Origin of the sequence: Proteus hauseri ATCC 700826, assembly GCF_001654965.1 — a bacterium.
Taxonomy (GTDB): domain Bacteria; phylum Pseudomonadota; class Gammaproteobacteria; order Enterobacterales; family Enterobacteriaceae; genus Proteus; species Proteus hauseri.
Genome location: NZ_LXEV01000005.1, coordinates 1 through 49,105 on the forward strand (window position 1 = coordinate 1; position 49,105 = coordinate 49,105).

Sequence of the window (49,105 nt, forward strand, 5' to 3'; positions counted from 1 at the left end):
TGAAATTAATTTTCGTTCGCTTTTTTTTTCAACAATCTGAGGAAAAATGCTCTAATTTTATGCTGATAGCATAAAATCCAAACAGCTTTCTATCTCTGACTCACGTAATATAAGCAACAAATTATGGTATAGGTAATTATTATTATGCAATTTAGCGAGCAACGTTCAGCTTCTCAAAAAAATCTTTCTTATATTGTTGCTGAAAAATTAGGTAAACAAATCCTTTCTTCTACTTATGAACCTGAATCTTTACTGCCTGGAGAGATAGAACTAGCAGAACAGTTATCCGTTAGCAGAACTGTTATACGCGAAGCAATAAAAATGTTAGCGGCAAAAGGTATGCTTTTACCTCGTCCAAGGATCGGAACACGAGTTACGCCAATGCAAAATTGGAACTTATTAGATAATGATCTTCTTACTTGGTGGATTGATAGTGGTGAATTTAACAAAGTAAGTCACTATTTCCATCATGTCCGCTTAGCAATAGAACCTCAAGCTTGTTATTTAGCTGCATTCAATGCAACTGAAGCACAAAAACAATCGCTTTCTTTATTTGGAAAAGAAATGCAATTACTTGATGAACATTTTGATCGTCAGCACTGGTTAGATATTGATACCCAATTCCACTATCTTATTTATCAAGCTAGCGGTAACCCATTCTTTGCATCTTTTGGCTCATTATTTCTTTCAGCTTATAAGAAATACTTTGACCTTATTGTGGGTAATGAAACTGTTCAACCAGAAACTCATAATCAAATTGTTCAATCGATTATTGATGGCGATGGAAATAGAGCTAGAGATCTCTGTTTAGTATTACTAACTAGTGATTGAATATTTTTAATACAAATTAAATGAGTTCTCTGCTTATAATAGAAGAGTAAATAAATAGAGAGCAAAGACGGTATATGTATTTATGTTTAAATCCGCCAAAAATATGTCAGGATTGCCTTGGATAGCCGCGATGGCTTTTTTTATGCAGGCACTCGATGCAACGATACTGAATACTGCGCTCCCTGATATAGCAAGGAGCCTTAACCATTCCCCATTAGCAATGCAATCTGCCGTAATTAGCTATACGCTAACAGTTGCCTTACTAATTCCAGTTAGTGGGTGGTTAGCCGATAGGTTTGGTACTCGAAAAATATTTATTATTGCTGTTTCTTTATTTTCTATCGGGTCGTTATTTTGCGCACTTTCTCCTAACTTAACTTCTCTTGTGATATCTCGTATTTTACAAGGAATAGGTGGTGCAATGATGATGCCTGTTGCTCGCCTTGCTTTATTAAGAGCTTATCCTCGTAGCGAACTATTACCTATTTTAAACTTTGTGACTATGCCTGGGCTTGTTGGCCCTATTGCTGGACCTTTATTAGGTGGCGTACTGGTTACTTATGCATCTTGGCATTGGATATTTATTATTAATATTCCTATCGGCTTACTTGGTATTTTTTATGCCATTAAGCACATGCCCGATTTTACGATGCCAAAACGGAAATTTGATTTACTTGGCTTTATTTTCTTTGGTTTTGGATTAGTAATGCTTTCTGTCAGCTTAGATCTTTTTGGTGACAAAGCAATTTCTCGCTATGTTCCTATTGCTGTAATTTTAGGCGGCTTCTTTCTACTAATACTATATATCAACCATGCAAGGCACCACCAACAACCTCTGATCCCACTCAATATATTTAAAACTCGAACTTTCTCTGTAGGTATTGCTGGAAATATTGCAACTCGACTAGGTACAGGTTGTATTCCGTTTTTAATGCCTCTTATGCTACAAGTGGGATTTGGTTATCCCGCCATTGTTTCTGGAATGATGATGGCACCAATGGCATTAGGTTCTATATTTGCTAAATCTTTTGTTACCCACATATTGGTGAAATTTAGTTATCGGCGAACACTCTTTGCTATCACTATTATTATTGGTCTGATGATTGCCCAATTTTCATTACAATCACCAGGTATGTCTATTTATTATCTTGTGTTACCACTATTTCTATTGGGTGTTTTTATGTCGATTCAGTTTACTTCGATGAATACTATTTCATTAGCTGACTTAACTGACAATAATGCAAGTTCAGGAAATAGCGTGCTAGCCGTTACCCAACAACTGGCAATTAGTTTTGGTATTGCCGTTAGTGCATCTATTTTAGGATATTTTGATACTGAAAATGTGGGTACAACGGTAGATAACTTCCATTACACCTTCATTACGGTGGGTGTTATTACTTTATTATCTTCCTTTGTCTTCTTATTACTAGATAAACATGATGGCGATAATCTGACTAATAAAAAGAGAAAAAATAATTTTCTTAATAAAGCCAAATAAAAAAGAGAGCTTATGCTCTCTTTTTTATGAACACTCATGAGTTATAAAGATGCAGATAAAAAAGCATCAACCTCATCTCGCCAAGGCACTGATGGTTGAGCACCTGATCTTGTTACAGCAATAGCAGCAGCAGCATGAGCAAATTTAATTGCAGACATCATTGGTTGCTCTTCTAATAACGCCGTAATAAAAGCACCATTAAAAGTATCTCCTGCCGCAATAGTATCTACCGCTTTAACTTTAAATGCAGGAACACAACAACCTTGATGACCTATCTGGCTTACCCAAACACCGCGACTACCCAAAGTAATTAGCACTGTATCAATGCCTTTATTATGTAAAATATTAGCTGCTTCTTGAGCACTTTCATCATCGATAACTTTTATACCCGTTAAATATTCAGTCTCAGTTTCGTTTGGTGTAATAATATCGACTAAAGAAAGTAAATTATCGGGTAATGCCTGAGCGGGTGCTGGATTTAATATAACCTGCACTTTTTCTTGATTAGCAAACTCAGCCGCTTTTAAAACAGAATCAAGAGGTGATTCAAGCTGCATTAATAAAGCTGCAGCACCTTTAATAACGCCAGCATGACGTTCTACATAATCCGTATTTAATCGACCATTCGCGCCAGCATGAATACCAATAATATTTTCACCTTGCTGATTAACAAAAATCAGCGCTACGCCCGAGGCTTCATTTTCAATTAATTCAATACTGTTGATATCTATATTATCTGTTAATAACTGTGCTTTTGCTTTCTTACCAATATCATCATCTCCCAAACAAGCAAGGAAAGTAATATTAGCGCCACAACGTCCCGCAGCAACAGCTTGATTAGCACCTTTTCCACCAAAAACCATTTGAAAATGGTTACCTGAAACAGTCTCACCAGGAAGCGGAAAATTGGCAACATTAAGAATATGATCAGCATTAACACTACCTAAAATCACAAGTTTCTTTGCTTCCATGTTTTTTCCTTACTCTCTGGGTAATATGTTCTAAATGTATGGCATAAATAACATTCAATATTTTAAACCGATCATCTCAGCAACATAAATGAAAAAACGTGATCACCATCGAAACGTTTCGCGGCAAAAACAAAAAAGAACCAAAAATAAGCTATATAAAGCTGAATCGATTTTTGTTATAAACGAAAGGAATACAAATTAAATGTTTATCTGTATATCGCACTTCGTTTTCTGATATTTTCTTTTAAGAGCAATAATAAATCCCCTTATTAGGAGTTTTTATGCAACTAGCAGAACGGATCTCACAATTAAGCCAATACCTTGAAACTGGGCTTTATGAGCGCCAGTCAACGATTCGCCTTTGCTTGCTTGCCGCATTAAGTGGAGAAAGTGTTTTTCTACTCGGTCCTCCTGGTATAGCTAAAAGTCTTATAGCAAGAAGAATGAAAGAGGCATTTAAAAATGCTAAAGCTTTTGAATATTTAATGACCCGCTTTTCTACACCAGAAGAGATTTTTGGTCCATTATCAATTCAAGCTCTAAAAGATGAAGGAAAATACCAGCGCTTAACAGAAGGCTACCTTCCTAATGCAGAAATTGTTTTTCTTGATGAAATATGGAAAGCTGGCCCTGCTATTCTCAACACATTATTAACTGCAATAAATGAACGCAAATTTCGTAATGGCGAAACAGAAATTGCAATTCCAATGCGTTTATTAGTCTCTGCATCAAATGAATTACCAGATTCAGATAGCAGCCTTGAAGCTCTTTATGACCGAATGCTTGTTCGTATTTGGCTAACTCCAGTTCAAGAGAAGAAAAATTTTCGTGCATTACTCGTCAATAAAGAAGTTGAGTCTTTTAATGTTCCAGAGCAAGTACAAATTACAGCTGAAGAATTTAATCGTTGGCAATCTGAATTAGAAAAAGTCACACTTGATGACCATCTATTTGATTTAATTTATCAACTAAGACAATCATTAGAAAAAAGTGATGCAGCGCCTTATGTTTCAGATAGACGATGGAAAAAAGCAGTGCGACTTTTACAAGCGAGCGCATTTTTTAATGGCCGTAGTGCTATTTCACCGCTTGATTTTATCTTACTACGTGATTGTCTTTGGCATGACCAAGCATCATTTGCCTTACTTGATAAGTTATTGCAAAGTTTATTAACCGAGCAAGCTTACCACCAGCTAGAATTAGTAAGAAAAACAGAAACACTCTGGGCTGAGTGGATGCAATCAACAAGAAGTAAGCAAGACCAACAAGCATTTCGCTTTGAAAAACAAAGTGGTATGTTTGGTAGAAAAATTCATTTCAATCTATCAGAAAAAATGCAATCAGATAAATTTACACTGTTTTTGCATATTCCTCTGCATATCCACAGTATCCAGGTTAACTTTATTACCATTGAAAAAAAATCATTAGAAAACTTTTTAGACAAAGGCGATGAATTATCTGCACGTTTAAATGGCATTGGTTTCCCGCAACCTATTACGGCACAAATCCGCCAAGATGGAGTATTAGAAATACTTGATGTTAGCCGCAGAACCACCTCTCTTTATCAACAACAAGAAGCCATAATCACCACAGTTGAAAATAATAAAGAGTGGCTAGATAAATTAAAAAATCTAGCTCAAGAAATTTATAGTGAACAAGAAAAGTTTAATCATCATCAACCAAATCTATTTATTAATGATGATTGGCTTATTTATATTGAGCAAAGCTTTGTTCAGTTAAACGAAAAATTGGCACAATTAAAAAGCCAAATAAAGTGACAATATTATGTTAACACTTTCAACAATAGATATGCTTTTAGCAATAAATGAAGGACAGTTAATAGAAGAAGTTATTGTGGCATTACTCGCATCGCCTCAATTAGCTGTATTTTTTGAAAAACATCCCAGATTAAAAAAAGCATTACTAAAAGATATCCATCAGTGGAAAAAAAGTTTACAGCAACGAGTAAAAGAAACATTAGTTCCTACGATGATTGCTGATGAATTTGCACTTTATCAGCAAACACAATCCTTAGGTAATGCGTTATTTAATCAAAAAACGGCACAAATTCTTATTGAATTAAATAAATTAGAATCTTCTTTTACTGAAGAAGCTTCTCAGCTATGTAAAAACAACACACCTTTTACTTCAGCACAACAGGCACTATTTATTCAGCGTTGGCGTATTAGCTTAATATTTCAAGTTACGACATTACATAAAATGTTGTTTGAACAAGAGCAAGAACAACTACTAGCAGAACTTCAAGAGCGCCTCGCACTAAGCGGTAGTTTAAGTAATACCTTTGCTGAAAATGAACGCGCTGCGGGTCGTTTATGGGATATGAGTAAAGGCGTTCTCACAAAAACCCCTTATGATGAGAAAATAATTCAAAGATATAGTGATTTTCTTGATCAACAACCCGAATTGCACAAGCTTGCTAGTTTATTAGGCCGCAGTAAAACAGCGAAATCGCTCCCTGAAGAAAGTGTTATTTTTGAGCCAATCACTATAGTAGAAAAAGCATCAGACACTACACCAGAACAAGTAAATGGTATCGGTCTTAGTGATGATATGTTACGTCTTCTTCCTACCGAACTGGCCTTATTAGGTGTCGATGAAATAGAGTATGAGTTTTATCGAAAATTAATAGAAAAACAGCTTAATACTTACCGTTTACAAGGCGATAACTGGCAAGAACGTACGGTATTGCGCCCAGTAACCCATCATCATGATGAAGAACGTCCTAGAGGACCTTTTATTGTTTGTATTGATACTTCTGGTTCCATGGGGGGCTTTAATGAACAGTGCGCTAAAGCTTTTGGCTTAGCATTAATGAAAATCGCGCTTGCCGATAATCGTTCATGCCATGTGATGTTATTTTCGACAGAAATCATTCATTATCAATTATCATCACCTCAAGGATTACAAGAACTTATTAAGTTTTTGAATCAAACATTTAGAGGAGGAACGGATTTGAGTGCTTGTATGGAGAATGTAGCCGATAAACTTAATAGCCCAATATGGAAAGATGCTGATGCTGTCGTTATCTCTGACTTTGTTGCCCAAAGGTTACCCGAAAACCTAATCAACAAAATTAAAAAAAGCCAACAGCAACAGCACAATCGCTTCCATGCGGTTACCCTATCCAATTACGGTAAACCCAGTATCATGAAAATATTTGACCATATATGGCGTTTTGATACTGGATTAAAAAGTCGTTTACTTAGACGCTGGCGCCAATAATTACAATATATCAGCGAAGGCTAAACGGGTTTCTTTTTCCCATACACTACATTGAACTTGTCCAATATGCTCTTTTTGCAGCAACAGCATCACTAAACGAGATTGGCCAATACCACCACCAATAGTTTGCGGCATATCGCCATGAATTAATGCTTTGTGCCAATCTAATTCAAGACGTTTAGTATCATCAGTTAATGTTAATTGGCGCATTAATGTTTCAGGATCAACACGGATACCCATAGATGACAACTCAAATGCATCTTGCAATACTGGGTTCCATACTAAGATATCGCCGTTTAATCCTGCAAAACCTTCTTCGTTTGGAGTTGTCCAGTCATCATAATCAGGAGCTCTGACATCATGAGATTCACCGCTAGAAAGTTTACCGCCAATACCAATTAAGAAAACAGCACCACAATCTTTAGCTATCGCTTTTTCACGACCTTTTGCATCTAGATCAGGATAACGGCTTAGCAGTTCTTCAGTGTGAATAAATTGGATTTGATCTGGTAGGAACGGTACCAGACCAAATTTTTTGCTAACGGCTTCTTCAGTTTCTTTTATTGCCTGATAGATTTTACCCACTGTCTGTTTGAGATAAGGAAGTGTACGATCCTTATCTTCTATCACTTTTTCCCAATCCCACTGATCAACATAAACTGAGTGGAGCTGGGTTAAGCGATCTTCGTCAGGTCTCAAGGCTTTCATATTTGTATATAAGCCTTGACCTGAACTAAATCCAAAACGACCTAATGTTTTACGTTTCCATTTTGCTAATGAATGAACAATTTCAAATGTGGAATCTGGTAAAGATTTCACCTTAACCTGTACCGCCTTCTCATGCCCAGATAAGTTATCTTGAGTTCCGTCACCAAGACGACTTAAGATCGGTCCTTGAACTTCAATCAGCTCTAATTCTTTTTCTAATGCAGATGAAAAATATGATTTAACAAAGCTAATTTGTTGCTGAGTTTGAATGAATGATTTTTTCATTTTTTATATCCCTAGTGGCGGTGTCGTCATTTGCTGATATAGATTAAGCAACAAAACAGGCACTAAATTCAATATACTTCATTAAAAATAACCTTTACTGTTTTAAATCGTTAAAAATAACACGATAAAACTGTATTATCGTTAAAAACAAGGGGAGTTTATGGACAATATTTATCAGATCGATAATCTTGATCGTGACATACTTCACGCATTAATGGCGAATGCAAGAACACCTTATGCCGAATTAGCTAAAAAATTCGCCGTTAGCCCTGGAACAATTCATGTTCGTGTTGAAAAAATGAAGCAGGCAGGAATTATTACAGGTACACGAGTAGATATTAGTGAAAAGCAGCTTGGATTTGATGTTTGTTGCTTTATTGGCATTATTTTAAAAAGCGCCAAAGATTACCCTACTGCATTAGATAAGTTAGATAAGTTAGATGAAGTCGTTGAAGTTTATTATACAACCGGACAATACAGTATTTTTATTAAGGTAATGTGTAAAAGCATTGAGGCATTGCAAGACGTACTTATCAACAAAATTCAGACAATAGACGAAATCCAATCAACAGAAACCCTGATCTCTTTGCAAAACCCGATAATAAGGACGATCAAGCCATAAGGGTAAATTCTTATTTTTTTTTATAACCACATTATCCACAGGTAGATCCCAAGTGATTCACAGCGTACAATAGCGCGTCTTGAACATAAGGAGATCATTAATGAAAAAAGTCACTCTAATTAGTGGCAGCACCATGGGTAATGCTGAATATGTCGCAGAACACCTTTCTGAGATCTTATCTGAAGGTGGTTTTGAGACTTCACTGCATCATGGACCTTCACTTAATGATCTTCCTCATGAAGGGATCTGGCTGGTGGTCACCTCAACACATGGTGCAGGTGATCTCCCCGACAACTTACAGCCTTTTGCTGATGAAATATCGGCTAATTCTCTTGATCTAAGTAAGGTGAAATTTGGTGCTATTGGAATAGGTAGCAGTGAATATGACACTTTTTGTGGTGCAATAAGAACACTGGATCAGAAATTAACGGAAAAAGGGGCTATTCGTTTAGGATCTACCCTAGAAATCGATATACAGAAATATGACATTCCTGAAGATCCAGCTGAAGAATGGTTGGCATCTTGGATAAATTTACTATAAATCGAACAAAAAAGCAGCAGTCAGATGTGGATAACTATGCTTAAAAGCAGGGGTTAACCGGTAGTTATCCATTGTATAAGCCTCTATCGATAAATGACCTGTGCATAACTAGCCTTTTTGATCCCAGCTTATCAGCAGATAGATCACGGGTCATTCACAGTATATGATCCTTTACAGTTTTATGATCTTTAAATGGAAAATCCACTTATCCACAGAGGATCGCTTCCTTAATAAAAGATCTAATAAAGAGATCTTTAAATAAAAAGATCTTTAAATAATTACCTACGGATTCGTTAACTTGTATCTCTGAAAAAGTTGAGTAGAATTCGTTTTCCCAATGCAACACATTTAGCATTCGTAACATTTAAGGTTCACACATGTTTTATCCAGAACACTTTGACGTCATTGTGATCGGTGGTGGTCACGCCGGTACAGAAGCCGCTATGGCTGCAGCTCGTATGGGGCGTCAAACCCTATTACTGACCCACAATATTGATACTTTGGGCCAAATGTCTTGTAACCCAGCTATTGGTGGGATAGGTAAAGGGCATCTGGTAAAAGAGATTGATGCTATGGGTGGATTAATGGCAACCGCTATTGACCATGCTGGTATTCAGTTCAGAACATTAAACGCTAGCAAAGGCCCAGCCGTTAGAGCAACCAGAGCACAAGCTGATAGAGTTCTTTATCGCCAAGCAATACGTACAACACTAGAAAATCAACCTAACTTAATGATTTTTCAACAACCAGTTGAAGATCTTATTGTTGAGAATGATCAAGTAACAGGTGCTGTAACTCGCATGGGATTAAAATTTCGTGCTAAATCAGTAGTATTAACGGTTGGTACTTTCCTCGATGGTAAAATTCACATTGGTTTAGAAAACTACAGTGGTGGTCGAGCCGGTGATCCGCCTTCAGTATCTCTATCACACCGTTTACGTGAATTACCGTTACGAGTTGGCCGACTAAAAACAGGCACACCACCTCGTATTGATGCAAGAACTATTGATTTTAGCCAATTAGCGCCTCAATTAGGCGATGATCCAATGCCTGTTTTTTCGTTTTTAGGTAATGTAGATCAGCATCCTGAACAAATGCCTTGCCATATCACATACACTAACGAAAAAACACATGAAGTTATTCGTAATAATTTAGATCGTAGCCCAATGTACGCTGGGATCATCGAAGGAATAGGACCTCGTTATTGCCCGTCTATTGAAGATAAAGTGATGAGATTTGCGGATCGTAATTCACATCAGATCTTTTTAGAGCCAGAGGGCTTAACGAGTAATGAAATCTACCCTAACGGGATTTCAACAAGCCTTCCTTTTGATGTTCAAATGCAGATCGTTAATTCAATGAAAGGCATGGAAAATGCCAAGATCATCAGACCTGGCTATGCTATTGAATATGACTTTTTCGATCCCCGAGATCTAAAACAGACACTAGAAAGTAAATTTATCAACGGTTTGTTTTTTGCTGGACAAATTAACGGTACAACAGGTTACGAAGAAGCCGCAGCACAAGGCATGTTAGCTGGACTTAATGCGGCCCGTTATGCCTTTGATCAAGAAGGTTGGTTCCCTCGTCGTGATCAAGCTTACATTGGTGTCCTTGTTGACGATCTTTGTACACTTGGAACAAAAGAGCCATATCGTATGTTTACTTCTCGTGCTGAATATCGCTTGATGCTACGTGAAGATAATGCAGATTTACGCTTAACAGAAATTGGTCGTGAATTAGGTATGGTTAATGATGAGCGCTGGGCTCAATTTAGTGAAAAAGTTGAATTAGTTGAAAAAGAACGTCAGCGTTTAAGAAATATTTGGGTACATCCTCAAGCTGATAATATTTCAGAAATCAATGGCCTACTAAAAGCACCGCTGTCTAAAGAAGCTAATGGTGAAGATTTGCTTCGTCGTCCTGAAATGACTTACGACGTATTGAAAAAACTATCTCGTTTTGCGCCTGGTATTGATGATTCAAAACCACAAGCCGCTGAACAAGTTGAAATTCAAGTAAAATACGAAGGTTATATCAATCGTCAGCAAGAAGAGATCGAAAAGCAATTGCGTAACGAAAATGCCGCGTTACCTATTGATCTGGACTATAAACAAGTCAGTGGATTATCTAACGAAGTGATCGCTAAGCTTAACGATCATAAGCCAACATCAATAGGTCAGGCTTCAAGGATCTCAGGTGTAACACCTGCTGCTATCTCCATTTTACTTGTTTGGTTGAAAAAACAAGGTTTACTACGCAGGAGTGCATCATGAGTGACTTACTTAATCGGTTAAAGAAGCTGGCTAAGCAAGCCAATATTGAGCTAACAGATATCCAAGCTGAAAAGCTAACGGGTTATGTTGCAATGCTTGATAAGTGGAATAAAGCATACAATTTAACGTCGGTTCGAGATCCTCAGCAAATGCTTATCCGTCATATTTTAGATAGCATTATCGTAAGCCAATATCTTGAAGGTGAGCGTTTTATTGATGTTGGAACTGGCCCTGGTTTACCGGGAATACCACTTGCGATAATGCGTCCCGATCACCACTTTGTGTTGCTTGATAGCTTAGGTAAACGCGTACGCTTTATGAAACAGGTACAGCATGAGTTAAATCTCAGCAATATCGAACCTGTACAATATCGTGTTGAAGAATATCAACCTGAGCAATCTTTTGATGGTGTTATTAGCCGAGCTTTTGCATCAATGAAAGATATGCTTTCTTGGTGTTCTCATTTAGTCGCAAAAGAGCATGGTCATTTTTATGCACTCAAAGGGCAAATCCACCAAGAAGAATTAGATGAACTAATAAAAAATGGATTAAAAGCGCCTGAAAAAGTTATTGCTTTGGCAATACCTGAATTGAATGAACAACGTCATTTGGTTATTATTTAACCTGCTCTTTTATTTTTTTTCGGATATTTTTTCGTTATTTGTGCTCTGGCGATAACATTTACAATGTTATCGCCATTTGCTTTAGTGATGAGGTAATAAAATTTTAATTTTTACCTATTCATTACAATTAAATAACATATTTGTGTTTTTTGATTTAATTAACAATGCAACCACTATTTTTTTATTTTTATTTCTAAAATAAATTAGTCATTTTATGCATTAGAAAAATTATTAATTTATTTAATTAAAAATACGCTATTTATTTTTCAATTAGCATGAAATTGTTCAAAAATAGGCAGTTATTTGTTAACTCCATTATATTATTTATGAAATAACCTTTATTTTTACTTCTTTATTTGTGCGCTAGATCACATTATTTATTTATTTAAATTTTATTATTTTGACTCTTTTTGTCCTTAATCATTTTTCATAAATGGAACCTTCGTAAAAAATTTAAATTAATCTTCACTTTTTCGCTACTTATTGATTGAATTCATTGCCACGCCCCGTATAATTTGCTCGTTTTTGTCACTTGACACTTTATAGCAAAGACAGTTTGATACATCATTCAGCAATACCTTTTACGATAGCTAGTCTGGAGAATACAAACGTCATGTCTGTCTCCCTCTACAGCGGGAAAGTTGCACTGAAACTGTTATTTTTGCAGTTTATGACTTTTGTTATTCTCAGTGCGGGTTTCTACTTAAAGAGTACAGACTGGAGCTTTTCAGCTTTTTTAGGCGGAATAGCATGTTGGTTACCCAATATTGCTTTTTTATTATTAATCCGTTTACAAAAAGCAACTGAAGAAGATGCTCCAGTTCGCATAAACTGGCTTTTTGCTTTCAGTGAAGGGTTGAAGGTTATATTATCAATAGCCTTGCTGATAGTTGCTTTAGGAGTGTTTAAAGCGGCATTTGCACCTCTGGTCATGACCTACTTAGCGGTGCTTGTTATGCAGGTCGTTGCACCAGCCGTCATAAACGGTTAGCGTTTTTAACAACAAAAGGGTAATTGGCATCATGTCTGCATCAGGAGAAGCATTAACCACTAGAGACTACATAGGTCACCACCTGAATAACCTTCAGTTGGACCTGCGTACTTTCGAGTTGGTCAATCCCCTTGCTGAAAATACGCCATCATTCTGGGTGTTAAATATTGACTCACTTTTCTTTTCAGTACTAATGGGAGCTCTATTCCTGTGGCTGTTTAGAAAAGTAGCAGTAAGAGCAACCAGCGGCGTACCGGGAAAATTCCAGACTGCAGTAGAAATGATCATCGGTTTCGTTGATAGCAGCGTCCGTGATATGTATCACGGAAAGAGCAAGGTCATTGCACCTTTGGCATTGACTGTGTTCGTTTGGGTGCTGTTAATGAATGCCCTGGATTTATTACCAATCGACTTCATCCCTTATATCGGTGAACACATCTTAGGGTTACCTGCGTTGCGCATAGTTCCAACTGCTGACGTAAGTATTACTCTTTCGATGGCTATTGGTGTATTTATCCTGATTCTCTTCTACAGCATTAAGATGAAAGGCATAAAAGGGTTTACTAAAGAGCTGACGTTACAGCCTTTTAATCACCCAATTTTTATTCCTGTAAACTTGATTCTGGAAGGGGTAAGCCTGCTATCAAAACCTGTTTCACTCGGTCTTCGACTGTTTGGTAACATGTATGCAGGTGAACTGATCTTTATTCTTATTGCTGGTCTGTTACCGTGGTGGTCACAGTGGTTATTAAGCCTCCCTTGGGCGATATTCCACATACTGATTATTACGCTACAAGCCTTTATTTTCATGGTTCTAACGATTGTTTATCTATCGATGGCATCTGAAGAACATTAATTATTAACTCTTTGAAGAAATAACTGAAACAAACTGGAGACTGTCATGGAAAACCTGAGTATGGATCTGCTGTACATGGCTGCCGCGATTATGATGGGTTTAGCTGCAATCGGTGCTGCAATCGGTATCGGAATCCTCGGTGGTAAATTTTTAGAAGGTGCTGCTCGTCAGCCTGATCTGATCCCTCTTCTGCGTACACAGTTTTTTATCGTTATGGGTCTGGTTGACGCCATCCCTATGATTGCTGTGGGTCTGGGTCTTTACGTGATGTTTGCTGTTGCCTAATGAAGGTAACTAGCAGTAAATGCATCAAGTTAGTTTATAACCAAGAAAGAGGTATTGTGCTGTGAATTTAAATGCAACAATCCTCGGCCAGGCCATCGCATTTGTCCTGTTTGTTCTGTTCTGTATGAAATTTGTATGGCCACCAATTATGGCGGCCATTGAGAAACGTCAAAAAGAGATTGCTGACGGATTATCATCTGCAGAACGAGCTAAAAAGGATTTAGATTTAGCGAAAGCCGATGCAGGCGAACAGCTAGCGAAAGCAAAAGCAGAAGCCCAAGTAATCATTGAATCAGCGAATAAACAACGCACTCAAATGATTGAAGAAGCTAAAGCAGAAGCAGAGCTAGAACGTAGTAAGATCGTTGCACAAGCTCAATCCGAACTGGATGCAGAGCGTAAACGTGCTCGTGAAGAACTGCGTAAACAAGTCGCAATGCTGGCTATCGCAGGTGCCGAGAAAATTATTGAACGTTCCGTGGATGAAGCTGCTAATAGCGACATCGTTGATAAACTGGTCGCTGAACTGTAAGGAGGGAGGGGCATGTCTGAAATTGCAACGGTAGCTCGCCCCTACGCCAAAGCAGCTTTTGACTTTGCTGTGGAAACCCAGGCTGTCGATAAATGGCAGGTTATGCTGGCGTTCACCGCTGAAGTAGCACGCAATGAGCAGGTAACCGAATTACTTTCTGGTTCTTTAGCATCAGAAAAACTGGCAACCATCTTCATCGACCTTTGTGGCGAACAACTAGATGAGCATGCTCAGAATTTAATTCGTGTTATGGCTGATAATGGCCGTTTATCAACGTTGCCCGAAGTATTGAGCCAATTTAACCAATTACGCGCAATACTCGAATCAACGGTTGACGTTGAAGTAACTTCTGCCATTGAGCTAACTAAACAGCAGCTAGCTAACATTTCTGCAGCGATGGAAAAACGTCTATCACGCAAAGTGAAGCTGAATTGCAAAATTGATAAGTCTGTTATCGCAGGCATGATTATACGCGCCGGTGACCTCGTCATCGATGGCAGTATTCGTGGCCGTTTAGAGCGTTTAACAGACGTCTTGCAGTCTTAAGGGGACTGGAGCATATGCAACTGAATTCCACTGAAATCAGCGAACTGATCAAGCAGCGCATTGCTCAGTTCAATGTAGTGAGTGAAGCTCACAATGAAGGTACGATTGTTTCCGTTAGTGACGGTATCATTCGTATCCACGGTTTAGCCGAAGTTATGCAGGGTGAGATGATCGCACTGCCGGGTAACCGTTTCGCTATCGCACTGAACTTAGAGCGTGACTCTGTTGGTGCGGTTGTGATGGGACCTTATGCTGACTTAGCAGAAGGCATGAAAGTTAAATGTACAGGTCGTATTCTGGAAGTACCTGTTGGTCGTGGTCTGCTTGGCCGTGTGGTTAACACATTGGGTGAGCCGATAGATGGTAAAGGCGCTGTAGAGCATGATGGTTTCTCACCTGTTGAGATGATTGCTCCTGGTGTTATCGACCGTCAATCAGTAGACCAGCCAGTGCAAACAGGTTACAAATCAGTCGATGCCATGATCCCTATCGGTCGTGGACAACGTGAATTGATTATCGGTGACCGTCAAACAGGTAAAACTGCGCTGGCTGTCGATGCGATTATCAACCAACGTGACTCTGGCATTAAATGTATCTATGTCGCTATTGGTCAGAAAGCCTCTACTATTTCGAACGTTGTTCGTAAATTAGAAGAGCATGGCGCGTTAGAAAACACCATTGTTGTTGTTGCTTCTGCATCAGAATCAGCAGCGCTGCAATACCTAGCTCCTTATTCAGGTTGCGCAATGGGTGAATACTTCCGTGACCGTGGTGAAGATGCCCTGATTATTTATGATGACTTGTCTAAACAGGCTGTCGCATACCGTCAAATTTCACTGTTACTTCGTCGTCCACCAGGACGTGAAGCATACCCAGGTGACGTTTTCTATCTGCACTCCCGTTTACTTGAGCGTGCTGCTCGTGTGAATGCTGAGTACGTAGAAGCTTTCACTAACGGTGAAGTTAAAGGTAAAACCGGCTCTCTGACTGCGTTACCAATTATCGAAACGCAAGCAGGGGACGTTTCTGCATTCGTTCCAACGAACGTAATCTCTATTACCGATGGTCAGATCTTCTTAGAATCTAACCTGTTTAACGCAGGTATTCGTCCAGCTGTTAACCCAGGGATCTCCGTATCTCGTGTTGGTGGTGCAGCTCAGACTAAGATTATGAAGAAACTTTCTGGTGGTATCCGTACTGCACTTGCGCAGTATCGTGAGCTGGCAGCATTCTCTCAGTTCGCTTCAGATCTGGATGATGCTACCCGTAAACAATTGAACCACGGTCAGAAAGTGACTGAATTGCTGAAACAGAAACAGTACGAACCAATGTCTGTCGCACAACAGTCTTTAGCACTGTATGCAGCAGAACGCGGTTATCTGGAAGATGTTGAAATTTCACAAGTTGTGCCATTTGAAGCTGCATTATTAGCTTATGCTTCTCGTGAACATGCTGATTTACTGAAAGAAATCAACCAGACCGGTACTTATAACGAAGAGATCGAAGCTAAGCTGAAAGGCGTGCTCGAAAACTTCAAAGCGACTCAGTCCTGGTAATAACTATTCGGCCTGATAGTAATATTGGGCCGTCTGGTTCATGAGGAGAAGCAGAAATGGCCGGCGCAAAAGAGATACGTTCGAAGATCGCCAGTGTGCAAAACACACAGAAGATCACTAAAGCGATGGAGATGGTCGCCGCGTCGAAAATGCGTAAAACGCAGGAACGCATGGCAGCCAGCCGTCCTTATGCAGAAACCATGCGCAGCGTGATTGGTCACCTTGCGCTAGGGAATCTGGAATACAAACATCCATACCTCGAAGAGCGGGAAGTTAAACGTGTCGGGTACCTGGTTGTTTCGACCGACCGTGGTTTGTGTGGTGGTTTGAACATTAACTTGTTCAAAAAACTACTGGCAGACATGAAAGAGTGGTCTGAAAAAGGTGTACAGGTAGATTTAGCACTAGTGGGTTCTAAAGCTACGTCATTCTTTGGCTCTGTGGGCGGGAATGTTGTAGGTCAAGTAACCGGCATGGGCGATGATCCAAAACTGTCAGACCTTATCGGTCCAGTCAATATCATGTTGCAGGCTTATGACGAAGGTCGTTTAGATAAACTGTATGTGGTGGCAAATAAGTTCATCAATACCATGGCTCAAGAGCCTAAAATCCTTCAGGTTTTACCATTACCAGCGGGTGATGATGAAGAGCTGAAAGAAAAATCTTGGGATTATCTGTACGAACCTGATCCTAAGGCGTTACTGGATACTTTACTGCGTCGTTATATTGAATCGCAGGTTTACCAGAGCGTCGTAGAGAACTTAGCGAGTGAGCAGGCCGCCCGAATGGTCGCGATGAAAGCCGCTACAGATAACGGTGGTAACCTGATTAAAGAATTGCAATTGGTGTACAACAAAGCACGCCAAGCAAGTATTACTCAGGAACTTACAGAAATTGTGTCTGGTGCAGCCGCGGTATAACAGCTAGGTTTACGAATTACGTAGAGGATTCAAGATGGCTACTGGAAAGATTGTCCAGGTAATCGGCGCCGTAGTGGACGCCGAGTTCCCTCAGGATAGCGTCCCTAAAGTATACGACGCTCTTGAGGTTATGAATGGTAAAGAGAAACTGGTGCTAGAAGTTCAGCAACAGTTAGGCGGTGGTATCGTTCGTTGTATCGCAATGGGTACATCAGACGGTTTAAGCCGTGGCTTAAAAGTTGAAAACTTAGGCCACCCAATTGAAGTACCAGTAGGTAAAGCAACACTGGGACGTATCATGAACGTTCTGGGTACACCTATCGATATGAAAGGTGATATTGCAACTGAAGAACGTTGGTCTATTCACCGCGAAGCGCCAACCTATGAAGAGTTATCAAGCTCTCAAGAACTACTAGAAACCGGTATCAAAGTAATGGACTTAATCTGTCCGTTTGCTAAAGGTGGTAAAGTAGGTCTCTTCGGTGGTGCGGGTGTTGGTAAAACAGTTAACATGATGGAATTGATCCGTAACATCGCGATTGAGCACTCAGGTTATTCTGTATTTGCAGGTGTTGGTGAGCGTACTCGTGAGGGTAACGACTTCTATCATGAAATGACAGATTCTAACGTTCTTGACAAAGTATCGTTAGTTTATGGTCAGATGAATGAGCCACCAGGAAACCGTCTACGTGTAGCACTGACGGGTTTAACCATGGCGGAAAAATTCCGTGATGAAGGCCGTGACGTACTGTTATTCGTCGATAACATCTATCGTTACACCTTAGCCGGTACCGAAGTATCAGCACTGTTAGGCCGTATGCCATCAGCAGTAGGTTACCAACCAACATTGGCTGAAGAGATGGGTGTTCTGCAAGAACGTATCACTTCAACCAAAACAGGTTCAATCACCTCTGTTCAAGCAGTATACGTACCAGCGGATGACTTAACTGACCCATCTCCAGCAACTACGTTTGCTCACTTAGATGCGACAGTTGTACTGAGCCGTCAAATTGCTTCATTAGGTATCTACCCTGCGGTTGACCCACTGGATTCAACCAGTCGTCAGTTAGACCCACTGGTAGTTGGCCAAGAGCATTATGATGTTGCTCGTGGTGTTCAGTCTATCCTGCAACGTTATCAGGAACTGAAAGACATCATCGCTATCTTAGGTATGGATGAACTGTCAGAAGAAGATAAACTGGTTGTTGCGCGTGCGCGTAAGATCCAGCGCTTCCTATCTCAGCCATTCTTCGTTGCTGAAGTATTTACCGGTTCACCAGGTAAGTTCGTTTCCCTGAAAGACACTATTCGTGGCTTTAAAGGAATTCTGAACGGTGATTATGACCACCTGCCAGAGCAGGCGTTCTACATGGTTGGTACTATCGAAGAAGCAGTAGAAAAAGCTAAAAAGCTTTAATACGGCTGACGGGAGGTTGATATGGCCGATACATCGTTCCACCTGAAAGTTGTCAGCGCTGAAAAACAGTTATATGACGGCGAAGTAAAACGAATTCAGGTAACTGGTAGCGAAGGTGAGCTCGGTATTTATCCGCAGCATACCCCGTTATTAACTGCCATAAAACCGGGCATGGTACGTGTCGTAAAAACATCGGGCGAAGAAGAGGTTATCTACCTTTCAGGTGGTATTCTCGAAGTTCAGCCGACTGGCGTCATTGTACTGGCAGATACAGCGATCCGTGGTCGTGATTTGGATGAAGCGAAAGCGTTGGAATCTAAGCGTAAAGCTGAAGAACACATTCAATCCTCTCATGGCGATGTTGATTATGCTCAGGCATCTGCGGAATTAGCTAAAGCGATTGCGAAATTACGTGTAATCGAATTAACTAGACGTTGATGTAAACAGGCAGTCTATGAATAAAAAAGCCAGTTGGTATTCACTAACTGGCTTTTTTGCGTTGTGAAATATTTTGAGTGGCGAAATATGTAGTATTATTTATCATAAACAGGTTTACTTGCCATTCTTTACGGGAGTTATCGGGTTAATTATGTCTAGTTCAGCGAAAAGCGTTGTTATTCTTGCAGCGGGTAAAGGTACTCGCATGTATTCACAGTTACCTAAGGTTCTTCATAAGCTTGCAGGTAAATCCATGGTTCAACATGTGATTGATACTGCCAAATCCCTTGGTGCCCAACAAATACATTTAGTTTATGGGCATGGTGGTGAGTTAATGAAAGAAAAATTAGGCTCTCAGCCAGTTAATTGGGTATTGCAAGCAGAGCAGTTAGGAACGGGTCATGCGATGCAACAAGCAGCCCCTTTTTTTGCTGATGATGAAGATATTCTGATGCTTTATGGTGATGTTCCACTTATCACCCAAGAAACGTTAGAGCGCTTAATTAAAGTAAAACCAGAAGGTGGTATTGGTTTATTAACTGTTATTTTGGATAACCCAACAGGTTATGGTCGTATTGTTCGCGAAAATGGTGAAGTTACGGGCATTATTGAACAAAAAGATGCTTCAGAAGAACAACTTAAAATTAATGAAATCAATACGGGTATTTTGGTTGCTAATGGCGCAGATTTAAAACGTTGGTTAGGTAAACTCAATAATAACAATGCACAAAAAGAGTATTACATTACTGATATTATTGCTTTAGCACATAAAGAAGGTCGTAAAATTGAAACGGCTCATCCTCGTCGCCATAGTGAAATGGAAGGGGTGAATAACCGTTTACAGTTAGCAGCGTTAGAACGTATTTATCAAACAGAACAAGCTGAGCGCCTATTACTCGAAGGCGTCATGCTGTTGGATCCTGCCCGTTTTGATTTACGTGGTACTTTAACTCATGGTAAAGATGTCGTTATTGATACTAATGTAATTATTGAAGGTGATGTTATTTTAGGTAATAACGTTGAAATAGGGACAGGCTGTGTACTAAAAGACTGCACTATTAGTGATAATTCTATTATTAGTCCGTATACGGTGATCGAGGATGCTAATCTAGCGCAAGAATGTACGGTTGGCCCATTTGCTCGCCTTCGTCCGGGTACGCAATTAGCAGATAAAGCACATGTTGGTAACTTTGTTGAGATGAAAAAAGCAAGCTTAGGTATTGGCTCAAAAGCGGGTCACTTAACTTATCTTGGCGATACTGATGTTGGTGCTAATGTGAATATTGGTGCAGGTACGATTACTTGTAACTATGATGGCGCAAATAAATTCCAAACTATCATTGGCGATGATGTATTTATTGGTTCTGATACACAGTTAGTTGCTCCAGTTACTGTTGCTAATGGTGCAACAATTGGTGCTGGCACAACAGTGACTAAAAATGTGGGTGAAAACGAATTAGTGATAAGTCGTGTTAAGCAAACTCATATTAGTGGATGGAAACGTCCAGTGAAGAAAAAGTAATAATTTTAAGAAAAGGGCGTATGTTAAATCATCGCCTTTTTCTTGTACGCTATTATTCTAAAAACAAAAAAATATCCCCGCTCTCTACAAGGCTTGGGGAACAAAACAATCAGGTATAAGACATCTAAGTGCGAATAAACGCACGGTTTTAGGAATAACACAATGTGTGGAATAGTAGGTGCAGTTGCACAACGCGATATCGCAGAGATCTTAATTGAAGGTTTACGTCGCTTAGAATACCGTGGTTATGATTCTGCGGGTTTAGCGGTTGTTGATAATGACTGTAAAATGACGCGTCTGCGTGAAGCTGGCAAAGTTCAAATGCTGGCTGATGAAGCAGAAAAAACGCAAGTTATTGGTGGAACAGGTATTGCTCATACTCGTTGGGCAACACATGGTGAACCTTGTGAAGATAATGCGCATCCTCATGTATCTGGCTCAATTGCAGTGGTACATAATGGCATTATTGAAAACTACCAAGAACTAAAAGCAGATTTAATTAAAAAAGGTTATCAGTTTACTTCTCAAACTGACACCGAAGTTATTGCTCACTTAGTTAATTGGGAGCAGCACAAAGGCGGCACTTTACGTGAAGTTGTACAACGTGTTATTCCTCAATTACGTGGTGCATATGGCACCGTTATTATGGATAGTCGTACTCCTGATTTATTAGTTGCAGCACGTTCAGGTAGTCCGCTGGTGGTAGGTCTTGGTGTTGGTGAAAATTTCCTTGCTTCTGACCAATTGGCATTATTACCTGTTACTCGCCGTTTTATCTACCTTGAAGAAGGGGATATTGTCGAGATTACTCGTCGTCACGTTCATATTTTTTCTGTTGATGGTGAAGAAGTAGATCGTGATGTTATTGAATCTAATGTTCAATATGATGCTGGTGATAAAGGTATTTATCGTCATTACATGCAAAAAGAGATCTATGAGCAGCCTTTAGCGATTAAAAATACGTTAGAAAATCGCTTAAAAGCAGAAAGCATTGATCTGAGTGAACTAGGCTCTAAAGCGCAAGATATCTTATCTAAAGTAGAACACATTCAAATTGTTGCCTGTGGTACTTCTTATAATGCGGGTATGGTTTCACGTTATTGGTTTGAATCTTTAGCTGGCATTCCTTGCGATGTCGAAATTGCCTCAGAATATCGCTATCGTAAACCTGCAACTCGCCGTAATAGCTTACTTATTACGTTATCTCAATCTGGTGAAACCGCAGATACTTTAGCGGCATTACGTTTATCAAAAGAGTTAGGTTATTTATCGTCACTGGCTATTTGTAACGTTGCTGGGTCTTCTTTAGTTCGTGAATCAGAATTTGTATTGATGACAAAAGCGGGTGCTGAAATTGGTGTTGCTTCAACTAAAGCTTTTACCACCCAATTAACCGTTCTATTAATGCTGGTGGCATATATGGGACGAATTAAAGGTATCACTACATTAGAAAAAGAAGTTTCAGCCGCATTACATGCATTGCCAAGTCGTATTGAAAGTATGTTGTCTAAAGATAAAGTGATTGAAGCATTAGCAGAAGACTTTTCTGAAAAAAGTCATGCTTTATTTTTAGGTCGTGGTGATCAATATCCTATTGCGGTAGAAGGTGCGCTGAAACTTAAAGAGATCTCTTATATTCATGCTGAGGCTTATGCCGCGGGTGAGTTAAAACATGGTCCACTTGCGTTAATTGATGCAGATATGCCGGTTATTATCATTGCACCAAATAACGAATTATTAGAAAAATTAAAATCTAATATTGAAGAGGTTCGTGCTCGTGGAGGTTTGCTATATGTATTTGCAGATCAAGATGCTGGTTTTGAAGAAAACGAAACCATGAAATTAATTTCTCTACCTCATGTAGAAGAATTAATTGCACCTATTTTCTACACGGTGCCATTACAGCTACTTTCTTATCATGTTGCCTTAATTAAAGGAACGGATGTAGACCAACCGCGTAACTTGGCAAAATCAGTAACCGTTGAATGAGTTAACTGATTATTAAAATAATTAAATAAAGAAAATCCGGTTATCAATTTATTTAACCGGATTTTTTTATATCTAATTTTCAGTAGAATTTTAGTTATAGGATTTAAATACCGCCTGATCGCCTGCTTTATCAAAGGCGATAACTTGGTAAGGTTCTTTATAATCACCTGCATACATTCCTAAGCTGCCTGCTGGCATACCAGCAACGGCAATCCCTGTTTTACTTTTGTCTACTAAATCGATATTTTTTAAGCTATCAACAGGAATATGGCCCACTAAATCTTTACCTTTATAAGTGGCTAAATGGCAGCTTAATAAATTAGCCGGCACACCTGCTTGCTTATATTTCTGCATTAATTGTGTTTCTGACACAATGTTAACTTTAACGTTAAAACCCGCCTCTTCTATACCATCAGCCCATAAAGTGCAGCATCCGCAAGTTTCTGTTTTATAAACCTCAACGGTATTTTTAGTTGCGGCATGAGCTACACCTGTAAATGCTGAAATAGCCAAAATAGTAGGTAATAATAATTTTTTCATCATCAATTCCTTTCATTAAGTTGATAGACAAAACAATAATCTTTCCCCTTACTGGAAGGTCAATTCAATAAAAGTATAAACTTGTAGAAATTTGTAAAATAATATTTATATAAAACAAATATATAGATAATTTATTTTTTATGGTTATTTTCTTACTATTAACTGTAATACATGTTGTTTTTATAAGAAAAAAGCCTGCATAGCAGGCTTAAAATGGAGAAAACAGGGTAATTTAGAGTTAGGGTATAAAGATTATGAGAGGGTATTACTCATGGGTTAAATCATTTCTAATCAATAATAGCTTATGTTTAACTTGTGAATAGTATAAACCTAAACCTTGCTTTAGGTTAAAGCGGATAATTTTGTATAAAGGATTCAGTTTTATTGATGAAAAATAGAACAATAAAATGAAAAAATAAAAAAAACCAATATATTCAATATATTGGTTTTAGTAAAAGAGTCAGTGAAATCAAATGAAATACAAATTATTTGATAATAGTAATCTGCTTCACATCAATTTCAGTACTAGTCCACTCTTTATCTATTTTACCTTCAATTCTTACGGTATTTTCAGGAGTGACAGTTTGTCCTCGCCATCTTTTATGGTCGATATCAACGTTTATTCCACCTGTGCTATCTTCAAAAACATATAGCTCACCACCAATCTTTTTAGTGATTTTTCCAGTTAAAATAACCCAGGTATCATCAGATAACTCTTTTGCTTTATTTACGGTTGTTTCACTAATAGAAGGACCTTTGAACCCACCTTGAGTTGTATTTTCTTGAATACTTCCTTGAGGCGAAATAAAACCACCATTATTATGTTGGTTGGTATTTGCTTGAGATGCAAAAGCCAACGTACTACCAATTAATAATACTAGAATTTTTTTCATAACAAGCTCACCTTTTGGTTAAAATATAACTAATTATAGTCCCTAATTCTATTTCAGTTATTTTTATAAAACAGTATATTAAGGTAAATCTAAGTATTAATGCATCAACTGTTTGAGATTGTTATTTCATCAGCGGTTTTTTATTTCGTTTTATCCTTATCTGTGAAATAAGCATCTATAACTATGTTTTTGTTTTCTTTAAGTTAAACCTACTAGTTATTTCCCCTTTGTATCAGTGTAGGCGGTTATTCAAAAATATACCGCTTAGGATCATTGTTTTTAGATGTATAACCTCTTATTATCCAGCGCTTTCAAATTTTTTTTAATTTTCCCCTATTATTTTTAGAGGTTTTAGGTTTTATGACTAACGAACGCATTGCCAATCCTGGTCCATTAGGTTTAATGGGTTTTGGTATGACAACGATTTTGTTGAACATACATAATGCCGGTTTTTTTCCTGTTGTTTCTGTCATCATGAGTATGGGTATTTTTTATGGTGGAATTGCCCAAGTTATTGCTGGAATTTTTGAATTTAAAAAAGGTAATACTTTTGGCGCTACCGCATTCACTTCTTATGGTTTTTTCTGGATAACACTTGTTGGTATTTGGTTACTTCCTATTATGGGATTAAGTGAACCTACAACGCCTCTTTTCCTTGGTGTTTTTTTAGCGGTATGGGGAATTTTTACACTCTTTATGTTTATTGGCACACTAAAAGCCAATAGAGCATTACAGTTTGTCTTTTTAAGCTTAACTATTTTATTTGCTTTACTGGCTATTGGTAATATCAGTGGAAATGCATTGATTTTAAAAATTGCAGGTTTTGAAGGTATTATTTGTGGAGCCAGTGCTTTTTATCTTGCAATGGCTGAAGTATTAAATGAGATGTATGGTAAAACCGTGTTGCCTATTGGGCATAAATAGTTTTATTAACAGAAGTGGTTAATAATTATTTAGCCACTTCTATCACTCGACTTTTACGTTTAACGACCCGCCTTGCACACCACGCATAAAGTAACCCTGCTATGACACCTGCAATATGAGATTCAGTTGATACCCCTAATTGTCCGGGAATTAAACCATAGGCCATAGTTCCATAATAGAACAATACAAATAGAGCAATCACAATATCGATAACTTTATGACGGGTAAAAGCATGCGCAATAAGTAGTGCCCATAATCCAAAAATCCAGCCACTAGCACCCACATGGATAGCATGACGGCCAAATATCCAAACAAGCAACCCACTAAAAAAAATAATAAATATGCTAGCAGTGACATATTCTCGTAAAGATTGAGTCATAGATAAAAAACTGAGAATAAGCAAAGGCAGTAAATTACTAAAAAGATGAGGCCAAGAACCATGAACAAAAGGCGCGATAAAAATCCCAATAAATCCTTCCCCTGTTCGGGGAATAACACCCCATTCAAGTAAAGGAATAGGTAAAATACTGCCTATTAATTGAAGTAGGATTAATGTGATAGTTAAGCCACAAAGAAAATAAAATCTTTTTTTCAATCCTGCACTTCTCATAGCATTAGCCTTAGTAAAGTAGTGAGATTAATTTAGGTCTACTTATTTTATTACATCAGTCTAATAAGTTAAGACAAGCAGCGCCACGAGCACCACCAGCATCACCGTGACGCGCTTTTTCTATTGCTGGAATTTGTGCATTGCCATAAACACATTTGGCAATATAGTCAGGTAATAGCTCATAAAGCGCATTAAACTGTGACAAACCTCCACCGATAACGATTAAATGAGGATCAAGAACAGTCAGAATATTACTCAGATAAACAGCAAGTACTTTCATATAGCGATCTACATGTTCTATTGTTTTTTCATCACCTGCATAATATTGAGTAACAATATCAACCGCTCTTTGTGGCTCACCATTAAACGCTTTATACATTCGTTCAAAACCACGACCAGATAGATAAGTTTCAAAGCAGGCTTTTTTGCCGCAGCCACATAATATTTTAGGCATTGTTTCGCCAATAATATTATCAGCATCAACATTAAGATTCATGTGACCTATTTCACCAGCAATGCCGTTTTTACCTGATAGTACTTTTCCATCGATAACAAAACCACCACCAACGCCAGTACCAAGAATAAGACCTAATACTGAAGGATGATGACGAAATTCAGGATCCCAAGCTTCAGATAATGCAAAACAGTTAGCATCATTTTCTACTTTCACCGGTCTATCTAATATTTGGGATAGATCATGAACCATTGGTTTATATTTAGCTGCTGGCACATTAGTCGTAAACACAGTGCCTTCTTTAGCATTTACAATTCCAGGAATACCGACCCCAATTTTACCTTTACAGCCTAAATCCTTATCAGCCTCTAAAGTTAGCTCTTCAAAGGCATTTAACAGTGCTAGGTAGTCATTTTTGGGAGTAGGAACGCGTTTTTGCCAGATTTGTGTCAGATTTTTATCGAAAACGGCTAGCTCAATTTTTGTGCCGCCCATATCAAAACCATAATACATATCAGTCTCTTAATTATCCTGTAAATATTATCTACAACGAATTTATCGTTATAGCGCTAAATAACTTCTACCTATTTTTACCGCTTATGGATGTGAATAAAAATAGTGGCTTATAACAGTTGAGATTTTTTTATCTATTAAGTGTTCTTTTCAATTAACCTACTACGTACTTTCATTAATGCAAAGCCTAATAAGTTCAAACCACGCCAAAGCAGTGGGTTATTAGCTTCTTTATCTTGTTCACTTAAACCTATTCCCCATATTTTATCTACGGGGCTTGCTTCAACCAGAACTCGAGTGCCTGTTGAAATAAGAAATTGGCTTAGATTTTTATTTTGCGAAAATTTAGCTTCATTAGCGCGGATAACAATCTCTATGCGTTGTTGTTCCCAAATAGATTGGTCAAATCCTTTAACTTCTCTACCTAATGCTTTCGCTGTACCTGGATTTGAGGTGGCAATAATGCGCGCTCTAATTTCCATATCATTAAAAATTCTCGCTTTTTCAGCCATCATATAGTGTTCAGCAGATGAGTAACGTACATCATCTAATATAAAAGGTGCTGGATACCACTGGCTAAAGCAGCTTTTGTTCACTTCATCATTCTTGGTTTTATGCCCCCAAAAGAAGATAAATTTAATTTTCTTATTCGCTCGGAAATTTTTTTGTAATTGTTGTAAATCCATATTTTTTCTATTTATAGCAGGAATTTCATTGGATTTAATAAAGATAGCATAGAAGTAAAGAAGGATTGAGTGCATTTTTTCATTTATGTGAGGAGGTGAAGCGATTCCGCTAGTAAGAAAATGTATCTAAAAAAATATCATAAAATGATATTTTTTCGCTTATTAATAAAGAAAATACAACTGAAAATGCTAAGAATGTTCTTAAAAAAAGAAGTCTATATACTGTTATCGTTAACATTGGTTCCAAAAACGATTGTCAAAAATAGATTTAACCACCCTAGTATAAAAACGTATTAAGGTAAGTGTTTTTAATATAAAAATTTATCAATATTGGTATTTATATTTGTTATTGGTATTTATAACTAACAAACATGGGTAATTATATATTTATTATGCAGTTAAGTTTTTTTATTGTGTTTTTTCACTATTACATTCGCAATTTGAACTCTATCACGATTGTTATTTTGTTAAGTTAAATTAACAATACTATTTAAAGAGTAAAATATTTTCTTAGTTAATTATTCTAAAAAACTGGTATCTATTAGCGATATTTACTATAAGTGTGGGATGTTTGGTATCGTAGATTGATTATCTATTTTTGTCTTATTTTATAGGTGATTTTTTCTAAAACTTAACCAAATATGATGTATTGATTTTTTTGATGATAAAATCATAAGGCTATCTTATGATAAAAAACAATAAGTACCCTTTTTTTAGGTAAAAGGTAACGCTCATTTGATGATGATCAATATAGATAATTAATCTTCTCTATTTTTTTACTCTAGTTTTATATTAAGAATTGAATAGAAATAAGTCACTTTTTTTAAATTGATCTCTACCAAATATTTTCTTTTTAGAAGAAATAATATTATAAAGTAATTATTTTAGAATTTTATATTTGTAGTATTTATATAAAATGTTATTAATTTAGCTTTGTTATTAAAAAGGCATGAAAGTTTTTTTTTACGTTAAATAGGTGCTTTTTTAGGGATTGTTATCCCTAACTTTGCGGTAAGTAGAAATACATAAATTTATAAATGAGAGTGTGTTAAATCTTATTTTTTAGATTTTTTTGAGGTTGTGCTTTACATTAAAATAATTATACAATTCAAATTAAATAAACATTACTCGTAAAACGTTAGTGATTATTTTTTATTAAATGAAAAATATTTATAAAATGAAATTACCTTACATAGTTAATATCCATTAATAGATGAGAGTTCTAATATGAATTTATAAATATCCATTTTTATTGTAATGAAAGTTATCTCTAATGGTTATCTCTTTTTAAAGAGCATCTAATAATTGAACAAGGTTAAGTGTATAGTTATTAAAGGGGCCACACTATGTATGATGATATAAGCAACCTAAAAGATAAATTTCAGGAAGATGAATTTTCTTTTCAAGATTTTTCTTCCTCTATTACACAAGAAGTTGTGAATAAAAAAGAATCAAACAATATAATTAAAGAAGATAATAAAAAAAATAATAATTTAGTTAGCCGTTCTTTAACTAATAAAACGTTTTCAGAAACATCATCTGTGGTGAAAAACATACCAAAACAGCCTGTTACTAAGTCTATCCCTTCTTATCACCAGAATGCATTAGCAACAACCAAAGCAGAAAAAAACGATTTTATTAAGAGACAATCTACCACTTTATCTGATAATCAAATATTTGATAACGAAAAAACAGATAAGAATCATGCAAATGAAAAAATATCATTAAAAGATATATTGTCATTTATTGCATCTGTTTAAATAAGCTAGTTATTTTTATAAATAATATTGACTGGTGTCAATTTATAGCTATTGTTATTTTTTTAAGACCTAATTAATTCTTTCGGGATTTATTTTCCTGATAAGGAACCTTTGTCTTAAAAAAAAGATATATGGCGATGACAAAGGTATGGGTTTTATGAATAAAATATTAAAAATGCTAATTACAGCCTTTCTGTTAATAACAATGTTTTCATTAATTGTTATGCCGATGAGTGCTGAACAACAATATATCTTTGGTATAATAAATATATTGTTGCTGCTTGTTATTGGTTTTAAAAAATCCAAAAAGCGATTATTAACAATGGTTTTTTTATCGTTGCTAATGTCTACGCGTTATCTCTATTGGCGAGCAACAAACACTCTTAATTTTAATACTACTATTGAAGCTATTTTAGGTAGTGGTTTATTTATGGCAGAAATTTACTCTTGGATGATTTTAGTTCTGGGTTATTTCCAAACATCGTGGCCATTAAATAGAAAAATTGCACCACTACCAAAAGATATTTCTCAATGGCCAACAGTAGATATTTATATTCCAACATATAACGAAAGTCTTGATGTTGTTCGTGATACTGTTTTAGCGGCTCAAGCTATCGATTATCCACAAGATAAAATGAAGGTTTATTTATTGGATGATGGTAGTCGTGAAGAATTTAAACAATTCGCGAGTGATGTGGGTGTCACTTATATTGAACGTGAAGTTCATGATCACGCAAAAGCAGGTAATTTGAATCATGCTATGGCATTGACGGATGGTGAATTAATCTGTGTATTTGATTGCGATCACATAGCAACACGCGTCTTTTTACAAGCGACAGTAGGAAGCTTTTTGCAAGACCCTAAACTTGCGCTGATTCAAACGCCACACTATTTTTATTCATCAGATCCTTTTGAACGCAACTTAAGTGCTGCGAAAGATGCTCCCCATGAAGGTGCTCTATTTTATGGTCCAGTTCAACGTGGAAATGACAACTGGAATGCAACGTTTTTCTGTGGCTCTTGTGCCGTTATGCGACGTAGTGCTCTTGATGAAATCGATGGTATTGCTGTTGAAACAGTGACAGAAGATGCACATACAGCGTTAAAACTACAACGCTTAGGATGGAATTCCGCATTTATTGATATTCCTTTGGCTGCGGGTTTGGCAACAGAACGTTTAGCCTTACATGTTAACCAACGTATTCGTTGGGCTAGAGGGATGACTCAAATATTTAGGGTTGATAATCCTATGTTAGGTCGAGGGCTAACTTTTCCTCAGCGCTTATGTTATCTCAATGCGATGATGCATTTTCAGTATGGTTTACCTCGGATTATATTCTTAACTGCCCCCTTACTGTTTATGTTATTTAACCTCAATATTATTGCCTCTTCAGCAAGTATGATTTTTGCGTACGCATTGCCTCATTTAATTATGTCGGTATATGTGAATTCCAAAAATATTGGTAAATATCGTTATTCTTTCTGGGGAGAAGTATATGAAACGGTTATGGCATTTAGTTTGGTATTACCTACATTATTAAGCTTAATTTCACCAAAACTTGGTAAGTTTAATGTAACGGATAAAGGTGATCTGCTTGATAAAAGTTTTATGGATTATCTAACTGTACGTCCTTTGATTATCACTGCACTTTTTCTTATTGCAGGTATTTCATGGGTAGTTGTTCGTTATTTATTAAATGATTTTCAAGGTATCGATCCGCTCGTTATTGTTTTAAACCTTGTTTGGGCAACTTACAGCTTATTTATTATTTTAGCATCAATAGCTGTAGGTAAAGAGATGCGTCAAATCCGCAAACACACTCGTATTAAAGCAAATTTACCTATTACATTACATTTTGATGACGGTACTGAATTAACAACGACAACAGAAGATATTTCAATGGGGGGGGTATGCATTGCGATAAATAAAATGGCTGAAGTTCGTCAACATAATGTCACTTCCATTACCTTAAGTGTTCAACGAGATATCGTTACTCTGCCTGTCGATCAAGTTAGTTTGGAAAATAATCAATTACGGCTCGAATTTCTACCTATTGATTTAAATCTACGCCGTAAATTAGTCCGTATTATATTTGGTCGCGCTGATGCATGGATTAATCAAGCAGATTACAAAGATAGCCCAGTAAGAGAGCTTGGTGGTATTACGCGTTGTATTTTTGAATTGTTCTTTGGTCGTCGCCAGAAAATAAAAGCACCGGCTGTGCGCTCTAATGCTAAGTCATCGCTCTCTGTTCAATCAATTCACGGAGATGACTAAGAATGAAAAAGAAACTGACTTTGATGCTAAGCCTGACAGCAATGGCTATTGCTAGCATTAATTTATCTCAAGCCGCGACAGGTATGTTTGAACTAAATGGTGAAGCATTGCCTGACCCAACATCATATTCCCACTCACCATCTCAACAAAAAAATGAAGCTAATCAGCTTGATGGACAACTTGATAATTTATCGCTTTCTGAAGCGCGCAATATTGAAGAGCAACTTACATTATCGCAAATGGGGAGCCCATCGCCGATAGTGTTATCTGGTAGACGTTTACTTTCAGGTGTCACTTTTAATATGGCAAATGATTTATTTATTGATAACGCCACATTAACGATGAAAGTAAAAGTATCACAAGGATTAGTGGAATCTGATCAGACGTTACACTTAATGTTAAATGGTCAACCTATGGGATTTCTGCCTTTAGAAGAAGGTGATAAAGAACATGAATATATTCTGGAAATTCCTGAAATGATGCTTACTAATGTGAATAACCTTAGTTTTCGTTTGGCCAATCGTGATGCACTTGACGAAAACCAATGTACGCCACCGTTAGCTGATGGATTAAGCCTGACTATTTCCCCTGAATCATCATTAGATTACCGGGGTCGTTGGATTAATGGCGGGTATAGTTTAGAGCGATTGCCCCTACCGTTCTTTGATCCCGACAGAATGACAGCGACCTCGTTACCAATAATATTGTCAGATAAACCAGATCACGCAGAAGTGACAACAGCAGCAATTGCCGCATCATGGTTTGGTAGTTTAAGCCATGATATTAGACAGTTTGATTTACCTGTTCTTATGAATCAATTACCGGAAAGTGATGGCATATTAATTGGTTATGCTGGGCAAACTATTGCTGGTATTACATTGCCATCGGGTAATAATGGGCAACTCACCATTGTTGATAACCCTGTCGATCCTGTTTTTAAATTATTACTTATTAGTGGTGATGATGAAAAATCATTACGCCAAGCTGTTTGGGCTTTAAATAGCGGTAAATTACCGCAAAAGGATCATTTAGATGTCCCTACACAAAATCTCGTTACTCGCAAAGATTACGATGCACCACGTTGGTTAAATACAGATAAACCCGTTACGTTAGGGCAAATAGCCAATGGTAGTGATGATTTTACCCGCCAAGGTATCAATCATGCGCCTAATCAGTTCTCGTTTCGTGTATCACCCGATCTATTTTGGTGGGATGGCGATGCATTACCGTTAGAACTAAAATATGTATTTCCTCATTCCGATAAACTTAATAATCGTAATTCATCATTAATTGTATCTTTAAATAACCAATTTATTGGTTCTTTATATCCTGCTCGTTCAGAGCCTTTAGGTATGCTAAGACAGTGGTTAGGCATAGAGAGTGAACAGCAAAGTAGCACTCTTTATTTAAGTCCTCATCAGATTTATAGCCAAAATCAATTACAGTTCTATTTTGATTTGCGTGAGCCTGACGATTCTCCTTGTATTTTAGCTGATGGCAGTAATTTGATTAGTCGTATTGAACCGCAATCAACACTGCAATTTAAAAATACTTGGCACTACTCAAGAATGCCTAATTTAGCTTATTTTTCAGGTGCTTCATTTCCATTTAGCCGCCGTGCTGATTTTTCACAAACCACATTGTTATTACCAGAAAATCCAACAGTTGAAGAGCTTTATACTTTAGTGAATTTAATGGCGAGATCAGGTTATTCCACAGGAACACCTATTTCATATGCCTCTGTTTTTTTAGGTGCGAAAGCGTTAGAAAAAAGTAATTTAACTCAACATGATGTGTTAGCTATTGGTTCATTAAATAGTGATGGATTTTTGCCTGCTCGTTTTTCTCAACAGGCATTTTCATTTGTGAATAAAAATATCGAAATCAAGTCGCAATCTATTATCGATAAAGCCAAAGGCTGGCTTGCTGGTGATGTCTTATCACAAGGTGGTGATGCTGCCAATTATTTGTCTTCACTTAATGATTGGCGAGGTATGGTGAGTTTTGTCTCTCCTTGGGCTAAAGATCGTGTTGTTGTGTTAGTTACGGCAAAGGGTAATACATCAATAAAAACGATTATTGGCGATTTAAATTTAGCTGATATTAATGCGGCGATTAAAGGCGATATCACACTAATAAGTGGAAAAGATACCGTTAGAAGTTTTCATTTAGGTGAACACTTTTCTCAGGGCGATTTACCTCTATTACAGCAATTTCTTTGGTACAGCTCTCGACATGTGTACTTGTTAGGACTTTTAGCTGTCGGTTTTTGTGCATTGACGGGAATGGTGACCTATTGCTGGTTACAACGTCGTTCTGCGCGTCGTTTAGCTCAAATATCACAGCATCATTCAGATAAATAGGGGGGACTAATAATGAAAAATCATGCGCTGAATATAATAGTAAAAGTGATTTATGCGAGTTGTATTCTTGGTGTAACAAGCCAAGTACAAGCAACAGCAACAGATCCTAATATTGTTAGTTCTTTAATTGAACAAGCTAACTATTGGCATGGTAAAGCACACGATGAACGTGCAGTAGAGGCGTTGCAAAAAGTACTGATTATGGAAAGTAATAATCAGGATGCGCTCTATTTAATGGCTTTCTTTACTGCACAACAAGGTAATGAAAAGCAAGCGACTTATTGGCGTGAAAAGCTTGTACAAATAGCGCCTCAAGATCCGCGTATTGAGGGATTAAAAAACATCCGATCATCAAAATTTAATGATCAGCAATTAGGTTATGCCAGAGAGTTAGCTAAAAAAGGGCAACATGAAGAAGCGATAAAAGCCTATCAGCGTTTATTTGTGAGTAATGAACCCCCTGAAACAGTGGCTCTTGAATATTATCAAACGATGGCGGGTATTCCTGCAATGTTGCCACAAGCTATTGCTGGATTAAAACAACGTGCTGCATTAATGCCAGATAATAAAGAAACGCAGAAAGCATTAGGACTAACATTAACTTATAACGAAGAGACTCGCCGTGAAGGGATTGCTGTTTTAAGTAAGATCTCAGGTGATGAATCTGCCAATAAAGGGCTTCGCCAAGCATTATTATGGCTTAATGTTCGTCCTGATGATGAAGGATTATATAAAGCGTATTTACAAGTAAACCCTAAAGATACTGCAATTGCAGAGCATTTCCAAAGTGCAATTCAAGGTAATGCTCGTCAAGCAGGTTATGAAGCATTAAATAAAGGTAAATTGAAAGATGCCGAAAATTATTTCAAACAGGCTTTATCTGCTGACAATAAAGATGCACAAGCTCTGGCTGGATTAGGTTATACCGCTTTACGCTCTGGCGACTTAGCAACAGGGCAGCGTTTATTGAATCAAGCGGCACTTTCTGGTGGTGATCAAGGCAGCAAATGGAAACAACAAGCTGATGATGCGGGTTTTTACGCTCAGTTGCGTGATGCACAACAACATGCCAAACAAGGACAAATCCAACAGGCTTTAGATAAGTTATCGCCTCTCACTGGAGCAAGCGGTGAGAAAGGATTATCAGCTAACTTATTACAAGCCGATTTATTGCGTAAACAAGGAAACTTGCCTGCGGCTCATCAATTGCTTGCGGGTTTATATCAACAAAATAGTCGTAATGAAAAAGTAGTTTCAGCTTACTATTATTTATTGGTACAAGAAGGCCAAAATAGTAAAGCAGAGCAGTTAGTTACTCAGCAATCAGCTTCTTTACGTCAAAAATTAACGGCGAATACTGATCCTTCAGAAAAACTACGTCGTGAAGCACAAAAAGCATTAGAAAATGGTCATCGTGTTCAAGCTAGACAATTACTTGTTCAGGCTCAACGCAAAAGCCCGCAAAATAATTGGGTGTATTTGGATTTAGCGCGTTTAATGGCTGCTGATGGTGATAGTGCTGGTGCAAAAAATATTATTTCACAGTTAGAAAATCGCAAAAATAGCGATACCGATTATGTTGCATCACTATTTTATGCTGAACAAAAACAGTGGGATAAAGTTTTTAATTTGCTAAATAGTCATAATCAACAAACTGAAGCTGAAAAAGAGTTACTACAACGTGCTCGTTTTTATCGTCAATTGACGCAAGCAGAACATTATCGTCAATCAGGTAATATTGTTGCGGTACGTAATACATTGCGTCCATTGATTAATCAGGTTGCTGATTATCCAAATGATGTTGGAGAATTGGCAGAAAAGTTGGTTAACAGCGGCTTAAATGATGAAGCGTTACAACTTATTGAAAATGATATTGCCAAAGGAACAAAAGGTTCTGTTGGTAACTACGCGGGTCACATTAATGTTTTCAACGAGTTAGGCCATTATGCACAAGCAACTAGCTTGATTAATGATCCTGCATTACAGCAAGAAACATCTATTGCTGATAAAAAACGTTTAGAAGTGAACACTAAAATTGCACAAGCTGATAATTTGCGTGAAAAAGGTGAAATTAAAGCCGCTTACGATACGTTAGTTGGCGCATTAAATACCTCGCCGGATGATCCTGATTTATTAATGGCATTAAGTCGCGTTTATTTATCACAATCAATGCCGGATCAATCTAATAAAATTCTCTCTTATTTAGAAAAAGAGCAAGGCAAAGACAGCAAACTTATTCAGGCTCAAATAGAAGTTGCACTAGCACAAAAAGATGGCCGAAAAGCACAACAGTTATTGCAACAACTTCCTGCATCTTCACAACCTGCTTATTTGTTGCAAGCAGCTCAAATTGCACAATTAAACGGTGAAAACCGCAAAGCCCTTACATTGTTGCGTAGTGCACAATGGCAAAATACAGCGGGAGGAACCTCAAATACAGGTGTCATTAAAACTTCGGCAGGGCAGCTTAGCGATATTCATGGTGATAATAGTGTTATCGCGAATTCCATTTATGAACGTAAAGAGATGGCTTCTGTTCAACGTTCTATTCATGAATTAGAAGAAAAAGTTTCACCTTGGGTTCAAGGGGGGGTTGCTGTTCGTCATCGTAATGGTGATAAAGGATTATCCAATGTTACCGAAATAGCTGCGCCAATCAGTATCTCTAGTGTTCCAGGTGAAGAGTTCCGTTGGGAATTTAATGTTACCCCCGTTTCTATGACCAGTGGCGCTGTTTCTGGAGAACGAGCAAACCGCTTTGGCTCGGGCCAATTACAACATGCTGAGCGCTTTGCGAAAAATAGTGATAACAATAATGAAAAAGCCAAAATTAATGCGGATGAAGCAGGAAGCCAACGTGCATCAGGTGTTGAATTAGGTTTACGCTTATCACAAGATGATGTCAGCTTTGATGTAGGTTCAACACCAATCAATCAAGACTCAGCTACGGTTGTTGGGGGTGTTACTTATTCACCTAAAATTGGTCAAAATGGACAGTTAACATTAACCGCTGAACGCAGAGCGATTAAAGACAGTTTACTTTCTTATATGGGACGTACTGATCCATTAACAGGAGAAAGCTGGGGTCGCGTAACACGTAATGGCGCAAGTGCTCAATATGCGTGGGATGATGGTAAAGTTGGTGCTTATGCTGGTGGTGGTTTTTACAGTTATAACGGTAAAAGTGTTTCAAGTAACGAGGAAGTCAAAGCTTGGATCGGTTCATATGCAAAATTTTATCAAGACGATCAGCAAGAGTTAAAAGCAGGTGTTCATGTTGATTATATGAACTTTAGCAATAACCAAAACTATTTCTCATTAGGTCATGGTGGATATTTCAGTCCACAAGATTATGTATCAGTTTCATTACCTGTTGCTTATACGCGTCGTTTTGATAAGGGGGAGGTCTCATTAAATGGTGCTGTTGGTGTACAAAGTTATAAACAAAAAGGTAGCGACTATTTTCCTACACACTCTTATATGCAAGATAATTTAAATCAACATAACGCTTCAGATCCTCGTATTAAATCGCATTATGAAGAACAAGATGAAACAAATATAACCTATCGATTAGGTTTAGATGCAAAATATTATCTCACTAAAGAATCTGAATTAGGTATCAGTATTTCACATGATACTTCAGGTGATTATGCCGAAGATAATATGTGGTTACACCTAAAATATACACCAGATTTTCTATCTAAATAATAGAGGAGATAAATAATGAATAAGCATGATAGTGATATTTTACAATTACCTTTTGAAAGCGGCTGGCAAGATTTAACTCAGTTATTATTTTTCCAAGTGCTAAATGATAACGATATTTCAACCGCAGAAAATAAATTAAAAACTATCGGTAAGGAAATGGCATTACGTTATCCTTTACCTGAAAGTGAAAATATTCAATTGCTTGAATCTCATATTAATCGTGTATTAACGTTATTTAAATGGGGATTTGTCACTATTTCACCCGCAATGAGTGAACTGTTATTAGTGCATTGTGCATGGCCTCATTTTACACAAAGTAAAGATGATCCACAGTGGCGAGCAGCAAGTGCAAGCGTATTAGAAGGATTATATGAAGGCTGGTTATCGCACCAAGGCGGTAATGAAAAAATGCAAGTTCATCGCCAATCTACAGATGCAAAAGATGTGTTTATTTTCCGTTATGCGCATCAAATATCTGCTGAGTAATAGAACGTATGCTTTATTAATAAGCATTGGAGGTTAAAAATGAATGAAATAATATTTAATGATGATAATTCTAAATGCTTATTGATGAAGCAATTTACCAATGATGTTTTTATGATGATAGTGACAGATGCAGCAGGTAATATTGTTTATGCCAATGAAAAATATTGTCATTTTAATAATGTTTGTTTCGAAAATATCAAAGATAAAAAATATAATTTATTTTATTTAATTGATAAAAATAAAATAAATAACTGTAAGAAAAATAAAACGAAAGGTGTGTTTAGATTAGAAGCAAGCAATAATAGTAATCAGCAAAAAGATAAATGGGAAGATATTAGTATTATTCCTGTTTTTGATACGGATAATATAATTTCTCATTATGTGTTTATTAGTTTGGATATTACTGATAAGGTAGAATTGAGAGAAGAGTTATTTAGTAAAAGTTATATTGATTCGTTAACAGGAATATCTAACCGATTATGTATTGTCGAAAAAATTGAAAATGAGCGGTTAAATATTAAAAATCCATCTTCTTTTTGTCTCGGTATTATTGATTGTGATAATTTTAAATTAATTAATGATAAATTTGGCCATCATGCAGGTGATAAAGTACTGTGTGAAATATCAAATAGATTATTAAAATTAGAATCAAAAGAAGTTTATTGTGGCCGATTAGGTGGCGATGAATTTGCTATTCTTTTTCCATCTGGATTGCGCTCGTGTTCTATTGTTCTATTAGAAATAATAGAATCACTATGGAATTCAATAGATAAACCAATAAAAATTAATTCAGATAAAATACTAACACCATCAATTAGCTTAGGTATCGCTGAATATCCAAAAGATGGAAAAACACTTTCTGAATTATTAAAATCTGCGGATAAAACATTGTATTCCATTAAAGAAAAAGGTGGGGGTAAATATGGGTTCTATTCTGGTTTTTAAGTTAATCTAAATTAATTTCTATTTATAATTTATGTGGTGGATTTTTTATCTCTATTTAGAGAGGGATAAGTATATTTAAAATTACGTCACCGTTTTATTACTGAATTTTTATAATGTCATTTAAAAATACAGATCTATTAAGTTTATAAAATATCTATTTGAGGATTATATTATGATGAAAGCAGTTATCCCCGTTGCTGGATTAGGTACTCGTATGTTACCTGCAACAAAATCAATCCCAAAAGAGATGCTCCCTATTGTTGATCGTCCATTAATTCAATATATCGTAGATGAGTGTGCTCAAGCGGGTGTAGAAGAAATTATTTTGGTGACTCATTCTTCTAAAAATTCAATTGCGGATCATTTTGATACCAGTTTTGAATTAGAAAATATGCTAGAACAGCGTATTAAAAATAAATTATTAGAAGAGGTTCGCTCTATTTGTCCTGAGAACGTTAAGATTATACAAGTTCGTCAAGGTCATGCATTAGGCTTAGGCCATGCTATTTGCTGCGCTCACCCTATTATTGGTGACAATCCTTTTATTGTTTTACTGCCTGATGTTTTGTTGGATCCACATTATTGTGATCCTAAACATGACAACTTATCGGCAATGATAAAACGTTTTGAGAAAATAGAACGTAGCCAAATTATGGTTGAACCTGTACCTATGAGCCAAGTACAGCAATATGGTGTTGTGGACTGTAAAGGTGTTTTTTGTCCACAAGGAAATTGGGCTCCAATGCGTCGTATTGTTGAAAAACCAAATCCTGAAGATGCACCTTCTAATCTTTCTGTTGTTGGTCGTTATGTCTTTTCTGCGGCAATTTGGGAGCTATTAGATGGCTTACCAGCAGGTGTCGGCGGTGAAATTCAGTTAACTGATGCTATTGAATTATTATTGAAAAAAGAAGTCGCTGAAGCTTATACCTTAGTGGGTAAATCTCACGACTGTGGTAATAAATTAGGTTATATGAAAGCATTTGTAGAATATGGATTACACAACTCAGCATTAAAAGAAGAGTTTACTGCTTGGATGCAGGACTTTTGCCAAAAAACGCTGTTACCACAAGCGATAGAAGATACTGAAGATATCAGTAGCGAAAAAAATGTAGTCGCAATTTTTTAATTTTATCTTGTAATAACATGCAATATGCCGACCGAAATTAATATACGGTCGGCAATAGCAGGAGCTGGAAACCATGTCCATTAGGCACTTATCTCGTTTAAATTATTTATTCTTTTCCTTTTTGGTTTTTGGGGTGTTGTTTGTTGTTTCCCCAATATCACAAGCAGTCGAAACCGCGGCAGGATGGCAACAGTTTAAAGCGCGTTATATTACGGATGATGGGCGTGTTATCGACAGTGCTAACCAAAATATCTCTCATTCAGAAGGTCAAGGTTACGGCATGCTGATGGCGGTAATGAGTAATGATCGTGAAACTTTTACTAAATTATGGCATTGGACGAGAACATCACTTTATCGAGGTGATTTAGGTTTATTTAAATGGCGCTATGAGCCTGAAAATAGCGAACATACACCTGATCCTAATAATGCAACAGATGGTGATATTCTAATTGCTTGGGCATTATTAAAAGCGGGTGAGAAATGGAATGATGAAAGTTATCTTTCGGCATCAGATTCTATTCAACATGCTATTTTAGAACATACATTAATTAATGCACAAAATTATACGATGTTACTTCCGGGTATTAATGGATTTAAAACACCAGAAGAAATTACAATAAATCCTTCGTATTTTATTTTTCCTGCTTGGAAGGATTTTTATCGCCATAGCGATGATCTTCGCTGGAAAAAATTAATTAATGATGGCCAATCTTTATTAAGAAATATGCAGTTTGGTGATTATCAATTACCAACGGATTGGGTTAGTTTGCAAGCCGATGGAAAAATAATGCCCAGCGAAAAATGGCCTGCTCGTTTTAGTTTTGATGCTATTCGTATCCCTATTTATTTAGCATGGGCACACGATGAATTAGCGTTACAGCCTTTTATACAATATTGGCAGCAGTTTGATCGATATACTACACCTGCATGGGTAAGTATTGATGGCAAAGAAAAAGCTGAATATAACCTAACCCCGGGTATGCAAGCTGTACGTGATTTAACTATGAAAACAGTAATTGAAGATGTCGATTTAAGTAAAGATACAGATTATTACTCTTCTGCACTGCATTTATTGGCTGCATTTGCGTAGAATGGACAATAAATATATTTATATCAATAGGTTAATTAATAGATGACTTGAAATGTATTTAATAATAAGGTTATTTCAGCTATCTATTTTTTATAAATAAAAGATAGATAGCTGAAACAAAAATTATTAATGAGTTAAAGAATAAATATAATAAAAAATAAGATTAGTATTGTTTTTTTTATCAAAATATATGTCTCGCTGTCTCTTTTTTTTATAACGTTATGTTTTATTAAGTATCTTTTTATTAAAAATCATGATCCACGAATACTTTATTTAATATTATCTATGCTAAAGTAACTTTAAATTTTAGAAATAAACTTTAAAGTTACTCTTCATCAATAATCAAGGTGGATAAATGAAAGTTTCAGCACGTAATCAGTTAGTGGGTAAAGTTGTTGATATCATTGAAGGTGCGGTAAATAGCGAAGTGATTTTATCGTTAGCTCATGGTGAAAAACTAGCAACAATTATCACTAAAGAAAGCTGTGATAGCTTAAAAATAAAAAAAGAAGGTGAAGCTATTGCGATAATTAAAGCCCCTTGGGTTGTACTTGCCCTGCCTGATTGTGGTTTAAATTTCTCAGCTCGTAATCAATTTGCGGGTAAAGTTACTCAAATTACACAAGGTGCTGTTAATTCAACTATTCATTTAGAAACTGCTAAAGGATTAGAATTAACAGCAGTCATTACTAATGAAAGTCTACAAGAGATGAAATTAGCCAAAGGCAGCGATGTATTAGCATTAGTTAAAGCATCTAGTGTGATTGTAGCGACTCGAAAATAAAATGTTTTAGGTTTTATTGAGTAAAAATATACCAGATGAAAAAAGAGAGGCTAATGATTAGCCTCTCTTTTTATTTGGTTTAATGTGAATCATTTAAGATTTATAGCCTCGATCACCTTTTTAAATAAAGGTGTAGGAACCTATTAATCTTTTTCACCTGCAACCTTGAGTTGTTGGTAAATATAGTTTTTATAACTATTAATCAGTTTTTCATCTTCACAGTCATTTAATTTACCTTCACATAAATGGCGCATTTGGATGTTTGCTTTATAGAAAGGTGATAAAGGTAAACGCGCACGCTCAAGTAACATTCCACCAAGGAAACTGATATCTGTTAATTCACCTGTCGATAAAGTAGCACCTTGGGTTAGATTATCGCGTAATGTGAATTGAGTAATATGTGCAGGATCTGAAAATTGAGATTGATAGTTTTTTAACTCAATATTAGGTTGATGATCACCAAAATAGAGAAATAACGTTGGTCTTTCTCGTTGAGCAACAAAGTGAGAAAAATCTTCTATAGCAGGATCACTATTAATAATTTTTTCCATATAGTGGCTAAATTTACCCGGCGCGTTACTACTTTCTGTTTGGCCTGTGATTTGATAATCATCACTATGAGATTCATTATAAGGGCCATGTTCATACATGGTTAATGAGAACACAAATAGTGGTTTATCTGTGTGTGTTTTTAATACCTCTTTAAGATAACCCAACATATCTTTTGTGGAGATAGTCCATAAATTCTCTTCTAAACTTCCGGGATATCCTAGTTCTTGAGGTTGAATAATTTCATCAATTCCCATTTCTCCGTAAGCATATCCAGCGTGATAAGCGCTACGATTAAATGGTGTCAGCAATACAGTGTAGTAACCTTCAGATTTTAGTTGGCGAAATAGACTTTCATTTAAGTTATCTACAACAAAATAGAAAACGGAGTTTTTACGTGAACCAAAGTCATCTGTATTTAATCCTGTTAATACAGAAAATTCAGAAAGCCAAGTGCCGCCGCCAAAGGTTTGTACACGTAATGGGCTTTGTGCACTAACACCCTCATCTTTTTTAAACATAAACAGATCGGGTAAAGCCACATCTTTATTGAATTGATAAATAGCTGGATTTACGGTGGATTCTTGTAGCAAGACAACAATATCTGGTTTTATTGCTGTTTGTGTTTCTGGCAGGTTGATATTGGCTGCTTTCTCAAGAAAGTAATCTGCCTTTTCACTGTAATAAGGTGGAGAATAGGTTGTTTGATAACCAGACATGATTAAATTAGTTACTGTTCCTTTACCGCCAGGTAATGTTCCTTCCCATGTTGTTTGCCATTTTTCCACCGTGAAATGTGCTGATATTAATCCAATAACTATTAGTAAGATTGCACTAATACGTAATTTTAAATTAGATTTTTTAGAGAAGCGCCAAGAAACCAACATATTAATCAGTAACCAAATTAGCATTACTATTAACGCAACACCCGCTTCCCAATAATGGCCTAAGGTACCCAGATTCGAGCTATCAAGGGCTAGGTTAATATCAGAGAACATTAAGGGTTCTTTATAATAATGCACCTTAAGTTGGCTAATAAACTTAATGATAATAAACAGTGTGCCTGTTGTTACTGCGGCAAATAAGTAACGAGCTGATAATATAAAAAAGATGGCGAATAGGATGAAATAAGCACTAACAGAAAGTAAAGCAGTATAAATGAGATTAGCTTTCTCAAAGACAATAAATAGAGAAGCAATAAGAATTAGTGCAAGGTATGTGTACCCTGATAGTTTTTTCATATCTCTTTCCGAGCATAGTAACAAGTTATTATGATGAGATTATTACAAATATCGCAGGGGATTACCTTAAATTGGCTGAATAGGGTATTCAGCCAAAGAGGATAAAACCAGTAATTAGAATAATCCTTTATCCCGTAGAATATGGAGGTCTTTTTTACGACGGGTAAATCCAGTGCGATCAAAATACTCTAAAATTTGTACTGCTAATTTGCGCCCAACAGATAATTCATCACGAAAATCTGCCGCTGTCACACTACCATTGGTTTCATTATATTTGATGATGATGGATGCAAATTGTTCTATGGATTTATGAGTATAGTAACGATCTGCGATAATAGGAATTATTAATCCTAACTGTGCGGCTTTGCGTAATAAAGAACGCACAATTTTTTCATCATTTTTCATTTTATCAGCAAGATCACGTACCCACCAAGGCTCTGATTGCTCAAAGTAAACTTTAGCTATTTGCCACAACGCATCTTGTTCTGCTGAAAAAGCTAAACCATGTGATGGCAAATGAAGCCAGCCACGACTTTGATTGATGGCTCCTGCGTTTAACAATTGCTCAATTAAGCTGTAGACGATTTCATCGTGATAAGTTGGCAATGCCATGCGTTTTAATCGTGAACGACCTACACCCATCTGATCATTATGTTGTTGGTGATATTCTTCAAGGGTATTTAATAGTTTTTGTTTAGCATTTTGCGCATTGTGTTGAGAAAGAATAACGCCTGCCGCTGACACTATATCTACAGTAGATAAAAGTTGATTAAGTGCCGTATCTGTTAATTGTTGAGCCCAAGAAAATTGACTGAGTAATAACTCACCTTTGGGTAAACATAATTGTAAATATTCACGCTCATCAGCTGCATTATCAAGCGCATATAGCCAGGTTAAAAATTCATCTTGGCGTTTCCCTCTGCGTGGAGAGTGTAAATGTAAAACTTTTGCAGCCGCTAAAGTGCGTTGTGCACCAATATCTCGAAGAATAAGGCGGTCGTTATCCACCAACCAAAGTGGTGTATCGAGAATAAGCTCAGCTAATTGTGGCGTATCACTTGCGTCATTAAGCAGCGAAACCCGCCCCGTAATATGGCGTGTTCCGTGGTGAATATGAACAGATTGCCAATGTTTTAATGGTTCATCTGTTATTAAACTCACTAATACTTTGTGAGCCTGATAATTAGGTTCTTGTGATAGTAACCAATCACCACGAGAGACATTATCTTTACTAATATCTCCTGTGATATTGATGGCAATACGATGACCTGCTCCCGCACTTTCTACAGGCTGATTTTGAGCGTGAAGAGCTCTTATTCTGACGGGTTTATCCGCACCAGTTAACCAGAAAGTTTCACCAATGGAGATTTGTCCAGCAAGTGCGGTGCCTGTAACCACCAATCCCGCCCCTTTAATACTAAAGACACGGTCTATCGCTAATCGAAAACGTTTATGCCATTGAGGGTGTTGTTGCTCTTGTTGGTGCAAGGTAACTAAGTAATCGCGTAATTCAGCAATTCCTTCGCCAGTGGGTGCTGACGTCATAAACATAGAAACATCATGCCAACCTAAATTTGCTAAAAAATCACTAATTTGTTGGCGAACTTCGTCAATACGTTGTGTTGAGACGCGATCTACTTTTGTAAGAATAACGGTAACTTGAGGACAACCAGCAAGGCGAAGAATAGAAACATGTTCGATGGTTTGTGCCATAACACCATCGTCACAAGCCACAATAAGTAAAGCGTGAGAAATACCACCAACACCCGCAAGCATATTAGAGAGAAATTTCTCATGCCCAGGAACGTCAACAAAACCAATAGATGTACCATCAGGTTGAGGCCAATAGGCATAACCTAAATCTATTGTCATGCCACGTTTTTTTTCTTCAGGTAAGTGAGTCGTATCTACGCCAGTAATAGCTTGTATTAATGTGGTTTTTCCGTGGTCTACGTGACCTGCTGTAGCAAAAATCATAGTAAAAGTGCCTGTATTAATGCATTTTCATCCTCAAGACAGCGTAGATCAAGCCACAAGCGACCCTCTGTAATACGGCCAATAATGGGCTTTTCTAGATGACGCCACTGCGCAGCTAATGTTTCTAATTGGCTGCCTTTTCCTTCTTTGGCTTCAAATGTCAGTGCTACACTCGGTAAGCTTTCAATAGGTAATGAACCACTACCTATCTGTGAAGCGCATGAGGAGATGTTGATATGGTAATATTCCCCATAATATGCCTGAAAATGAGGCAATAACCGTTGCGCCATATCATTAATTTCTGTTTGTGTCCGAGTCAACAAACGTAATGTCGGAATTTCAATAGCCATTTTTTCTGGCTGTTGATACAGGCGTAAAGTGGCATCTAATGCCGCTAATGTCATTTTATCAACCCGCAATGCACGTTTAAGAGGATGACGCTGAATAGCCTCAATCCACGTTTTTTTACCTAAAATGATCCCCGCTTGTGGACCACCTAATAATTTATCACCCGAAAAAGTCACTAGATCAATGCCTTGTTGCAAATAGTCTTGCGGCATAGGTTCAGCGGGTAAACCTAAGCGTGATAAATCGGTCATAGAGCCACTACCTAAATCGATAGCAGTAGGTAGATCCATCTCTTTACCAAGTGCCGCGAGTTCTTCGCCATGAACTTCGGCAGTAAATCCTTGAATACAGTAATTACTGGTGTGTACCTTCATCAGTAATCCCGTATTTTCATTAATCGCGTTGCGGTAATCTTTTAAGTGTGTGCGGTTGGTTGTGCCCACTTCTTTTAAAGTACAACCAGCTTGTGTCATTACATCAGGAATACGAAAAGCACCGCCAATTTCAACGAGTTCTCCCCTAGAAACCACTACTTCTTTATTTGGGGCAACGGTTGCTAACATCAGTAAAACAGCTGCTGCATTGTTATTAACGATACAAGCATCTTCCGCACCTGTTAATTCACAAAGCAAATCAGCAACAGCGCGATCTCGATGACCCCGCGAAGCGCCATCAAGTGAATATTCTAACGTGGCAGCTGAGCGCATAACTTGGCTTACAGCTTCAATGGCGGATTCTGCCATTAATGCACGACCCAAATTCGTGTGTAGTACAGTGCCTGTTAAATTAAACACTGGTTTAATCGATGATTTTCGTTGTTGAGAAATACGGTTTTGTAATTCATCAGCCCAATGGCTATGCCACTGCGGAAGGCTACCTTCTTGGCGAATAATGATACGCGCTTCTTCTTGTAATTTTCGTAAGTGCTCTGCAATAAATGTTTGCCCATAAGAAGCGATGAGCGCTTGAATATCGACTTGATGCAGTAATTTATCGATAGACGGCAGTTGGCTGTAGAGTGAGCGCGTATCATTTGTCATGCTATTACCTAATAATTATTCATTCGGAAATAATAATGGGTTAATACTACTGCGGGCAAAGCCCTCTTCTTCCATTTTTGCATCAAGAATAATTGATGCCAGATCATCAGCTACCGCATCAACATTAGCATCTTTTTCTTGATATAAAATCTTCAGATAACTGCCGCAATCACCACAGCTTTCTGCTTTCACCGCCGCTTTTTCACTATCGAGCGACCAGTAGTTTAGTTGACCTGTGAGTTCACAGTTGGTGCATTTTATGCGCACAACATGCCACTCGGTTTCACATAAATTACAGTGTAAATAGCGTAAACCTTGGGTTGTGCCGATTTGTACCATGCTAGCAACAGGCATACTGTTACAAACTGGGCAGAATTGACGGTTTTCGCCGTATTCTGTTTTCGCTTTACCCGGAATATTGGCCGCAAGCTGTGCCCAATAAAGAGATAAAGCAGCCCAGATAAAAACAGATTTATCTGCTGAAACTTTTGAGTATTCATCGTTGAGTAATGCCGTTGCCATCTCTTCAAGCTCATTTTCAGAGGCTTTTGACAGATTCTCTAATGCAACTTTCGCATTTTCAGGCACTACAGTGATAAGTTCAGCAATGATAGATGTTAGTAATTTATGCCAGTGTTTAGTGCGCTGAAATGTTTTTCTATCCAAAGGTGCTTTATTGGCTTGCTGCGTTAACAGTGGTGCTAAGTCGAGCTCTAGAGGATTATCATGTAGCGCTTTTTCTTGCGCGTTAGCAACCTCAGCTGCAAATTCGAGGTAATCCGCGAATGGGTTATCTTTTGCGAGTGTTTGAAAACGTTCAGCACGGCGTTGATAGAGATTTTTTAGATTAGGAAACAGTACTGGTGGAATAAAACTAATACTTTTCTCTGATTGCTCTTTGCCTAATTGCTCTTTAGGAACGATGCGAATACTCATAACGTTCTATCTTCCTATAATCATTAATTTTATAGTTTATTACTTACTTTTGTTGGCATCAGGATAAATCAAAAACTTACTTGAAGCCATTACAGTAGGTAATGATGAGATCATGTTATTGTTTTTTTTCACGATTAATTATTAACGCCGAAAAAAAATGAAAAAACACGAGAATAAAATAAAAAAACGGAGGCATACTTCAGCCTCCGTTTGTTCAGAAATGAGTATTGGTGCCTTATTTCTGTGACTGCTTGTTCTCTTCTTCTTTTTTCTCTTCTTCTAGTACTTCACGGTACCAGCGTGGATGGTGCTTTTTAGCCCAACCGCGTGTAACCCAGCCTTCAACCATGCTACGAATCGAGCCTTTAACCCAAAACGCGGCATAAGCATGAACAATAACAGTAATAATCAGTAAGATTGCTGAGAGTGAATGCACTAGCAATGCAATACGAATAACTGGAATAGAGAAATAATCAGCAAAATAAGGACGCCAAATGATAACACCACTTACTGTCAGCAGAATAAGACTGATACTTAATGTCCAGTAAATTCCTTTCTGACCAAGGTTGTAGTGACCAATATCACCCGCTTCTTCATTTTGCAGTACTTTGTGAATATTTTTAGCCCACACTAAATCGTCTTTATCAATAAAGTTGTGCTTCAAGTATCTGAAAAACATAAAGATAAAGAGGAATGCCATCACGCTACCCACAAATGGGTGGAGTAAACGCGATAATTCTGGCGTTCCTAAAATATTCATAAACCAGTTCAGTGATGGGAAGAAGAAACCCAATCCGCTGATTGCAGTGAATACGAAAACTATCGCCACTAACCAGTGGTTAATACGCTCTGATGCGGTATGGCGAAGAATTTTATCGCTTTTCTTCTTCATCATTTTTGCTCCTCTTTATTCACAGAGTCCTGTGTTTTAGAAGATGCTTCCATCTCTTTAAGCGCTTCTTCTTCATTTTCTTCAGTCGTTCGGTTAGGGCCGACACCTAAGTAGTGGAAGATTGCACCTGCAAAAGTGGCAGCAAAACCAACTGCAGCCAGTGGTTTCCAAATACCTTTCCAGAATTTAACCGTTGAGCTAATTTCTGGATTTTCTGGTAAACCGTGATATAGATTGGGTTTATCAGCATGATGAAGTACGTACATTACGTGTGTACCACCTACACCTTGTGGATCATACAAACCCGCA

The 49,105-nt window shown here is 37.2% G+C and carries 42 protein-coding genes; 29 read left to right on the forward strand and 13 right to left on the reverse strand.

What is annotated here, in order from left to right; all coding sequences use genetic code 11:
- The first annotated feature begins 144 nt into the window (after positions 1 to 144).
- Positions 145 to 831 carry a FadR/GntR family transcriptional regulator gene (locus M997_RS01385; protein WP_064718335.1) on the forward strand — a complete coding sequence of 229 codons (687 nt, stop codon included), beginning with the start codon at positions 145 to 147 and terminating at the stop codon, positions 829 to 831.
- An 82-nt stretch (positions 832 to 913) separates the two neighbouring features.
- Positions 914 to 2,329, forward strand: a complete 1,416-nt coding sequence (gene mdtD / locus M997_RS01390; RefSeq protein WP_064718336.1) for a multidrug transporter subunit MdtD — start codon at positions 914 to 916, stop codon at positions 2,327 to 2,329.
- Between the two features lie 41 nt (positions 2,330 to 2,370).
- On the opposite strand, the gene rbsK is transcribed toward mdtD, so the two are convergent.
- Positions 2,371 to 3,300 carry a ribokinase gene (rbsK, locus tag M997_RS01395; RefSeq protein WP_064718337.1) on the reverse strand — a complete coding sequence of 310 codons (930 nt, stop codon included), beginning with the start codon at positions 3,298 to 3,300 and terminating at the stop codon, positions 2,371 to 2,373.
- 281 nt (positions 3,301 to 3,581) lie between these two features.
- On the opposite strand from rbsK, the gene ravA reads away from it, so the two are divergent.
- Positions 3,582 to 5,078: an ATPase RavA gene (ravA, locus tag M997_RS01400; protein ID WP_064718338.1), complete on the forward strand. Its 1,497-nt coding sequence runs from the start codon at positions 3,582 to 3,584 to the stop codon at positions 5,076 to 5,078.
- 7 nt (positions 5,079 to 5,085) lie between these two features.
- On the forward strand, positions 5,086 to 6,543 hold the full coding sequence (viaA, locus tag M997_RS01405) for an ATPase RavA stimulator ViaA (RefSeq protein WP_064718339.1): 1,458 nt from the start codon (positions 5,086 to 5,088) through the stop codon (positions 6,541 to 6,543).
- Here viaA and asnA read toward each other — a convergent pair whose 3' ends face one another.
- Positions 6,544 to 7,536: an aspartate--ammonia ligase gene (gene asnA, locus M997_RS01410; protein ID WP_064718340.1), complete on the reverse strand. Its 993-nt coding sequence runs from the start codon at positions 7,534 to 7,536 to the stop codon at positions 6,544 to 6,546. It lies immediately after the preceding gene.
- Positions 7,537 to 7,696: 160 nt separating this feature from the next.
- On the opposite strand from asnA, the gene asnC reads away from it, so the two are divergent.
- The 15 genes from asnC to glmS all read left to right on the forward strand — a co-directional run bounded on the left by asnC (position 7,697) and on the right by glmS (position 22,650).
- Entirely contained in the window at positions 7,697 to 8,158 is a 462-nt protein-coding gene (gene asnC, locus M997_RS01415) for a transcriptional regulator AsnC (protein ID WP_064718341.1), read from the forward strand.
- A 100-nt stretch (positions 8,159 to 8,258) separates the two neighbouring features.
- A complete protein-coding gene (gene mioC / locus M997_RS01420) occupies positions 8,259 to 8,699 on the forward strand; it encodes an FMN-binding protein MioC (protein WP_064718342.1) in 441 nt (146 codons plus the stop codon).
- Positions 8,700 to 9,076: 377 nt separating this feature from the next.
- Positions 9,077 to 10,975: a tRNA uridine-5-carboxymethylaminomethyl(34) synthesis enzyme MnmG gene (mnmG, locus tag M997_RS01425; RefSeq protein ID WP_064718343.1), complete on the forward strand. Its 1,899-nt coding sequence runs from the start codon at positions 9,077 to 9,079 to the stop codon at positions 10,973 to 10,975.
- Entirely contained in the window at positions 10,972 to 11,598 is a 627-nt protein-coding gene (rsmG, locus tag M997_RS01430; protein WP_064718344.1) for a 16S rRNA (guanine(527)-N(7))-methyltransferase RsmG, read from the forward strand. Before mnmG ends, rsmG begins: the two co-directional genes overlap by 4 nt.
- 613 nt (positions 11,599 to 12,211) lie before the next feature.
- On the forward strand, positions 12,212 to 12,589 hold the full coding sequence (gene atpI, locus M997_RS01435; RefSeq protein ID WP_064718345.1) for a F0F1 ATP synthase subunit I: 378 nt from the start codon (positions 12,212 to 12,214) through the stop codon (positions 12,587 to 12,589).
- A 31-nt stretch (positions 12,590 to 12,620) separates the two neighbouring features.
- Entirely contained in the window at positions 12,621 to 13,445 is an 825-nt protein-coding gene (atpB, locus tag M997_RS01440; protein WP_064718346.1) for a F0F1 ATP synthase subunit A, read from the forward strand.
- 45 nt (positions 13,446 to 13,490) lie between these two features.
- Complete coding sequence (gene atpE / locus M997_RS01445; RefSeq protein ID WP_004246596.1) at positions 13,491 to 13,730, forward strand: F0F1 ATP synthase subunit C; 240 nt, start codon at positions 13,491 to 13,493, stop codon at positions 13,728 to 13,730.
- 61 nt (positions 13,731 to 13,791) lie between these two features.
- Positions 13,792 to 14,262: a F0F1 ATP synthase subunit B gene (gene atpF / locus M997_RS01450; RefSeq protein ID WP_064718348.1), complete on the forward strand. Its 471-nt coding sequence runs from the start codon at positions 13,792 to 13,794 to the stop codon at positions 14,260 to 14,262.
- Between the two features lie 12 nt (positions 14,263 to 14,274).
- Complete coding sequence (atpH, locus tag M997_RS01455) at positions 14,275 to 14,808, forward strand: F0F1 ATP synthase subunit delta (protein WP_064718350.1); 534 nt, start codon at positions 14,275 to 14,277, stop codon at positions 14,806 to 14,808.
- 14 nt (positions 14,809 to 14,822) lie between these two features.
- The gene (gene atpA, locus M997_RS01460; RefSeq protein ID WP_064718353.1) at positions 14,823 to 16,364 is read left to right on the forward strand and encodes a F0F1 ATP synthase subunit alpha; all 1,542 of its coding nucleotides are present in this window, start codon (positions 14,823 to 14,825) and stop codon (positions 16,362 to 16,364) included.
- Positions 16,365 to 16,420: 56 nt separating this feature from the next.
- Positions 16,421 to 17,284, forward strand: a complete 864-nt coding sequence (atpG, locus tag M997_RS01465) for a F0F1 ATP synthase subunit gamma (RefSeq protein ID WP_064718355.1) — start codon at positions 16,421 to 16,423, stop codon at positions 17,282 to 17,284.
- A 34-nt stretch (positions 17,285 to 17,318) separates the two neighbouring features.
- Positions 17,319 to 18,701 (forward strand): F0F1 ATP synthase subunit beta, encoded by a 1,383-nt coding sequence (atpD, locus tag M997_RS01470; RefSeq protein ID WP_064718357.1) that lies wholly within the window; start codon positions 17,319 to 17,321, stop codon positions 18,699 to 18,701.
- A 21-nt stretch (positions 18,702 to 18,722) separates the two neighbouring features.
- On the forward strand, positions 18,723 to 19,139 hold the full coding sequence (locus tag M997_RS01475; protein ID WP_006534340.1) for a F0F1 ATP synthase subunit epsilon: 417 nt from the start codon (positions 18,723 to 18,725) through the stop codon (positions 19,137 to 19,139).
- A 151-nt stretch (positions 19,140 to 19,290) separates the two neighbouring features.
- A complete protein-coding gene (gene glmU / locus M997_RS01480; RefSeq protein ID WP_064718358.1) occupies positions 19,291 to 20,661 on the forward strand; it encodes a bifunctional UDP-N-acetylglucosamine diphosphorylase/glucosamine-1-phosphate N-acetyltransferase GlmU in 1,371 nt (456 codons plus the stop codon).
- A gap of 162 nt (positions 20,662 to 20,823) precedes the next feature.
- On the forward strand, positions 20,824 to 22,650 hold the full coding sequence (glmS, locus tag M997_RS01485; protein ID WP_064718359.1) for a glutamine--fructose-6-phosphate transaminase (isomerizing): 1,827 nt from the start codon (positions 20,824 to 20,826) through the stop codon (positions 22,648 to 22,650).
- Positions 22,651 to 22,740: 90 nt separating this feature from the next.
- Here glmS and M997_RS01490 read toward each other — a convergent pair whose 3' ends face one another.
- Entirely contained in the window at positions 22,741 to 23,190 is a 450-nt protein-coding gene (locus M997_RS01490; protein WP_064718360.1) for a DUF411 domain-containing protein, read from the reverse strand.
- A gap of 485 nt (positions 23,191 to 23,675) precedes the next feature.
- Positions 23,676 to 24,083 (reverse strand): YgiW/YdeI family stress tolerance OB fold protein, encoded by a 408-nt coding sequence (locus M997_RS01495; protein ID WP_064718361.1) that lies wholly within the window; start codon positions 24,081 to 24,083, stop codon positions 23,676 to 23,678.
- Between the two features lie 360 nt (positions 24,084 to 24,443).
- On the opposite strand from M997_RS01495, the gene satP reads away from it, so the two are divergent.
- A complete protein-coding gene (gene satP / locus M997_RS01500) occupies positions 24,444 to 25,007 on the forward strand; it encodes an acetate uptake transporter (RefSeq protein WP_064718362.1) in 564 nt (187 codons plus the stop codon).
- 25 nt (positions 25,008 to 25,032) lie between these two features.
- Here the strand turns inward: satP and M997_RS01505 are convergent, their stop codons facing one another.
- The 3 genes from M997_RS01505 to ybiA form a co-directional block, all read right to left on the reverse strand.
- A complete protein-coding gene (locus M997_RS01505) occupies positions 25,033 to 25,617 on the reverse strand; it encodes a rhomboid family intramembrane serine protease (protein WP_064718363.1) in 585 nt (194 codons plus the stop codon).
- A 55-nt stretch (positions 25,618 to 25,672) separates the two neighbouring features.
- A complete protein-coding gene (nagK, locus tag M997_RS01510) occupies positions 25,673 to 26,584 on the reverse strand; it encodes an N-acetylglucosamine kinase (protein ID WP_064718364.1) in 912 nt (303 codons plus the stop codon).
- Positions 26,585 to 26,721: 137 nt separating this feature from the next.
- The gene (gene ybiA / locus M997_RS01515) at positions 26,722 to 27,270 is read right to left on the reverse strand and encodes a riboflavin biosynthesis intermediates N-glycosidase (RefSeq protein ID WP_064718365.1); all 549 of its coding nucleotides are present in this window, start codon (positions 27,268 to 27,270) and stop codon (positions 26,722 to 26,724) included.
- 1,346 nt (positions 27,271 to 28,616) lie between these two features.
- Between ybiA and M997_RS01520 the strand changes: the two genes are divergently transcribed.
- From M997_RS01520 to M997_RS01560, 9 genes are all read left to right on the forward strand, one after another.
- The gene (locus M997_RS01520) at positions 28,617 to 29,030 is read left to right on the forward strand and encodes a hypothetical protein (protein WP_064718366.1); all 414 of its coding nucleotides are present in this window, start codon (positions 28,617 to 28,619) and stop codon (positions 29,028 to 29,030) included.
- Between the two features lie 157 nt (positions 29,031 to 29,187).
- The gene (gene bcsA / locus M997_RS01525; RefSeq protein ID WP_064718367.1) at positions 29,188 to 31,308 is read left to right on the forward strand and encodes a UDP-forming cellulose synthase catalytic subunit; all 2,121 of its coding nucleotides are present in this window, start codon (positions 29,188 to 29,190) and stop codon (positions 31,306 to 31,308) included.
- Between the two features lie 2 nt (positions 31,309 to 31,310).
- Positions 31,311 to 33,671, forward strand: a complete 2,361-nt coding sequence (gene bcsB / locus M997_RS01530) for a cellulose biosynthesis cyclic di-GMP-binding regulatory protein BcsB (RefSeq protein ID WP_064718368.1) — start codon at positions 31,311 to 31,313, stop codon at positions 33,669 to 33,671.
- 12 nt (positions 33,672 to 33,683) lie between these two features.
- A complete protein-coding gene (locus M997_RS01535) occupies positions 33,684 to 37,379 on the forward strand; it encodes a cellulose biosynthesis protein BcsC (protein ID WP_064718369.1) in 3,696 nt (1,231 codons plus the stop codon).
- Between the two features lie 15 nt (positions 37,380 to 37,394).
- On the forward strand, positions 37,395 to 37,865 hold the full coding sequence (gene bcsD / locus M997_RS01540) for a cellulose biosynthesis protein BcsD (protein WP_064718370.1): 471 nt from the start codon (positions 37,395 to 37,397) through the stop codon (positions 37,863 to 37,865).
- Between the two features lie 39 nt (positions 37,866 to 37,904).
- On the forward strand, positions 37,905 to 38,810 hold the full coding sequence (locus M997_RS01545) for a sensor domain-containing diguanylate cyclase (RefSeq protein WP_064718371.1): 906 nt from the start codon (positions 37,905 to 37,907) through the stop codon (positions 38,808 to 38,810).
- 172 nt (positions 38,811 to 38,982) lie between these two features.
- Positions 38,983 to 39,939, forward strand: a complete 957-nt coding sequence (galU, locus tag M997_RS01550) for a UTP--glucose-1-phosphate uridylyltransferase GalU (RefSeq protein ID WP_064718372.1) — start codon at positions 38,983 to 38,985, stop codon at positions 39,937 to 39,939.
- A gap of 73 nt (positions 39,940 to 40,012) precedes the next feature.
- Complete coding sequence (locus M997_RS01555; protein WP_064718373.1) at positions 40,013 to 41,029, forward strand: family 8 glycosyl hydrolase; 1,017 nt, start codon at positions 40,013 to 40,015, stop codon at positions 41,027 to 41,029.
- 355 nt (positions 41,030 to 41,384) lie between these two features.
- Positions 41,385 to 41,813 (forward strand): TOBE domain-containing protein, encoded by a 429-nt coding sequence (locus tag M997_RS01560; RefSeq protein ID WP_064718374.1) that lies wholly within the window; start codon positions 41,385 to 41,387, stop codon positions 41,811 to 41,813.
- A gap of 143 nt (positions 41,814 to 41,956) precedes the next feature.
- Here the strand turns inward: M997_RS01560 and M997_RS01565 are convergent, their stop codons facing one another.
- The 6 genes from M997_RS01565 to M997_RS01590 all read right to left on the reverse strand — a co-directional run.
- On the reverse strand, positions 41,957 to 43,603 hold the full coding sequence (locus M997_RS01565) for an LTA synthase family protein (RefSeq protein WP_064718375.1): 1,647 nt from the start codon (positions 43,601 to 43,603) through the stop codon (positions 41,957 to 41,959).
- Between the two features lie 114 nt (positions 43,604 to 43,717).
- Complete coding sequence (gene selB / locus M997_RS01570) at positions 43,718 to 45,580, reverse strand: selenocysteine-specific translation elongation factor (RefSeq protein WP_064718376.1); 1,863 nt, start codon at positions 45,578 to 45,580, stop codon at positions 43,718 to 43,720.
- Positions 45,577 to 46,968, reverse strand: a complete 1,392-nt coding sequence (selA, locus tag M997_RS01575; RefSeq protein ID WP_064718377.1) for an L-seryl-tRNA(Sec) selenium transferase — start codon at positions 46,966 to 46,968, stop codon at positions 45,577 to 45,579. The genes selB and selA overlap by 4 nt, the downstream gene beginning before the upstream one ends.
- 15 nt (positions 46,969 to 46,983) lie before the next feature.
- The gene (fdhE, locus tag M997_RS01580; RefSeq protein ID WP_064718378.1) at positions 46,984 to 47,904 is read right to left on the reverse strand and encodes a formate dehydrogenase accessory protein FdhE; all 921 of its coding nucleotides are present in this window, start codon (positions 47,902 to 47,904) and stop codon (positions 46,984 to 46,986) included.
- A gap of 235 nt (positions 47,905 to 48,139) precedes the next feature.
- Positions 48,140 to 48,799, reverse strand: coding sequence for a formate dehydrogenase cytochrome b556 subunit (gene fdoI, locus M997_RS01585; RefSeq protein ID WP_064718379.1), 660 nt, complete (start codon positions 48,797 to 48,799; stop codon positions 48,140 to 48,142).
- Positions 48,796 to 49,105: formate dehydrogenase N subunit beta transmembrane domain-containing protein (locus tag M997_RS01590; protein WP_282955900.1), on the reverse strand; the 310-nt coding region annotated here is incomplete at its 5' end. The genes M997_RS01590 and fdoI, both read right to left, overlap by 4 nt.

Bases quoted from the DNA above. Each gene is read 5' to 3' on its own strand.
- M997_RS01385 (WP_064718335.1), top strand. From the start codon at position 145: ATGCAATTTAGCGAGCAACGTTCAGCTTCTCAAAAAAATCTTTCTTAT.
- mdtD (WP_064718336.1), top strand. From the start codon at position 914: ATGTTTAAATCCGCCAAAAATATGTCAGGATTGCCTTGGATAGCCGCG.
- rbsK (WP_064718337.1), bottom strand. From the start codon at position 3,300: ATGGAAGCAAAGAAACTTGTGATTTTAGGTAGTGTTAATGCTGATCAT.
- ravA (WP_064718338.1), top strand. From the start codon at position 3,582: ATGCAACTAGCAGAACGGATCTCACAATTAAGCCAATACCTTGAAACT.
- viaA (WP_064718339.1), top strand. From the start codon at position 5,086: ATGTTAACACTTTCAACAATAGATATGCTTTTAGCAATAAATGAAGGA.
- asnA (WP_064718340.1), bottom strand. From the start codon at position 7,536: ATGAAAAAATCATTCATTCAAACTCAGCAACAAATTAGCTTTGTTAAA.
- asnC (WP_064718341.1), top strand. From the start codon at position 7,697: ATGGACAATATTTATCAGATCGATAATCTTGATCGTGACATACTTCAC.
- mioC (WP_064718342.1), top strand. From the start codon at position 8,259: ATGAAAAAAGTCACTCTAATTAGTGGCAGCACCATGGGTAATGCTGAA.
- mnmG (WP_064718343.1), top strand. From the start codon at position 9,077: ATGTTTTATCCAGAACACTTTGACGTCATTGTGATCGGTGGTGGTCAC.
- rsmG (WP_064718344.1), top strand. From the start codon at position 10,972: ATGAGTGACTTACTTAATCGGTTAAAGAAGCTGGCTAAGCAAGCCAAT.
- atpI (WP_064718345.1), top strand. From the start codon at position 12,212: ATGTCTGTCTCCCTCTACAGCGGGAAAGTTGCACTGAAACTGTTATTT.
- atpB (WP_064718346.1), top strand. From the start codon at position 12,621: ATGTCTGCATCAGGAGAAGCATTAACCACTAGAGACTACATAGGTCAC.
- atpE (WP_004246596.1), top strand. From the start codon at position 13,491: ATGGAAAACCTGAGTATGGATCTGCTGTACATGGCTGCCGCGATTATG.
- atpH (WP_064718350.1), top strand. From the start codon at position 14,275: ATGTCTGAAATTGCAACGGTAGCTCGCCCCTACGCCAAAGCAGCTTTT.
- atpA (WP_064718353.1), top strand. From the start codon at position 14,823: ATGCAACTGAATTCCACTGAAATCAGCGAACTGATCAAGCAGCGCATT.
- atpG (WP_064718355.1), top strand. From the start codon at position 16,421: ATGGCCGGCGCAAAAGAGATACGTTCGAAGATCGCCAGTGTGCAAAAC.
- atpD (WP_064718357.1), top strand. From the start codon at position 17,319: ATGGCTACTGGAAAGATTGTCCAGGTAATCGGCGCCGTAGTGGACGCC.
- M997_RS01475 (WP_006534340.1), top strand. From the start codon at position 18,723: ATGGCCGATACATCGTTCCACCTGAAAGTTGTCAGCGCTGAAAAACAG.
- glmU (WP_064718358.1), top strand. From the start codon at position 19,291: ATGTCTAGTTCAGCGAAAAGCGTTGTTATTCTTGCAGCGGGTAAAGGT.
- glmS (WP_064718359.1), top strand. From the start codon at position 20,824: ATGTGTGGAATAGTAGGTGCAGTTGCACAACGCGATATCGCAGAGATC.
- M997_RS01490 (WP_064718360.1), bottom strand. From the start codon at position 23,190: ATGAAAAAATTATTATTACCTACTATTTTGGCTATTTCAGCATTTACA.
- M997_RS01495 (WP_064718361.1), bottom strand. From the start codon at position 24,083: ATGAAAAAAATTCTAGTATTATTAATTGGTAGTACGTTGGCTTTTGCA.
- satP (WP_064718362.1), top strand. From the start codon at position 24,444: ATGACTAACGAACGCATTGCCAATCCTGGTCCATTAGGTTTAATGGGT.
- M997_RS01505 (WP_064718363.1), bottom strand. From the start codon at position 25,617: ATGAGAAGTGCAGGATTGAAAAAAAGATTTTATTTTCTTTGTGGCTTA.
- nagK (WP_064718364.1), bottom strand. From the start codon at position 26,584: ATGTATTATGGTTTTGATATGGGCGGCACAAAAATTGAGCTAGCCGTT.
- ybiA (WP_064718365.1), bottom strand. From the start codon at position 27,270: ATGGATTTACAACAATTACAAAAAAATTTCCGAGCGAATAAGAAAATT.
- M997_RS01520 (WP_064718366.1), top strand. From the start codon at position 28,617: ATGTATGATGATATAAGCAACCTAAAAGATAAATTTCAGGAAGATGAA.
- bcsA (WP_064718367.1), top strand. From the start codon at position 29,188: ATGAATAAAATATTAAAAATGCTAATTACAGCCTTTCTGTTAATAACA.
- bcsB (WP_064718368.1), top strand. From the start codon at position 31,311: ATGAAAAAGAAACTGACTTTGATGCTAAGCCTGACAGCAATGGCTATT.
- M997_RS01535 (WP_064718369.1), top strand. From the start codon at position 33,684: ATGAAAAATCATGCGCTGAATATAATAGTAAAAGTGATTTATGCGAGT.
- bcsD (WP_064718370.1), top strand. From the start codon at position 37,395: ATGAATAAGCATGATAGTGATATTTTACAATTACCTTTTGAAAGCGGC.
- M997_RS01545 (WP_064718371.1), top strand. From the start codon at position 37,905: ATGAATGAAATAATATTTAATGATGATAATTCTAAATGCTTATTGATG.
- galU (WP_064718372.1), top strand. From the start codon at position 38,983: ATGATGAAAGCAGTTATCCCCGTTGCTGGATTAGGTACTCGTATGTTA.
- M997_RS01555 (WP_064718373.1), top strand. From the start codon at position 40,013: ATGTCCATTAGGCACTTATCTCGTTTAAATTATTTATTCTTTTCCTTT.
- M997_RS01560 (WP_064718374.1), top strand. From the start codon at position 41,385: ATGAAAGTTTCAGCACGTAATCAGTTAGTGGGTAAAGTTGTTGATATC.
- M997_RS01565 (WP_064718375.1), bottom strand. From the start codon at position 43,603: ATGAAAAAACTATCAGGGTACACATACCTTGCACTAATTCTTATTGCT.
- selB (WP_064718376.1), bottom strand. From the start codon at position 45,580: ATGATTTTTGCTACAGCAGGTCACGTAGACCACGGAAAAACCACATTA.
- selA (WP_064718377.1), bottom strand. From the start codon at position 46,968: ATGACAAATGATACGCGCTCACTCTACAGCCAACTGCCGTCTATCGAT.
- fdhE (WP_064718378.1), bottom strand. From the start codon at position 47,904: ATGAGTATTCGCATCGTTCCTAAAGAGCAATTAGGCAAAGAGCAATCA.
- fdoI (WP_064718379.1), bottom strand. From the start codon at position 48,799: ATGATGAAGAAGAAAAGCGATAAAATTCTTCGCCATACCGCATCAGAG.